The organism is Streptomyces sp. NPDC102259, assembly GCF_044766465.1.
Lineage (GTDB): Bacteria > Actinomycetota > Actinomycetes > Streptomycetales > Streptomycetaceae > Streptomyces.
This window is the reverse complement of record NZ_JBIWMA010000004.1, coordinates 466,557-511,344: the sequence shown is the minus strand read 5'-3', so window position 1 is coordinate 511,344 and position 44,788 is coordinate 466,557. Positions and strand designations below refer to the sequence as shown.

The following is a 44,788-nucleotide window of genomic DNA, read 5'->3' as shown; positions in this document are numbered from 1 at the left end:
CCGGTGGTCGGCTCGTCGAGGAAGATGATCCGCGGGCTGCCGACGAGCGTCATGGCGATGTCCAGGCGGCGCTTCATGCCGCCGGAGTAGGTGGAGGCGGGCTTCTTGGCGGCCTCGACCAGGTCGAAGCGCTCCAGCAGCCCGGCGGCGACCCGCCGTCCCTGGGCCCTGGGCAGGTGGTGCAGGTCTGCCATGAGGAGCATGTTCTCCTCGCCGGTGATCAGGCCGTCCACGGCGGAGAACTGCCCGGTGACACCGATCGCGGCCCGCACCGCCTGCGGGTCCGCGCCGAGGTCATGGCCCGCGACCTGGGCCTGCCCGTCGTCGGCGGTGATGAGGGTCGAGAGGATCTTGACGGCGGTGGTCTTGCCGGCGCCGTTCGGCCCGAGCAGCGCGAACACGGAACCGGCCGGGATGCGCAGATCGATGCCGTCGAGGACGGTCTTGTCGCCGTACGACTTGCGCAGGCCGATGGCGGAGACGGCGATCGGCGACGGGCGGGCGTCGCTCCGACTGGGCGTGGGCATGACAGAAGAAGGCATGGGGCCCTCCGTTCGAAGGCTGGAGTGGTGGGGGGCGGGGCCGGTCGAGGAAGCGGTGCTCAGGCCTTGGCGCGGCGGACGTGGATGTTGCCGAACCGGGTACGGGCGCGGATCTTGACGGTGTCCTCGGTCCGCTCCGGGGATCCGGACGCGCTGAGCGTGTTGCGCACCTGGCCGGAGCCGGAGCTGACGTCGAGCCAGGCGGCCGTGCCCTCGCGGATGCCGACGTCGATGGCGCCGTAGGAGGTCTCCAACTGGACGGTTCCGCGGACCACTTCACCGACCCGCACGGTGCCGTGGGCGGTGGTGGCGGTGACCGAGTCCTCGGCCCGCGTGATGTCGATGTCGCCGTTGGCGCCGCTCACGCGCAGTTCGCAGGTCACGGCGCCGACGGTCGTGGTGCCGTGCGAGTTCTTCAGGACGGCGGTGCCGTCGACGAAGCCGACCCGCATGCTGCCGGAGCTGGTGGTGATCTCGGCGGGGCCCTCGACGCGGTCGACGGTGATCGTGCCGTGCGCCGCGGTCAGCTCCAGCGGGCCCGTGGTGTCGAGGCGGACGTCGCCGGCCGAGTTCTTCACGCGGACCTCGCCGAGTCGGCCCTCGCCGATCACCTGGGTCCAGGCGCCGGTCGTGTCGACACGCGAGCCCGTGGGCAGGTCGACCGTCACGTCGACGGTGCCGGTGCGGCCGAGGCCGAACAGCGTGGGCTTGGGCGTCCTGATGGTCAGTACACCGCTCGCGTAGGTGACCTCGGTCTGGGCGGCGGCCCGCGTGTCCAGGTCCTTCTCCGGGTCGCGGGGCCGCACCTCGACGACGGTGTCGGGGCGGTCGCCCGCGGTGAACTGGAGGGAACCGGCGTCCACTCGCGCGGTGACCGAGATCGGTTCGGGCGTGTCGAAAGAAGGCATGGCTGTCCCGTCCTCTTGGGTCTTCAGGGCGTCCCCGCTGGTGGGACGTGGTGTCGGTGAAGTGGTGCGGGTGACGCGGTGCGGTGACGTGGTGCGGTGAAGTGGTGTGGGCGAAGTGGTGCGGTGACGTGGCCGGCGGGAGCGCCGGTCAGCGCACCCAGCCCGTGAAGCTCTGTCCGAGGGCCTGGGTCTTCTCCGTCGTACGCGGCGGCCGGGTGCCGCTGTCGACCGCGGCCGACACGGCGCGCACCAGCCACGCGTTGACCGACAGGCCCTCGCGGGTCGCGGCCTCCTCGGCGCGGGCCTTGAGGTGGGCCGGCAGGCGCAGGTTGACGCGGGCGGTGCCGCCCTCGTCGCCCTCGGCCGGGGCCGAGAGCGGTTCGACGGGCGCGACCGGCTCCGCGATGGCACCGCCGTCGCTGGGCGGCAGCGTCACCACGAAGTGGGGGTCGAGCCCGCGCAGCCGTACGTCGACCGAGCCGGGGGCGAGATCGCGGGTGATCTCGTCCGTCGCGGCGGAGAGCACATGGAGCATGGTCAGCCGGGTCGCCGACTCCAGGGGCGCGGTGAGCCTTTCCGCCAGCTCGCGGGCTTCGTCACCGCCGGCTTCGGCGGCCACCGCGAGTTCGCGGCGGAGGGTGTCGACATACGGGGTGAGGTCCATGACGCCATCATGGCACCACTATGGCGTCACATGCAAGCCGTGAGGCGACATCTGTGGGCTTCTGGCTGGCTAGACCGTTCTGACCTGCGCAAATGTGATGGCACCTCATTGGCCTACCGTGGTGCCATGCGGGCCCAAGGGTCCCCGGCGGCAGCGAATGGCACCCGGTGGCGCCTCGTGGCACCTCGTGGCGTCATGTGGTGCCATGTGGCGCTGGGATGGCACCACGGGATGCCGAGTGGTGACGAGTGGCACCGATGGCACCGGGTGACGCCAGGCGGTGCCGGATGGCGGCAGGCGGCAGGCATTAGGAGGTGGTGCCGGACGGGAGCGGCGCGGCGGTCGGCGAACGATGGAAGTAAGGTAAGCCTCACCAGCCCCTTTACCATAAGCAGGCGGAAAGCAGACCTGCGTCCCGGCGCCTTTTTGCCTGCCCTTGGAATTCCACAGGTCGTTCCCACGCCTCTGACAGCCCCGCCTCCTAGCTTCGCGGCCATGACGGGAAACTCAGGAAACACAGAAAACACAGCCGGTACCGAGCACGACGGCGGGCAAGGTCCCCGGCACAAGCGTGATCTGACCCGACGCAAGGTGGTCGTCGCCGGTGCGGGCGCGGCCGTCGCCGTCGGTGCGGGCGGGGCGCTCGCCGCCGGTGCCTTCGCCGGGGAGAAGAGCGGGAACAAGCCCAAGGCCGCCGCTTCCGCCAGTGCCGGCGAGGCCTGCTACAAGCTCACCTCCGAGACCACCGAAGGCCCGTACTACATCGACGCGGACAAGCTCCGTCAGGACATCACCGAGGACAAGGAGGGCATCCCGCTCACCCTCGCCCTCAAGGTGATCGACTCCGAGACCTGCAAGCCCCTCGCGAACGCCGCCGTCGACGTCTGGCACTGCGACGCCCTCGGCATCTACTCCGGTTACGAGAGCCTCTCCACCGGTGGCGGCGGCGCTCCCACCGACGCGCCCTCCGGCACTCCGACCGGTACGCCGACCGACGTTCCGACCGGCACCCCGACCGGCGAGCCGCCGTCCGGTGGCGGCGGTGGCGGCGGGCACGAGGAGCCCACCGACGACGAGCGCTATCTGCGGGGGACCTGGAAGACCGACAGGCAGGGACGCGTCACCTTCAAGACGGTCTTCCCGGGCTGGTACCGCGGCCGCACGGTCCACATCCACACCAAGGTGCACGTCAACGGCGAGTGGACCGACGCCGGTTACGAGGGCGGCAACACCTGCCACACCGGCCAGTTCTTCTTCGACGAGGAGTCCGTGCTCGCCTCGGCCGAGGTGGAGCCGTACTCCACCAGCACCACCGAGCGCACCACCCTCACCGAGGACACGATCTACGACCAGAGCGGCGTCCGGGGCGGTCTGCTCAAGCTGAAGTACGACAAGAAGAACATCGCCAAGGGGGTCGTGGGTTCGATCACGATGGGCGTCGAACCCGACGCCACCCACGAGGGCACCGACGACGCCGTCCAGCCGGGCGCGTCCGCGACGGCGTCGGCCGAGGCGTCGGCCTCCGCGAGCTGATCCACGCGGCGGAGGGGGCGTTCCGGTCACTCGTCCGGTGACGCCCCCTCCTCCAGCAGCCGCTCCGCGATGTCCGTCGACCAGCTCTGGGCCCACGCACGCAGGTCCGTGAGCTGGTCCTCGGTCAGGCCGTACGCCGTGAACGCCGTGTCCGGGTAGTGGTCCGTGCCCGTCAGCCGGGTCTGGAGGGTGGGCAGGTCGAAGTCGTCCCGGGCATGGCGGCGGGCCAGTTCCTCCAGGTCGGGGTGGGTGAAGCGGGCCGACGCCGCCCTCGCGTCGATCAGGTCGACGGCCAGACCACGGTCGTAGAGCGCCCGGACCTTCGTGCCCACCGCGTCCGGGAGGGACAGCGCCGGACCGTACGAGGTGGGGACGGGCGGGCTCCAGAAGGTCTCCTTGTGCAGGGCCAACCGGAGGACCGTGTCCGTGGTGCGGTCCAGCACGGACAGGTGCGCCGACAGGGGGTCCGAGTCCTGGAGCGTCGCCTCGTGGAGGCCCCCGGAGGCGAGCGCCGCGCCCAGCGCCTCGGCGAGGGCGGGCATCGGCTCCGCGCTCTCCGTCGCCAAGTCCAGGTTCGCGTGCGGGCGTTGGAGCAGCTCGTGCGCCTGGAGCGCGTAGCCGCCGGCCAGGGCCCAGGGGGCGCCGACGACGGCCACGTCGAAGACCTCGGCGAGGAGCCGGAGGTGAGGTTCGAGAAGGTCCACCGCGTAGTCGTACCAGGTGCGGTGGCAGTCGTGCGGGTTCGGCGGCCGCGGCACCACCACCGGCGGGCGGCGGCGGTGGCGGCGGCGGTGGCGGCGGTCCGGGCGGAAACCGCGGCTGAACTGCGCACCTCAGGGGTGAGGTGGGGGAATCGTGAAGGCGTTTGATCGGGTCGCGGAGGAGGCGTCGAAAAAAATCCTCTTCACGCGGCAACTCTTCACGAGGCGGCGACCACTGACAGGACGTAAGTTCGCTCCTCCCCGTAAGGATCCCCCGTGGCAGCTCCCTCCCACCGCCGGTCCCTCCGCTCGCGCCGCGCCCTCGTCGTCTCCGCCGCCGCCGTGGCCGCGGCGGTCGGCGCCGGTGTCGTCGTGATGAACGCGAACGCCGGGACCGTCGACCTGTACCACCAGACGCTCGCCGCCAAGGACGGCTGGGCCTCCTCCGGCACGGGCACCACCGGTGGCACCAAGGCCGACGCCGCGCACACCTTCACCGTCTCCACCCGCGCCCAGCTGGTGAAGGCACTGGGCTCCGCCACCGACACCACTCCCCGGATCATCAAGATAAAGGGGACGATCGACGCCAACACCGACGACGCGGGCAAGAAGCTGACCTGCGCCGACTACGCGTCGGGCACCGGCTACTCGCTCTCCGCCTACCTGAAGGCGTACGACCCCTCCTCCTACGGCACCTCCAAGCTGCCGTCCGGCACCCAGGAGAAGGCCCGCGCCGCCGCCCAGACCAAGCAGGCGAAGAACGTCGTCTTCAAGGTGCCCGCCAACACCAGCGTCGTCGGCGTGCCCGGCACCAACGCCGGGATCTCCGGCGGCATGCTCCAGATCCAGAACGTGGACAACGTCGTCGTCCGCAACCTGACGTTCGGCGGCACCGAGGACTGCTTCCCGCAGTGGGACCCGACCGACGGCGACGACGGCAACTGGAACTCCAACTACGACTCCGTCACCCTGCGCGGCGCGACCCATGTGTGGGCCGACCACAACACGTTCACCGACGCGCCCCACCTCGACAGCGCCAACCCGAAGTACTACGGCCGCGAGTACCAGATCCACGACGGCGCCCTGGACATCACCAAGAGCTCGGACCTGGTGACCGTCTCGCGCAACCAGTTCACCAACCACGACAAGACGATGCTGATCGGCAGCAGCGACAGCGAGCCCAGCGGCAAGCTGCGCGTCTCGATCCACCACAACATCTGGAAGGGCATCGTCCAGCGCGCGCCGCTGGCCCGCGTCGGCCAGGTGCACATCTACAACAACTACTACGACGTCACGACCCTCAACGGCTACGCGACGCAGTACAGCATCAACTCCCGCGCCAAGGCCCAGGTCGTCGCCGAGAACAACTACTGGAAGGTCCCGACCGGCGGAAAGGTCGCCAAGCTCCTCAGCGGCGACGGAACCGGCGCCGTCAAGGGCTCCGGCAACCTCGTCAACGGTACGGTCACCGACGTCGTCGCCGCGTACAACGCCGCCTCGTCGAAGGACCTGAAGACCTCGGTCAACTGGACCCCGACCCTCACCTCGGGCCTCGAGACCTCGGCGAAGAACCTGCCGACGTCCCTGGGGACGACCACGGGCGCGAGCGTCCTGAAGTAACCCCCCTGGACACGCGAGGGCCGGGTGACCACGAGCCCCCGGCCCTCGCGTTCGCTTGCCCTCAGGTGTCGTACGTGCCGTCCCACGGTTCGGCGAAGGCCAGCCGGTCCGGGTAGAGCTCCGCCCAGGTCTCGGGGTCGCCGTCCTCGTCCTTGTCCTCGCGGATCACCAGGCCGAACAGCACGCCCTCGAAGGTGAGCCGGAAGGGGCGGACCGCGATGTCCGTGTAGGAGCGGCGGGGCAGGCTGCGCAGGAGGGTGGCCAGGCGGACGCGGGCCCGGTTCAGCACCGAGTCGTCGCCGTGCGGGTTGCGCTGCTGCTCTGCCCAGGTGCCGGCACACCAGATGTCCGAGTCGCGGTAGCGGCCCTCGGCGTCGAAGGTGTGCAGCACGGTGTAGAGCCGTTTGTGCTCTTCCCAGCCGTCGTCGAGACGGAACCCTTCGGGGAAGGCGTAGGTGACCGACGCGAGGAACTGGCCGTCCGCGTAGCGCCCGATGGACTCGGTGCGGTGCTTCGGCTCGTAGGCGATCGGGATGACGTGGGGGACTGCCATGGCGGAAACCATACGGCTTGGCGAGAACATGCCCGAGCCGGGGGAACCTCTACGGCTCTCCCGGCTCGGGGGCGTCTCGCGTCACGCGGTCGGCTTCTCCTCCAGGCGCGGGAAGAGGACCGCTCCCTTGGTGACCGTCGTCCCGGCCGGGAGCGTGCCCCAGACGCCGGCCTCCTGGACCCGCTGGTCCGCGAGAGCACCCAGGACCGCCTCGGCGCCCAGCGAGTCCCAGAGCTTCTGGGAGGTGTCCGGCATGACGGGGTTCAGCAGGACGGCCACCCCGCGCAGGGACTCCGCGGCGGTGTAGAGGATCGTGGCCAGACGGGCCTTGCCCTCCGGACTGTCGTCCTTGGCCACCTTCCACGGCTCCTGCTCCGTGATGTAGCCGTTGACCTGCTTGACGAAGTCGAACACGGCCAGGATGCCGCCCTGGAAGTCCAGCTCCTCGCCGATCTTCCGGTCGGCCACCGCGACCGCGTTCGCCAGACCGTCGTGCAGCGCCTTCTCGGCCTCGCCGGCGGCGGTGGCCTCGGGCAGGACGCCGTCGAAGTACTTGCCGACCATCGCGGCCAGACGGGAGGCGAGGTTGCCGTAGTCGTTCGCCAGCTCGCTCGTGTAGCGGGCGGAGAAGTCCTCCCACGAGAACGAGCCGTCCTGGCCGAAGGCGATGGCGCGCAGGAAGTACCAGCGGTACGCGTCCACGCCGAAGTGCGAGGTCAGGTCCTGCGGCTTGATGCCGGTCAGGTTCGACTTCGACATCTTCTCGCCGCCGACCATCAGCCAGCCGTTCGCGGCGATCTTGCCGGGCAGCGGCAGCCCCTGCGCCATCAGCATCGCGGGCCAGATCACCGCGTGGAAGCGGAGGATGTCCTTGCCGACCAGGTGGACGTCGGCCGGGAAGGTGGCCTCGAACTTCTCCTGGTTCTCGTTGTAACCGACCGCCGTGGCGTAGTTCAGCAGCGCGTCGACCCACACGTAGATCACGTGCTTCTGGTCCCACGGGATCGGGATGCCCCAGTCGAAGGTGGAGCGGGAGATGGAGAGGTCCTGGAGGCCCTGCCGGACGAAGTTCACGACCTCGTTGCGCGCGGACTCGGGCTGGATGAAGCCCGGGTTCGCCTCGTAGAGGGCGAGCAGCTTGTCGCCGTACGCGCTCAGCTTGAAGAAGTAGTTCTCCTCGCTGAGGATCTCCACGGGCTTCTTGTGGATGGGGCACAGCTTCTGACCTGCGAAGTCGCCCTCGCCGTCGAGCAGCTCGCCCGGGAGCTTGTACTCCTCGCAGCCGACGCAGTACGGGCCCTCGTAGCCGCCCTTGTAGATCTCGTCCTTGTCGTACAGGTCCTGCACGAACTCCTGGACGCGGTCGGTGTGCCGCTTCTGCGTGGTGCGGATGAAGTCGTCGTTCGCGATCTCCAGGTGCTCCCAGAGGGGGCGCCAGGACTCGTCGACGAGCTTGTCGGCCCACTGCTGCGGGCTGACGCCGTTCGCCTCCGCGGTGCGCATGATCTTCTGACCGTGCTCGTCCGTGCCGGTGAGGTACCACACCTTCTCGCCACGCTGGCGGTGCCAGCGGGTGAGCACGTCGCCTGCGACGGTCGTATAGGCGTGGCCCAGGTGAGGAGCGTCGTTGACGTAGTAAATGGGGGTGGAGACGTAGAACGCCTTGCCACCCTGCTTCTCGGTTCCAGTGGCCGCCATGCCCGAAATCCTACTGGCCCCGCGAAGATCCACTCACATGCGTTTCGGGGGGTGGACGGGCGGACAGCGTGTCCGTCCCGTCCACCCCCCGATCGGGCGCGGTGGTGCTCGGTGGTGCGGCGGTGCTGGTGCTCGGTGGTGCGCGGTGGTGCTTACGGGCGCCAGTTCGCCAGGATGCCCTCGTAGACCTCGGCGTCCGTGAGCTCACGCGGGGTCTCGCCCGCGAGGAAGTGGGACGTGTTGGCCAGCTTCAGCTTGCGGACGTAGTCGAAGGCCTTGTTCTCCGGGTCGCCGAACGCGACGAAGACGAAGGAGACGTCGGGGTGGTTCTTCGCCGCCTCGGTGAGGGCCTGGGTGGCCGGGGTCTTCGCGTCCGGGGCGCCGTCCGTCTGGAAGATCACCAGGGCGGGAGTGCCCGGGGCTTCCTTCTGGTGGTGCGTGAGGACGTCCTCCACGGCCACGTGGTAGCTGGTGCGGCCCATACGGCCGAGGCCCGCGTGCAGCTCGTCGATCTTGTTCTCGTGCTCGGTGAGGGTGAGCTCGCCGGTGCCGTCCACCTCGGTGGAGAAGAAGGTGACGCGGACCTTGCTGTTCTCCGGGTCCAGGTGGGCGGCGAGGGCGAGAGCCTGCTCGGCGAGGGCCTGGGCGGAGCCGTCCTTGTAGTACGGGCGCATGCTCGCGGAGCGGTCCAGCACGAGGTGGACGGCGGCCCGGGTGCCGGTGAGGTTCGTGTTCTCGAGGGCGGTGGCGGCTGCCTGGTAGGCGGTGGCGAGGCCGGCGGGGAGGACGGGGGCCTCGGGGGCCTCGGGGGCGTCCTCACCGTCGGTGACCGCAGTCTCGTCCGACTCCGGCTCGGACTTCGACTCCGACTCCGGCTCGGACTTCGACTCCGACTTCGATTCCGACTCCACCGCTGCCGCGACCGCGGCGACGGCGGGCTCCTCGGCGACCGCGACCGGCTCGGGCGCGACCTCCGGCTCGGGCTCGGGTGCGGCGGCCTCCGGCTCGGGGGCGGTTTCGGGCTGCTCCGCCGTGACCGTCGCCTCGGGCTCGGGCTCGGACTCGGACTCGGGCTCCGAGTGGACCTCGGCCACCGGCTCGGCCACAGGCTCCGCCTCGGCTACGGCCGCCGGCTCGGACTCAGGCTCGGCTACGGCCGCCGGCTCGGGCTCGGGCTCGGTCTCGGCCTCGGCCACGGCTTCCGGAGTGGGCTCCTCAGCGGTCGCCTCGGCCTTGACCTGCGGTTCCGTCGGTTCCTCGGCAGTGGCCGGCTCGGGCTCCTCGACCGTCGTCTCGGCCTCGGCCTGCGGTTCCGTCGGTTCCTCGGCGGCGGCCGGCGCCGGCTCCTCAGCCGTCGTCTCGGCCTCGGCCTGCGGCTGCTCGGCAGTGGCCGGTTCGGGCTCCGCGTCCGCTTCCGGAGTGGGCTCCTCAGCGGTCGCCTCGGCCTCGGCCTGCGGTTCCGCCGCTTCCGGCTCGGCGACCGGCTCGGCGGCCACCGGCTTCGCCTCGGCGGCCGGCTCCTCGACCACGGGCTTCGCCTCGGCAACCTGCGCCTCGGCCTCCGCGGCCGGCGCCTCGGCCGGTGCCTCGGTCGTTACCGCCGGCGCCTTTGGCGTTTCGGGTTCTGCCCCTGCGCCTGCCCCTGCCTCTGCCGCCGGTGTCGGGGTGGGCAGGTCCTCTGTCGACTGGGTCGGCTTGGGGACCGATACGTTGTCGAAGGCTGCGGAGACCAGGTCGTGTTCGTCCTGGGACGCCGGGCGGGGTTCCGGGACCTGGGCCGTGGGGGTGGCCCTCGGGGTGGGTTCGGGGGAGGGGGACGGGACCGTCGGTTCGGGCGCCGGGGTCGGCGCGGCGGCCGACGTGGGGGCAGCCCCGGTCGACTCCTGGTCCCGCTCCTCGGAGGCGGTCTGTTCCTGCGAAGGAACCTGTTCCGCACCCTCTGCCTCGGCGGCCCGCTCTTTGCGTGACAGTCCGAACGCGTTCCGCAGGAGAGTGAGAATGCCCATGTGCGCAACCCTTCGCGTGAGTTGAAGCCCGTAAATCCCTGGCCAGGACGGACACGTAAGGTTAACGGCCCGGGATGGTGATCTTGGGCAGGGGTGAGTGTAAGGAATCCAGGTGTGTCAATACCGCCTCGGCACCCCCTCCGCGCAAGTCCAACACCCTTGTGGCTGCTGCGGATTCACTCTCCGTTCATCCCGCAGCAGCGCCTGCGCACATACGTGCCCCTAACGTCACGGTCACACCAAGGGCACGCAAGGGGAGATTAAAGGTGCGCAAGCTTCTGCCGCTGATCGGAATGCCGTCCCAGTCCCATCCCGGCGGACGCTCCGCCATGACCTGCCGCTTCCGGTGTGGTGACGCCTGCTTCCACGAGGTGCCCAACACCAGCGACAACGAGTACGTCGGAGAGATCATCGCGGGGGCGATAGGCCGCCGTGCGATGGTGCGCGCCGCCGCGGTCGTCACCGTCGCGGCCGCCGCCGGGACCGCCGGGGTGGCCGGTGCGCTGCCCGCCGCCGCCGCGCCCGTGCGGGAGTCCGGGAAACCTTCCGGGAAGCCTGTCGCCAAGGCCGCCCGCGGGCTGCGGTACAGCTCCGTCGCTCCCAACACCGCCGACGCCGTCACCGTTCCGGACGGATACGCGCAGAATGTGGTCATCCGCTGGGGTGAGCCGATCCTGCGCGGGGCTCCCGCCTTCGACCCGGAGAAGCAGACCGCCGCCGCCCAGGCCGGGCAGTTCGGCTACAACAACGACTTCCTCGCGCTGCTGCCCATCCCGGGCGAGTGCGACCGGCAGCTGCTCGTCGCCAATCACGAGTACACCGACGAAGTGCTCATGTTCCGTGGCTACGACCCCGCCAACCCCACCCGGCAGCAGGTCGAGGTCGCCTGGGCCGCGCACGGGCTGGGTGTCGTCGTCGTGCAGGAGGACCGCAGGACCGGCAGGCTCACCGCCGTGCCCCGGCACCACCTCAACCGGCGGGTCACCGCCACCACCGAGTTCCGGCTGACCGGGCCCGCCGCCGGTTCCGACCTGCTGAAGACCTCCGCCGACCCGACCGGCACGAAGGTGCTCGGCACCCTCAACAACTGCTCCGGCGGCACCACCCCGTGGGGCACCACGCTGCACGGCGAGGAGAACTTCAACCAGTACTTCGCCAACAGCGGCCGGGCCACGGACAAGCGGTACGGGATCGGGACCGGCGCCACCGAGCGCAAGTGGGAGCGGTTCGACAAGCGGTTCGACGTCGCCCAGGAGCCGAACGAGGTGCACCGCTTCGGGTACGTCGTCGAGCTCGACCCGTACGACCCGACGTCCACGCCCCGCAAGCACACCGCCCTCGGCCGGTTCAAGCACGAGGCCGCGACCGTGCGGCTGACCGAGGACGGGCGGCCGGTCGTCTACACCGGTGACGACGAGCGCTTCGACTACTTCTACAAGTTCGTCGGCGGCAAGCGCATGAAGAAGGGGTCGAGCCGGGCCGTCCGCGAGCACAACCTGTCGCTGCTCGACGAGGGCACGCTCTACGTGGCGAGGCTCACCGGCGACTCCCCGGCGATCGAGATCGACGGCACCGGCAAGCTGCCCGCCGACGGCGAGTTCGACGGCAGCGGCGAGTGGATCCCGCTCGCCACCGCCACCGCCGAGGGCGCCGTCTCGCACGTCGAGGGGATGAGCGCGGAGGAGGTCTTCGTCTTCACCCGCCTCGCCGGTGACAAGGTCGGCGCGACGAAGATGGACCGGCCCGAGGACATCCAGCCCTCGCCCGTCACCGGCAAGGTGTACGTCGCCCTCACCAACAACACCAACCGTGGTGTCGGTGCGAACGCCAAGGCCGACGAGGCCAACCCGCGCAACGCCAACAAGCACGGGCACATCCTGGAGCTGACCGAGCGGCGCAACCGTCCCGAGAGCACCGCGTTCGCCTGGTCGCTGTTCCTCGTCGCCGGTGACCCCGACGACCCGGCGACCTACTTCGCGGGCTTCCCGAAGGACGACGTCAGCCCGATCTCCTGCCCGGACAACGTGGCCTTCGACCCGCACGGCAACCTGTGGATCTCCACCGACGGCAGCCAGCTCGGCTCGCACGACGGTCTGTTCGGCGTCGCGACGCGCGGCTCGCGGCGCGGTGAGCTGAAGCAGTTCCTGACCGTGCCGACCGGTGCGGAGACCTGCGGCCCGATCGTCCAGGACCGGCGGGTGCTCGTCGCCGTGCAGCACCCGGGCGAGATCGACGGCGCGACGGTGGAGAAGCCGGCGAGCACCTGGCCGGACGGCGCGGGGAAGATCGTCCGGCCGGCGGTCGTGGCCGTGTGGCGCAAGGACGGCGAGGACATCGGGGTCTAGTCGTCCCCGACGGAGGATGAGGAGCCCGGCGCCGGTCGCCCGCGTGCGGTGAGGGGATCGCCCTCGCGCCGCGGTCTCCTGGCGCCGGCGCTCCAGGTCGCCGTTCGCGCGGTCCCGCCGCGGAGCGGGCCGCCTCCGCCCAGGCCGCCGGGCCCGGGCCGCCGGGCCTCGGCTATCGGACGCGGTGGAGGGTGAGGTCCACGACCAGCGCGCGGTGGTCGGTGTCGTCGAGGCGGAGGAAGCGGGCGTCGCTCGCGGAGAAGGCCTCCGACACGAGCACATGGTCGATCTGCGCGCCGAAGGCGGGCGCGGTGCGGCTGGGCCAGCTCGGTTCGCGGGCGTCGCCGGCGAGCCGGGCCGCGTCGCGCAGTCCGGCGCCGAGGACGCGGCGGAAGGCGGCGTGGTCCTGGGAGGCGTTGAAGTCCCCGGCGAGGACGAGCGGACGGCTCTCGTGCCGGGCGGCGAAGTCCCGCAGCCGCCCCAGCTCCCGTTTCCACCGGGACACCTGGCGGGGCAGCGGGGGCTTGGGGTGCGCGAGCTGGAGCCGTACGGCGTGTCCGTCGACGTCGGCCACCGCGCCCGGCATGCCCATGCTGCCGGGCACGCCCCTGGTGGCCGTGAGCGGGAACCGGCTGAGGATGACGGATCCGACGGAGCTGTCGCCCGGGACGGCCTGCCGGTACGGGTACTCGGTCCCGAGCTCCTTCGCCACCGCCGCCTGACAGGTGTACTCGCACTCCTCCACGAACACGAGGTCCGGCCGCTCGCGCCGCACGACCGGGATCAGGGCCTCGGTCGCCCAGCCGAACTCGACGTTCGACGTCAGCACCCGCAGCCGTGCGAGCACCGGCCCGTCCGGCCGGACCCCCGTGCCGTACGGCTGGACGAACCAGGCGAGCAGCCCGAGCGCGACCGCTCCCCAGATCGTCCCGGCCGACCAGCGGGCGAGCAACGAGAGGGCGATGGCGGCCCCGGTGGGCACGATCAGCCACGGCAGGAAGGCGAGCAGCTGCGGTACGGGGGTCACGGCGTCGGTGTCGACGATCCGGCACCCGACGACCACGCTCACCCCGGCCAGCGGCAGCCCGGCGCACCAGACGCCGAGGAGCCGTCCTCGCATCGACCTCATCCCGCCGAAGGCTACGCCCCGGTCTTCGCCAGGAACTCCGCGAGCACCCTGTTGAACTCGTCCGCCCGCTCCAGGTTCGGCAGGTGGGCCGCGCCCTCGATGATCCGCAGCTCGGAGTGCGGGAGCGCCGCGTGCATCGCCTCCGCGTCCGACACCGGGGTGTACTCGTCGTCCTCGCCGACCACGACCAGGGCGGGGACGGCGACGCGGGTCAGCAGGGTGCGGTAGTCGGGGCGCTCGGCCCGGCCGCGCAGTGCGGCGGCGGCGCCCTCGGGAGACGTCGACGTCATCATGCGGTGGACGTGGGCCTTGACCTCGGGGGCCGCGTAGGGGGCGACCATCTTCTCCAGGACCTCGTCGGCGTAGCCCCGCATGCCCTCCGCGAGCAGGCGGTCGGCCATCTCGTTGCGCGCCCGTCTGCCGCCGGGGGGCTCCGGGGCCGGGAAGGTGTCGGCGAGGACCAGGCCCCGGACGCGGTCGGGGAACTGCCGGCAGAGGTCCATCGCGATCTGGCCGCCCATCGACAGCCCGGCCAGCACGAACGTCTCCACCTTCAGTTCGTCCAGGAGCGCCGCGATGTCCTGGGCGAAGTCGGAGAGCGGCGTGATGCCGGGGACCACCGGGGACGCGCCGTAACCGCGCAGGTCGGGGGCGATCACCCGGCGGGTGGCGGAGAACGCCTCGATCTGCGGGGTCCACATGGTGCGGTCGAAGGGGTGGCCGTGGACGAGGACGAGGGGGAGCGCCGGGGGCGTGTCCGGGCCTTTGTCCTCGTATGCGAGGAAGGGTGCCATGGGGTCGACGGTAGAGCGGGCCGACTTCTCGGTGCAATAAGATCTTTGCCCTCGGTGCAATCCCGGCCGAGGGCGTTCGAGGGAAGGTTCTGGACACCCCATGGCCGACTTCCGGCTCATCGCCGACCGTATCGCCGGGGACATCGCCGCCGGACGGCTCCGCCCCGGCCAACAGCTGCCCCCGCAGAGGTGGTTCGCGCGGCGGCACCGCATCGCGCCCTCGACGGCCGGGCGGGTCTACGGCGAACTCGTGCGGCGCGGCCTGGTGGTGGGCGAGGTGGGGCGAGGGACCTTCGTACGGGCCGCGCCGGCCGTAGCGCACGGGCGGGCGCTCATCGAGACGGCCACCTCCGCACCCGTCAACCTCGAGCTCAACTATCCGTCGGCCGAGGGGCAGTCGGAGCTCCTCGCGGCCTCCCTCGCGCCGTTGCTGCGGGGCGACGTGCTGACGGAGGCCATGCGTCCGGGCGCGGCCGACGGGACCGCCGCCGCCCGGGAGAGTGCCGCCCGGCTCCTCGCGCTGCCCGGCTGGCGGCCGGAGCCCGCGCAGTTGCTGTTCACCGGCAACGCCCGGCAGGCCATCGCCGCCGCCCTCGCCTCCCTGGTCCGGCCGGGTGGCCGGATCGGGGTGGAGGAGCTGACCTATCCGCTGGTCAAGGAGATCGCCGGACGGCTGGGGGTGGTTCTCGTCCCGCTCGCCGCTGACGCGGAAGGAGTGCGTCCGGACGCCCTCGCCGCCGTCCATCGCGCCGCTCCGCTCTCCGCCCTCTACCTCCAGCCGACGCTCCACAATCCGACGTCCTCGACCATGAGCGAGCGGCGGCGGCGCGAGCTGGGCCGCCTGGTGGTCGAGTGGGGGCTGCCGGTCGTCGAGGACCGCATCTGGTCCTTCCTCCGTCCGGACGCCGCCGCGTTCGCCGCGCACGCCCCCGGTCTCACCCATGTCGTCGACGGGCTGTCCAAGCGGGTCGCGCCGGGGCTGACCGTCGGTTTCCTCGTCGTACCGCAGGACCGGGTGGAGGCCGTGGGGGCCGCGGTGCGGTCCGGCGGGTGGAGCGCGGGGACGTTCGCGCTGGAGGCGGCCGTGCGGTGGACGGGGGACGGGGTGGTGCGACGGCTCGTCGAGGCGAAGCGGGCGGACGTCGCCCGGCGGCAGGCGATCCTCACCGAGCACCTGATCGAGCGACTCGGCGGGCACGTCACCGGGCACGCGACCGGGCGACTCGGCGGGCACCTCACCGGGCGAATCGGCGGGCAGCTCGCGGGGGGCGCGGTACGGACCGATCCGCGCGCCTACTTCGCCTGGTGGGAGCTGCCCGCGCCCTGGCGGGCGGACACCTTCACCGCCGCGGCCGCCGCGCACGGCATCGCCGTGACCCCGGGCGCCGCTTTCGCCGTCGACCCGCACCGCACCCCGGACGCGGTCAGGCTCGGACTCGCGTCGGCTCCGGAGGGGGAGCTGGCACGGGCGCTGCGCACACTCGCCGACGTCGCAGCAGGCGGACCGCCGGGGAGCGCCGGCGGATGAGCCAGGTCGCCGCCGCCACCGTCAGGCCCAGCGCGAGCAGCAGCCAGGAGGCCGTCCGCAGGGTGGCGGTGAGGGCGTCGTACACCGCGCCCGCGGCCGGGCGGTGGGTCTCGTCGGGGAGGTCGGAGAGGGTCAGGCGGCGGGCGATCGCGACGGCGAGACCGAGCAACGCGCCCCCCAGGGCGGTGCCGAGGGCCGTCGCCGTGACCGCCCGGCGGCGGGAGACCGCCACCGCGATACCGGACACCGCGAACACGACGGCTGCCAGGGGCAGCCAGAAACCGGCTACGTCGAGCACGTGGTAGCCCTTTCGGAGAGCGGCCAGTCCAGCTGGCGGGAGGAGTGCGACACGGATGTGCTCCACCGGCACGCGGTCGGCGAACGGCACGTGGTCGGCGGTCAGTTGGCGCTTCAGCGGTGAGGTGACGGCGGCGAGGTCCACGGTCACCGGGTGGGAGTCGCGGTCGGCGCTCTGGTCGTTCAGCGCTCTCATCACGGCCGTGTGGGCCGCTTCGTTGCCCGCGTCCCAGGCCGTGCGGTAGGCCCGGGTCGCGGTGAAGGAGCGGACCGCGTCCCGCAGGAAGAGCGGGTTCATCCCGGCCTCGCGTGCCACTCCGTCACCCACCGTGTCCGCGACGGCGTTCCGTACGGCGGGGTCGGAGGCGAGCGGCGCCATCGTGGCGACGTAGCCGCGGGTGTCGGTGAGGCCGTACGACGCCCAGGCCGCGAGCGCGCCGAACGGCACGAGCAGGCAGGACAGCGCGACGAGGACGGCCGAGAGGGCGGTCCGCAGACTTGGGGACACCTCTCCAGGCAACGGGGTCGGGGCGGTGAGCGCGAGCCCGTGACGGCCGTCCGGGTGGCGTCCCGCAGACGTGCCCGACACCGCACGGGGGACGCACGGGGGACGTCCCGGGGACGTCCCGGGGACGTCCTGGAGACGCGTTCCGGTGGAGGGTTCACCCGAACGGGTGTTTCCTGGTTCTGGGGAGAAGGAGGTCGATCATGCGCACCACTTTGGCCCTGCGGACTCTGGCCGCGGCCCTGCTCACCGGTGGCACCCTCGCCGGCGCGGCACTGGGAACCACGGCGGCGGCAGCCCCTCCGACCAGCGGCGACGACGGAAACAGCTCGATCCGGGGCACCGTCGTCTCCCGCTCCGAGCTGAGTGTGCGACAGGAGCCCACCACCCACTCGCCCGTCGTCGCGACGCTCGCGTCCGGCAGCCACGACCGTGTGCAGTGCATGGTCAAGGGCCAGAGCGTCAACGGCAACCCGGACTGGTACTGGCTCTTCGGCGCCCAGGGTTGGGCGAGCGCCGCCTTCGTGGACACCGGCGGCGCGCGGGTGCCCGACTGCGCCGACCCGTGCCCGCAGTGGAAGAACGGCGACTGGACCAACTGGGACGACCCGTTCACCAACAGCTCGCTCGGCGTCTCGGCCTCCGGGACGTTCAGCTTCTCCGGCTCCTGGAGCTTCAGCGTCACCGGGACATCAGGAACCTCGCCGGGTGACTGGGAGTGGGTCCCGGTCGGCCGGTGAGTGGAGGGATGAGGGAAGGCACGGGCCCCGGCGTACAACGCCGGGGCCCGTGTGCGTCCTGGTACGGACGCTGTCGGTGGGCGGATCAGCGGATGCGGTGTCCCGCCGCGTCCTCGTGCGTGTAGAAGCGGTAGAACAGCGTCACGAAGACGCCCGCCGAGACGGCCAGGGACCACCCCACGGAGCGCAGGACGCTCGCGCCGGTCTCGCTGTAGAGGAAGCCGAAGGCACAGCCCGCGAACGCCGTCCACAGCAGAGCGTGCAGCTCGCGCCGCATGCGTGGGGCCAGGGCGTGGATGCCCATCCACAGGGCCGCGAACACGAACGCGCTCACGAAGCCGAGCAGGAGGTTCCAGCCGGTGATGGGGCCGCCGGAGCGGTTGTTGGCCGCGACCCAGTAGCCGTAGACGAGTCCCAGTGCCACGGGTGTCGTCCACTCCGCGGCCTGGTGGGTCCGTTCGCTGAAGACGTCGGGGGTACGGGACCGTGCGGAAGTGGTGGTGGTCCGTGCGCCTGACGCGGGTGCCGCATGAGCCATGAGAGGACTCCTCTCTCCTCGCCCCCCGCCTTCCAGGGCACACCTGGGCGGGGGCGGTGGCAAGTCGGGTGCACGGTTTCGTTCGCGGGGTCTGTACGCGGGGTCTGTACGCGGGGCCGTGCGCCGGGTCCCGCGCGTCGGGCTGCGTCGGGCCGTGCGCCGGGTCCCGGATGCGGGCGCTCCGCCCCCGTGTTTCGCTGACCTCATGGAGTCCGGCGGTCACAGCCTGCTCGACCGCTATCCGCGGGCCCGACGCCGGGACGTCCTCCAGCGACACCAGCTGCTCCAGATCCGGGGCCGCAGCGTCACCTGGCTGGTGCCGCTGGTGATGCTCGTCGCCATCTCCTACGCCGACTTCAACACCACCGGCGAGTTCCGCATCGTCTCCTGGTGCGTCTTCGTCGCCGCCATCGCCGCCGCCCTCTGCGGGGTGTGGACGACGGCGCTCTTCGCGGCGCTCGCCCTGCTCACCTATGTCACCTGCGACGCAGCCTGGCCGTCCGAGTACCGGGAGGGCGCGGCCGACTTCGTGCTGGTGCTCGTCGGCGGCGCGCTGTCCGTCCTCGCCGCGTCGGTCCGGGTGCGCGGCGAGCGGCGGATGCTGCACATGATGCACATCGCCGAGACGACCCGCCGCACGGTGCTGCGTCCGCTGCCGTCGCCCTGGGGCGGCCTCGACCACGCGGCGGTCTACCTGGCCGCCGACGCCGACGCCCGGGTGGGCGGCGACTTCTACGACATCCAGCCCGGTCCGCACGGCACCCGGGTCCTGCTCGGCGACGTACAGGGCAAGGGGCTGGGCGCGGTGGACGCGGCCGCCGCGCTGCTGGGCACCTTCCGCGAGGCCGCGTACCACGAGGCGGATCTGGCGACCGTGGCCGGCCGGCTGGAGACCCGGATGCGACGGCACCGTGCGCACACCGCGGCCCTCGGACGGCCGGACGGCGACCGGTTCGCCACGGCCGTGCTGATCGGGTTCCCCGGGCGGGGGCGCGGGTCGGCGGGGGAGAGCGGGGTGGCCGTGGGGGAGCAGGGGATGGTCGAGATCGTCGGGTTCGGGCACGAGCCGACGCTCGCGGTCGGCGGGACGGAGGGCGTACGGGCCCTGCCGAACGGCGAGGGGCTCCCCCTCGGCCTCGGTGAGCTCGTCGCGCAGGACGACGGGCCCCCGCCGGTGCTGCGGGTGGCCGTGGCCCCCGGCGAGACGCTGCTGCTGGTCACCGACGGGGTGACCGAGGCGCGGGACGACGCCGGTGAGTTCTATCCGCTGGCCGAGGAGGTCGCGGCGGCCCTCGCCCGCGATCCGCGGACGGCCGAGCCGGGCCGGCTGGTGGCCTTCGTGCGGGACCGCACGCTGCGGCACTGCCGAGGGCGTCTCGCCGACGACACGACGGTCTTCGCGGTACGCCCCGCACCGCCGCCCGCACCGCCGCCCGAGCCGCCCGAACCCACCTGAGCCGCCTGTGTCGTCCGGGCTGCCTGTGGCGCCGTCCGACGAAGGCCCCGTAGAGGGACGTTTGCAGAGCTGAGGCCCCCCTTTGCACCCGCAGCGGTTACGGTGCTGAGGTACGTGATCGACAGGGGAGGGGACCATGCGGGAGGGGACCATGCCCGGAACCGTGCTGCTGCTCGCGGCCTCGCCCATGGGCAAGGGGTGTCTGGTGGACGCGGCCTCCGTGCTCCCCGTGCTCGCGGCCGTGCCGCCTCCCGTGCTGGCCGGAACCGACACCGCGAACGTCGTCGAACTCGCCGATCCGCTGGATCCGCAGGCCGTTCTCACCCGGCTGCGGGCCGCCGCGGTGGCCCCCGGGCCGCTCACCCTGTTCGTCGCGGGTCAGCTTCAGCTCGACCGGCGGCAGCGGCTGCCCCACCTGGCGCTCGCCCGGACGACGCCCCCCACCGTGCGGTACACGGCGTTCCCGTGGCACTGGTTCCGGGAGGAGCTGCGGCTGCGGGCGCCCGGTTCCACGACCGTGGTGCTCGATCTGCGCGCGGACCCCGAGACCTGGGACTGGCTGCGGGGGAACGTCCTGGACTGCGGTCCCACGGCGGCCGTCTACGGGCGGATCGCGCCGCCGCCGGTCCGCCGGGCCGTCGCAGCGCCGTCGTACATGAGGGCGGTCGCGACGATACTGCGCAGCGGTGGCCGTCCGGCGATCGAGCGGCTGCACCAGGCGGCACTGGCCCGTATCGCGGGCGACGGCGAGGTGGGCGACCTGGTGCTCACCCCCTTCGGCGGGCCCGTCGGCCGGGCGGTACCCGACGCTCCCGGCATCCCTGCCGTCGCCCCGGGCGCACCTTTCGCGTTGGCGGTACCCGACGCCTTCCGGGTGCCGGTCGGCCCTGGGGTGTCTCCCGCGTCGGCGGCGCCCGACACCTCCGACGTCCCCGTGACCTCCGGCGCACCCCTCTCCTCCGTGGCCTCCGTCGCTTCCGTCGCCTCCGGTGCGTGGGCCCTTGCCGATGGGCCCGCCGCCTCGGACGCGCACGCCGTACCCCGGGCCCCCCGCCCCCGGGTCCCCGGGCCGGTGGCTCCCGTGCCCGGCGTGGCCTCGGGCGGGCCGGACAGGCGTGACTCCGACCCGCACGTCGCGATTTCCACAGCCGTCCGGGCCGGGCGGCACGCCGACGCCGATGTTCTCGCCGCCCACCTGGAGCAGACGGCCGCCGCCTCGTACGGGCCGGGGTCCGAGGAGGCGCTGCACTGGGCCGAGGTGCGGGCGGACCTGGCGATGTTCGCGGGGGACGCCGAGCGCAGCTGCCGCACCTGGATGGCGGTCGCCGACGCCCGGCTGGAGGCCGGGCAGCCGGTCGACGCGCCCGCCGTGGAGGCGGCGGTCGACCGGGCGCACCACCAGTGGGGTCGGATCCACGACGTGCCGCGGGCCCGCGAACTGGGCCCCGCGATAGCGCAGTTGCGCGGCCGGGTGCCGGGCCGCCGCGAGGGCGCGCTGGACCACGTCCGGCAGCAGTTGCGGCAGCTCCAGACGCAGGGGTGAGCCCGCCGCCGGCAGCCGCCCGAACGCCCGACGGCAAATCCTAACGGCGCTCCGCCGTCTCGTGCCGGGCCGGTGGGGAGGTCGGTCCGGCGTCCGTGGCTCTGGCCGGGCCCGCGTTGGCGGCGGTGATCAGGGCCGTCACGGCCAGGACCGCCGCGGCGACGGCCCTGACGTAGGGCGTGGAAGGGCGTGCGGATGTGCGTCCGGGCACGGCTACCTCGCAACGTCGGCTACTGCGATACTCACGTCAGCCGGCTATTAAGCAGGCTTAACTCGCCGTTTAACCTAGGGGCTGAGATAGTCCAACGGCAAGAGGTACAGGGGTAGTTGGGGGAGTTGGGCGTGGGAGAGCGGGACGAGCCGGAGGTCGTCGGTCGCCGGGTGCAGCGACTGCGGGTCGAACGGGGCCTGACACAACGGCAGTTGGCCGAGCCGACGTACACCCCCGCCTATGTGTCGACGCTGGAGGCCGGCCGGGTACGGCCCTCCGACGAGGCGCTCAAACACATCGCCGAGCGGCTCGGCGTCGACTTCGAGGAGCTGGCGACCGGCCGGCCCGCCCGCCTCGTCACCGACCTGCGGCTTCGCCTCACCGAGGCACAGCGGGCGCTGGCCACCGGGGCGGCCGAGGAGGCGGCCCTCCAGTACACCGGGCTGCTCGCGGAGGCGCAGGAGCACGGGCTGGCGGAGGAGCAGGCCACCGCGCTGCTCGGCCTCGGGCAGTGCGGGATCGACACGGGCGACCTGGACACGGCCCTGCGCTGCTTCGAGCGCGCCGAGGCCGCTCTCGCGGACGCGCCGCTTCCCGCCCGCGTCCCCGCCCTGCGCGGCCGAGCCGTCGCCCACTACCTGGCCGGTGAACTCCGTTACGCCGTATACCTGCTGGAGTCGACGCTCGACGAGCTCAACCGGGGCGGGCTGCACGACCCCGACGCGCTGCTCCTCCTCTACGCCTCCGTCATCGGCCCGTACATGGACATGGGCGCCCAGGCCCGCGCCGCGCAGGCCGCCGAGTTCGCCCTCGCCCTCGCGCCGCAGGTCGGCGACCCCGCCCTGGTCGCCCGCATGCACCGGTCCGTCGCCCGCACCCTGCTCGCCGAGGGCCGCCTCGCGGAGGCCGACGCCTCGCTGGCCAAGGCGTCCGAGCTCTACCGTCAGCTCCAGCTCCGTACGGAACTCGCCAACTGCCACTGGATGCGCGGTTACGTCTACGCCCAGAACGGCGAACTGGATCGGGCCGAGGGTGAGTTGAAGCAGGCGCAGGCCATGCTTGCCGCGCAGCGCGCCGCGCTCTACAGCAGCCAGGTCGCCGTCGAGCTGGCCGACGTCCTGCACCGGCGGGGCAAGTCGGAGGAGGCCGCCGCGCTGCTGCACACCGTCCTCGGGGATCTGTCGCCCGAGCGCGGTGCCGTGCACTCCGCGGGGGCCCACCGGCTGCTCGGGATCATCGCCGAGGACGCGCGGGACACGGAGGCGGCGGAGGAGCACTATGTGCGTGCTCTCAGCCTGCTGGAGCGGGCAGGGGCCGCGGGGGATCTCGCCGATCTCTGCCGGATGCTGGGGGACCTGTTGCGGCGTACGGGGCGGGTTGAGGCGGCGCTCGACGCGTACCGGACGGGGCTCGGGCACCGGACCGCGCCGGGGACGACGACCCTGGGGCCCGCCCCGGCTCAGCCGCCGCTCTAGCCCTGGGTTCCAGCCTGGGGTCACGCCCTGGGTCACAGCCGGAGGTCACAGCGTTCTCATGGGCGGGGGCGTTAGCGTCCCCGGCGTGCAGAATCAACGGACCGTGGCCGATGGCCTGCGGGTCTTCGTGCGCGCGTCCGTGTACGCCGTGCTCGGCGGCGCCGCGCTCGTCGCCATCGCGACCGTCGTGTCCGTCCTCGGGCCGCTGCTCGCGCTCGACCTCTACACCCCGCCGGTGGCCGCCTGGTGGACGGTGTTCACCGCCGTCGCCGTCCAGGGGGTGCCCTTCCTCCTGCTCGGGACGGTCGTCTCGGCGGCGATCGGCGCGTTCGTGCCGGAGCGGGTGTTCCGGCGGCTCCTGCCGCGCAACCCGGCGCTCGCCGTGCCGGTGGCCGGGATCGCCGGGGCGGTGCTGCCCGGCTGCGAGTGCGCCTCCGTGCCGGTGGCCGGGAGCCTGATGCGGCGCGGGGTCGCCCCGGCGGCCGCCCTCGCCTTCCTGCTCTCCGCCCCCGCGATCAACCCGGTCGTGCTCGTCGCGACCTCCATCGCCTTCCCCGGGCAGCCGAAGATGGTCCTGGCCCGGCTGCTCGCCTCGCTCGGCAGCGCCGTGGCGATGGGCTGGCTGTGGGCGCGGTTCGGGAACGAGAAGTGGCTGCGGCTGCCGGGGCGCGGCACCCCGTCGGACCACGCCACCGGCGCCCGCGCCTTCCTCACCGGCCTCCAGCACGACTTCCTGCACGCGGGCGGCTTCCTGGTGCTGGGCGCGGCGGCCGCGGCGACCTTCAACATCGCCGTCCCGCGCTCGGTCCTCGACGTCTTCACCGGGTCGCCCTGGCTCGCGGTACCACTGCTGGCCGTACTGGCCGTCGTGCTGTGCGTGTGCAGCGAGGCCGACGCCTTCGTGGCCGCTTCCCTGAGCGCCTTCCCGCCCACCGCACGGCTGGCGTTCATGGTGGTGGGCCCGATGGTGGACCTGAAGCTGCTCGCCCTGCAGGCGGGCACCTTCGGCCGGTCCTTCGCCGTACGGTTCGCGTCGGCGACCTGGGTGGTGGCCGTGGCCGCCAGTGTCCTTGTCGGGTGGTGGCTGCTGTGAGGCGGTACGGACCGGCGGCGCTGCTTCTCCTGACGGGCGGCGCGGTCCTGCGGATCACGCTCTTCAGCGACCTGTACCTGCGCTATGTGCAGGCGGGTCTGCGGCCCTACCTGATCGTGTCCGGGGTCGCGCTGGTCCTGCTGGGCGTCGTGACGGCGATCCTGCGCCACCGCACGCCCAGCCTTCACGAGGACGCGGGCCACGAGGACGCGGGCCATGAGTACGTGGACGACGAGTACGTGGACCACGAGGACGACGACGGGTACGTCGGTCACGAGGGGCACTCCCACGGTCCCGCCGGGCCCCGGGTCGCCTGGCTGCTCACCCTCCCCGCGCTCGCGCTGCTCCTCTTCCCGCCCCCGGCGCTCGGCTCCTACAGCGCAGGCCGCGAGGCCGCCCAGCGGGCCGCGCAGGGCATCGGCGCCTTCCCGGCGCTCCCGGCGGGGAACCCGGTCGAGCTGACGGTCGCCGAGTTCAGCTCGCGCGCGATCTACGACAGCGGTCGTTCACTGAAGGGCCGTACGGTCCGCCTGACCGGGTTCGTCACCCACGGCGACGACGGCGCTTGGTACGTCACCCGCCTCCTCGTGACCTGCTGCGCCGCCGACGCCACCACCGGCAAGGTCGAGATCCAGGACGCGGACGACGACGTCCTGCCCGCCGACACCTGGGTCACCGTCACCGGCGCCTGGCGTCCGAAGGGCGAACTCGGCTCCGACGCGGCCTGGCCGCCGGTCCTGGCCGCGGCCACGGTCACCCGGGTGAAACAGCCGGCGGATCCGTACGAGAAGCCGTAGCCGAGCCAGGTTCTCCCGGTGGGCGAGGGGTACCCGGCGCACCACGAGAGGTGGGCCGGCCCGGCGGCGGAGGAGAGGGCAGGTGATGACCATGGGCCACCGGGATCGGGACCAGGATCGGGACCAGGATCGGGATCGGGACCGGGACCGGGTCGCCGAGGTCATCGCCGAGGAGACGCAGGGCGCGGGTCCGCGGGAGGTGCCGCAACGGCTGTGCGACGCCGTGCTGAAGCTGTTGCCGGTGAGCGGCGCGAGCATGTCGCTGCGCGGCGACGGAATGCCGGTGCCGCTGAGCGCGAGCGGTGAGCAGGCCGCGTATGTCATGGAGTTGCAGGTCACCTTGGGGGACGGGCCCTGTCTGGAGGCGGCCGAGACCGGCTCGGTGGTCAGCGCCACGGACCTGATGTCGAGCCGGGACGCCTCCCGCTGGCCGGTGTTCGCCCAGCAGGCGGCGGCCCTCGGGGTGCGGTCGGTGTACGCGCTGCCGTTGGGCGACCGCACGGTGTGCGTGGGCACCCTCGATCTCTATCGGGACGTGCCCGGCGAGCTCGCCGCCGGCGAGGTCCGCACGGCGTGGGTGGTGGCCGAGACCGTCACGGAGGCGCTGGTGGCGCTGCCCCGGGCGGAGTGGAACGACCCGGACGGCCCGGACGGCCCGGACGGCCCGGACGACCTGGACGACCTGGACGACCTGGACGACGTCGGCCGCTGGCTCAGCCCGCTGGCCATCGACCACGACGATGTGTACCGGGCCGTCGGGATGGTGATGGCCCAGCTGGGCGTCGCCGCGGACGAGGCGCTGTCGTTGCTGCGCGGCCACGCCTTCGCGAAGAGCCGTACGGTGCTGGAACTGGCCCACGAGGTGGTCGCCCTGCGGACGCGCTTCGACGACCCGTCCCCCTGAGCACACCTTCCGAGCCGGCGCCCTCCGAGCCCGCATCCTCCGAGCCCGCACCCTCTGAGCCCGCGGCTCCTGAGCCCGCACCCGTCCGCACCCTCTGCGCCGGCACCCGCACGTGCCCGCCGGGACCTCTGCCTCGGACCGGGCCCGCGCCTCAGACCCGCACCTTCCCCTGCTGCCTGACGTCGGCCAGCCGCCGGACGCCGAGCTGGACGGCCGCCTGGGTCGCCGCGTTCGGCGCGTCGTTCAGGCCGCCGTTGGTGAGGGCGAAGGCGTCCTCCCCGGCCCGGACGGCGGCGACGTCCAGGGTGAGGGCGGTCGGGTCGCCGCCGGGGTTCTCCTCGGCCGTCGCCCAGATCGTCAGGGTCACGCGCAGGCCCTGGCGGACGTCTCCCACCTCCGGCAGCGGCAGCTCGGAGACCTGCGCGTCCAGCACGGTGTCGCCGGTCGCCTTGGCCGTGAACCGGGCGCACTTCTGCGGCATCGTCTTCAGCCAGGCCAGCTTGGCGTCGACGTCCGCCGGACGACTGCCGCTGAGCTGGTAGCGGAGCTGGGCGCCGGCGTCCGGGTCGTCGAGTCCGACGACCGCGCGGGCCGGGCCGCCGAGCAGCTCGTCGGCGTAGAGGGCGTCTAGGAGTTTCTGGCAGTCGGGGGTGGAGGTGGTCGCCTTGAGCATGCCGTCCCGCCAGGTGGCGGCGCCTTGGGTCGGGGTCCAGGGCGCGCCGAGGTCGGTTTCGGTGATGAGGGCGGCGCGCGCCTGCGCCTCGGTGAGGACCGGGGAGGTGGTCGGCGCGGTGGGCTTGGCCGAGGACCGCTCGACGGTCGGCGTGGCCGGGTCGGCGGTCGGCGGGTGCTCCAGACCGAGGGTGGCGCAGCCGCTGGTGAGGGTGGCGACCGTGACGAGGAGGAGCGTGGCGGCCAGGAGGTTGGGACGGGCCATCGGGGGGTGCCTCCAAGGGTGCGCGCGGATGCCTCCTCTCACGGCAACACCGGTCCCACGAGCCGACCAGCGCGGCGGGCCGTACGGGTTACCGACGTTGCTGCGGGCGAGTGGCGCGGGCGGGTGGCACGCGGGGATCGGGGCGGGGGCGGTGGCACGCCGGGCCGGGGCGCGGGCGGTGGCGCGTGGGACGGGGCTGTGGGGGTGAACGCCCCCGCATAGGGTCGGTGGTGACGGCGAACGTGGTGTGGAAGGAGTCCCGAAGGTGACCGAGCAGCCCATCCCCGTGATCATCGACTGCGACACGGGTGTCGACGACGCCCTCGCCCTGCTGTTCGCCGTCCGCCATCCCGGCCTGGACGTGCGGGCGGTGACGTGCGTGGCCGGGAACACGGATGTGGACGGCGTGGTCCGCAACACGCTGACCGTGCTGGAGTACGCGGGCGCCGGCGACATCCCGGTCGCCCGGGGCGCCGAGCGGCCGCTGATCGAACCGGTCCGCACGGCGAGCCATGTGCACGGGCAGGACGGCATGGGCGACCTGGGCCTGCCCGCCCCGACCCGCAGGGCGGTGGACGTGGACGCGGTCACGTTGCTGCGCCGCGAGATCCTCGCCTCTCCCCGACCGGTCACCCTCATCCCCACCGCCCCGCTGACGAACATCGCGTTGCTGCTGCGCACCCACCCGGAGGTGACCCGCAACATCGAGCGGATCGTCTTCATGGGCGGCGCGGTGACGACCGGGAACGCCACGCCGGTCGCGGAGTTCAACGTGTGGCACGACCCGGAGGCGGCCGCGATCCTGCTCACCGCGGGCGTGCCGATCACCATGTATGGCCTGGACGTGTTCCAGCGGGTCCTGGTGCCGGCGGCGGACGTGGCGCGGCTGCGGGCGAGCCCGGAGCCGCGCCTCCGGCTGGCGGGTGAGCTGCTGGCCCACCGTGACCCGGCCACCTCGGGCGACCCCACGCCCACCGGCGGCCTCGGCGACGCGGGCGCGGTCTGCGCGGTAATCGACCCGGCGGGCCTGACGACCGAGCTGCTCCCGGTGGAGGTCTCACTGGCCCCCGGTCCGGCCCGCGGCCAGACGGTCGTCGACCGCCGTCCGCGCCCCGGAGAGTCCGAGATCCACGAGGGCGTACGCGAACAGACTCTCGTGGACGTGGCGTTGGACGTGGACGTGGAGCGCTACGTGAAGCTGTGGCTGACGGCGCTGGAGGGCTAGCCCCTCAAGCTGCTCAAGTCCCTCAAAGCCGCGACGGCCGCCGAGTTCGCGGCGGGCGTCCGCTCCGTGGAGAAGCAGAAGGCGCCGATCGACTGCACGCCGTTCCGGACAGGCACGGTCACCCAAGGCATCGGCGCCGGCGCCATGGCGCACCTGGCCACCTGGCGCTTCGCCTATTCGATCCCCGGCGTACGCGACTGGATCATGCGCCGGTCCAAGTGACACGCGCCCGCATCCACGCGGGACGCCCACAGCGGGCCCAGCCCGACGCCCAACCCGACGCCCGGCCGGCCGCGGCTACGACTGCGACGAGTACCGCCGCCCGCGGATCCGCCGGGTGCGACGCGACGGCCTCCACGAGGCCTTCCTCGGCCTCCTGTCCGCATGAGCACTCATCGTCACGTACGTCGTCGTTGTAAGGAAATGTTGTGAGTGTGCCGTGGGACCTCACAGGTCGGTTTGGTAGACCGTTTGGAACAGAAAACGCCATTCGGCGTCCCGGCCTGAGGAGACACGACCCACCATGCGCAAACACCTTGCCGTCACCTCCGGCGCCGTACTGTCGGCGGCTCTCGTGGTCAGTGGCTGCGGTTCGAGTGATTCCTCGTCGACCTCGTCGTCGAGCGCTTCGGCGCAGCAGGGCGGCGGCCCGGGGGGCGGGGGCATGGGCATGCAGCAGGTCACGGAGGTCAACCTCAACACCGACGGGGTGAGCCCGGGCGGCGCCAACACCGCGGCGGTCGTCAAGGCGGTGAACGCGTTCCTGGCCACCCTGGACGACACCAAGCGGGACAAGGTCGAGTACGACTTCTCGGACAACAAAGCGCGGCAGACCTGGTCGAACTTCCCCGCGACCACCGTGCCCCGCGAGGGCATCGAGCTGTCCGATCTCAGCACCGCCCAGCAGAAGGCCGCCGCCGCGGTGCTCGAGACGGCGCTGAGCTCCAGCGGGGCCGAGGAGGACGCCGACATCCAGAAGGCCGACGACGAGCTGAACCGGCTCGGCGGCCAGGGGGCGGACGGCTTCGGCGCGCTGAAGGACTACTACTTCGCCGTGTACGGGACGCCGTCGACGACGGAGCCGTTCATGGTCCAGTTCGGTGGGCACCACCTGGCCCGCAACCTCACCTACAACGGCGACAAGGTCAGCCAGACCCCGCAGTTCGTCGGCTCCGAGCCGACGTCGTTCACCTCCGGCGGCACCACGGTCGAGCCGGTCAAGGCCGAGTCGACGGCCATGTTCGCCATGCTGTCGTCGCTCACCGCCGAGCAGAAGAAGAGCGCGGAGATCACCTCAGGGACGTTCGACGACCTGGTCATGGGACCCGGCAAGGACTCGGGAGAGTTCCCCACCTCCGAGGGGCTGCTGGGGTCGGAGCTGACCGCCGCCCAGAAGAAGAAGGTCCTGGCCGCGATCGAGTCGTACGTCGGCGACCTCGACGGCACGGCCGCCGCCAAGGTGATGGCCACGTACGAGGCCGAGTTGGACAAGACCCGCATCGGCTGGTCCAACAACACCGGCCCGACCGACGAGAACAGCTACATCCGCATCGACGGCCCGAGCGTGTGGATCGAGTTCATCAACACCCGTAGCCAGAGCACCCCCGACATCCATTACCACTCGGTGTACCGGGACAAGACCAACGACTACGGCAGCACCAAGCCGACGAGCTGAGCATGCACCCCATCACGCTGTCCCGACCGTCCCGACCGTCCCGACCGTCCCGACCGTCCCGACCGGGGCACAGCGCACGGCGGCAGCCCCGGCGCGGCCCGCTCGGCAGGTGGGCGGCCCGCGCCGGGGCGCTGCTCGCCTGTCTCGCGATCGCGCTGACCACGGCGACGCTCGTCACCCCGACGCGCGCGGACGCCCATCCGCTCAGCACCACGGCGATCCTGCTCGACGCCTCGTCGGACCGGGTGACGGGCGTGGTGGAGCTGCCCATCGACCGGCTCGCCCTCGCCCTCGACCAGCCCCTCACGCCCACGACCGTCGTCGAACCGGCCCAGCGCGAGGAACTGCGCCGCTACGTCCTCAGCCACACCTCCGCTGCCGACCAGGACGGCACGCGGTGGACCACCACCGTCACCGGCGGCCGCGTCAAGAAGATCGACGGCGTCCAACACCTCGTCTACGACCTCGTCCTGAAGCCGCCGAACGGCACGGTGCACGACTTCGAGCTCACCTACGACGGCATCGTGCACCATCTGCTGTCCCACCAGATCCTCGTGTCGCTCCGCCCCGAAGGATCCGACAGCTACACCGCCGTGGGCGTGCTCGACTGGCAGCAGCACACCCTCGCGGTTCCGGCCGCCGCCGGCGCCGACACCGGGACCGGGTTCGTCGCCGCCGTGCGCCTGGGCGTCCGGCACATCGCCGAAGGCGCCGACCACCTGCTGTTCCTCGTCATGCTCCTGCTGCCCGCACCGCTGCTCGCCCGCCGCGGCCGCTGGGTCCGCGCCGACGACCTGCGCCGCAACTGCCTGCGCGTCGTGCACGTCGTCACCGCCTTCGCCGTCGGCCACTCGATCACCCTCGCCCTCGCGGCCCTCGGCTACATCGGCGCCCCTACGCGCGTGGTGGAAAGCATGATCGCCCTGTCCATCCTGGTCTCCGGCGTCCACGCCGTCCGACCGCTCGTCCCCCGGGGCGAGCCGTGGATCGCCGCCGGATTCGGGCTCATGCACGGCCTCGCCTTCGCCACGCTGCTGGGCGGCCTCGACCTCGGCCGCGGCTCCCTGGTCGTCGAGCTGTTGGGATTCAACCTCGGCATCGAGCTGACCCAGCTCATGGTCGTAGCCCTGCTCATGCCGTCCCTGCTCGTCCTCAGCCGGACGCGGATCTATCCGGCGGTACGCCTCACCGTCGCGGGGATCGGCATCGTGCTGGCCGCGGCATGGCTCGCCGAACGCACCACCCTGCTCGCGAACAATCCGCTCAACCGCGTCAGCGACACGCTCATCGCGCATCCGTTCGTCGTCGCCGGCACCCTCGCGGTCATGGCAGCGGCCGGTTGGGTCATCCGTCCGCTGCGTACGGCCGAGGCCTGACGAACCCGGGACAGGCCCTTCCTCCAGGCCCTCCAAGGCCCTCCAAGGCCCTCAGGCCCCTCGCCACACATGCTTTCGCGCCTCTCCAGGGCAGAACGCGGGCCTGGGGACATTGCCCCCGGACCCGCGTCGCGTCGGCCGAGTCAACCCCTCGGCCACTCAGCCCCTCAGTAACTCCCCCGCGTGACCCGCGTGACCCGCGTGACCCGCGTCCCCCGTGTCACTCGTGTCTCCCGTGTCCCGGGTCAGCCGCGCAGTGCCTTGCGGCGCCGTGTCGCGACGACGATCGCCGCGCCGCCCGCCAGCAGCGCGGCCGCGCCGCCCGCGATCAGCGGGGTGTTGCTGTCCGCACCGGTCTCGGCGAGGTCGCCGCCGCCACCGTTGGGCGTGGGGGCCGGCGCGCTGGTCGACTCGGACGCGGACGGCGTCGGCGTGCTCGACTCCGACTCCGGCGCGGACGGCGACGGGGACGTGCTCTCGGACGCCGACTCGGCAGGCTCCGACGGCTCCGAAGGCTCCGACGGGGTCGAGGCGGACGGCGAAGGCGACCCGCCGCCCCCGGCCGGCGGGGAGGACGGCGGCTGCTCGGTGACCGTGCAGTCCTTCGTGCCGCCGTTCCAGGCCGCGATCAGCTTGTCCTTGATGACCGGACGGTCCGGCCCCTTGGGCAGGTCCCCGTGGACGAACCCGTCCTTCGCGTCGAGCTTGCCGTCGAACTTGACCGCGCCCCGGTAGAGGTCGATCTGCGCGTAGCAGCCCGCGTCGGGCACGGAGATGTCGAGGGTGTCGGTCTGACCGTGCTTGACCGTCACGCTGTCGAAGTCGACGAAGACCTGCTCGCCGGAGGTGCCGAAGCTGGCGCCGTGGGCGAGGTAGGAGGCGAGGGAGGCGGTGCACGTCGACGCGTCGCCGGCGGCGCGGACCTTGACGTGGATCTTGCCGTCCTCGGTCGGCTTGAGGTTCTGGTCGTCGACCCGGACCGACTTGTAGAAGTTCGTGCCGTCGAGCGAGAACTCGCAGCGGTCGGTCTGCGTCTCGGTGCCCGCGCCGGTCCCCGGCTGGTACTGGCCGCCGGACTTCCAGCCGTCGCCACCGGGCGTGCCGGTACTGGCGAAGGCGCCGGAAGCGGCGGCGGCGGAAGCGGCGCACAGGGTGAGCGAAGCGGCGCCCGTCCCCAGCAGGCGGCGCACGGTGAGACGTCTCGCTATGGACATGCGAATCCATTCTTGGCGAATGCCAGGACTCATCGGCCGGAGCTGAGCGGCCGGGGCTGATTGGTCAGATCAGAAGAAGAAACACCAGGCCCTCCGGTCACAGGGGCCACAGCGTGGGCCCATCGTCGTGGGGACGACAGACCGCTGTCAACCTGCTTCAAACCTCAGGGAGTTCAAATTTCCGTCACATCTCCCTCACGTGCGGAATGATCCACTCCGAACGGCTCGCACGTTCTCTTTCCGGGCAAGCTGGACAGACTTCCGCACATGACCGACTTCTCCTCCCACCGCCCCGACTGGTGGCGCCAGGCCGTCGTCTACCAGGTCTATCCGCGCAGTTTCGCCGACGCGGACGGCGACGGACTGGGGGACCTGCGAGGCATCACCGACCGGCTTCCCCACCTGGCGGGACTCGGCGTGGACGCCCTCTGGCTCTCCCCCTTCTACCCGTCCGAGCTCGCCGACGGCGGCTACGACGTCGCCGACCACCGGGACGTGGACCCGCGCCTGGGTTCCCTGGCCGACTTCGACGCGCTGGCCGCCGAGGCCCACCGTCTCGGGCTGAAGGTGGTCGTCGACCTCGTCCCCAACCACACCTCCCACCAGCACCCCTGGTTCCAGGAGGCGCTGGCCGCCGGCCCCGGCTCCCCGGCCCGCGAGCGCTACGTCTTCCGCGACGGACGCGGCCCGAGCGGCGAACTCCCGCCCACCGACTGGCAGTCGGTCTTCGGCGGCAGCGCCTGGCAGCGCGTCCCCGACGGCCAGTGGTACCTGCACCTCTTCGCCCGTGAGCAGCCCGACCTGAACTGGGACCACGAGGAGATCCGCGAGGACTTCCGCACCACCCTGCGCTTCTGGTCCGACCGGGGCGTCGACGGCTTCCGCGTGGACGTGGCCCACGCCCTCGCCAAGGACCTCGCCGAACCCCTCCGCGACCTGGGCACACCGGAACTCGCGGGCGAGGACGCCCTCGCCCATCTGCCCCCCGGAACCCACCCCTTCTACGACCGCGACGAGGTCCACGAGATCTACCGCGACTGGCGCCGCGTCCTCGACTCCTACACCCCGCCCCGCACGGCGGTCGCCGAGGCCTGGGTCCCGGGCGCCCGCCGCGCCCTCTACGCCCGGCCCGAGGAACTGAACCAGGCGTTCAACTTCGAGTATCTGCAGACGGGCTGGGACGCCGAGGCGATCCGTACGGTCGTCACCGAGTCTCTGGCCACCGCCCGCGCGGTCGGCGCCTCGGCCACCTGGGTGCTGTCCAACCACGACGTCCTGCGCCACACCTCCCGCCTCATGCTGCCGCCGGGCACGGACGACAACGCCTGGCTCCTCTCGGGCGGCCACGCCCCGCGCGTCGACGAGGCGGCCGGCCTGCGCCGGGCCCGCGCGGCGACGCTGCTGATGCTGGCGCTGCCGGGATCGTCGTACGTCTACCAGGGCGAGGAACTGGGCCTGCCCGAGGTCGCCGACCTGCCCGTGGAGGTGCTCCAGGACCCGCTCTGGGAGCAGACGGGCCGCGTCCGCAAGGGCCGCGACGGCTGCCGGGTGCCGCTGCCGTGGACGACGGCGGGATCGTCGTACGGCTTCGGCGCGGCCGGCGCCTGGCTGCCGCAGCCGCCCTACTTCGCGCGGTACGCCGTCGAGGCCCAGGAGGGGGTGCAGGGCTCCACCCTGGAGCTCTACCGCACGGCCCTGCGCCTGCGCCGCAAGCTGCTCGACGGCGAGGACCTCGACTGGCTGGGGGACGACACCCCGCCGGGGGTGCTGGCCTTCGCCCGCCACGACGGCTGGCGGTGCGTGACCAACCTGTCGGAGACGCCGGTGCCGCTGCCTCCGGGGGAGGTGCTGCTGAGCAGCGTTCCCCTCGACGCCGACGGGCGGCTGGGCCCGGACACGACGGTCTGGCTGGCCTGATCCAAACGACAGGCCCTAGGGAACCCGTAACGGCCCCGACCGGGGCCGAAGGGGAAGTGGAAGTGGGCGTGAAACATTCCGGTCCGCGCACCTCGTCTGTTCAGAGTGAGGCACATGTTCCCTCGTGTGCCCGAATTGCCTCTCTGAGGAGGACAGTTGCGCGGAAGACACCACGGACCCGGCACGGCCGTCATGGCGGCGGCGCTCGCGCTGGTCGCGGGAACGGCCGGCGCGCTGCCGGCCGTCGCCGCCCCGGTCGCGGCCGGCGCGCCCGTCGCCGCGGGGACGGGCACCGCCGCCCCCGCGACCCACTGGATCACTCTCATCACGGGTGACCGGGTGGGGGTGAGCGCGGCGGGCGAGCCGGTCCGGATCGTGCCCGGCGAGGGCCGCGAGCACATACCCGTGAGGATCGAGCGGACCGAGGAACACACCCTGGTCCTCCCGCTGGACGCCCGGCCGCTGCTGGAGGCGGGCCAGGTCGACGAGCGGTTGTTCGACATCGAGGAACTCGACGCCGCCGCGTACCGGAAGCGCCACGCGGCGGACACCGGGCTCATCGTCGGGTACCGCGAATCGTCCGCGGGCACGGCCGCCGTCCAGGCGGCCCGGAGCCTGAAGTCCGCGTTACGCGCGGACGGCGGGGCCGAGGTCCGACGTTCCCTCCCCGGGATCGGCGCCGAGGCGCTCACCGTGCCCGACGCCTCGGCGGGAGACATCTGGAAGACCCTGACCCGGCCCATTGGCGCGGTCCGCACCGGACAGCGCGGCGCCGCCCCCGGCCTGCGGCGGATCTCCCTCGACAGCGTGCGCCGGGCGAGCCTCGACAAGAGCGCTGCGCAGATCGGTGTGCCCGCGGCCCGCCAGGCCGGCTACGACGGCCAAGGGGTGCGGATCGCGGTCCTGGACACCGGAGTCGACGAGACGCACCCCGACCTCCAGGGCCGGCAGGAGGCCGAGCGGAACTTCTCCGCCTCGCCCGACACCAAGGACCGCTTCGGCCACGGCACCCATGTGGCGTCCATCGCGGCCGGTACGGGAGCGAAGTCCGGCGGCGCCTTCGAGGGGGTCGCCCCGGGCGCCCGGATCCTCGACGGCAAGGTGATCGACGACGACGGCTACGCCAGCGAGTCCGCCGTCGTCGCCGGCCTGGAATGGGCGGCCGCCCAGAACGCGGACATCGTCAACCTGAGTCTCGGCGGCCAGGACTGGCCCGGCGTCGACCTGGTGGAGGAGGCCGTCAACCGGATCACGACCGACAGCGGCGTCCTCGTCGTGGCCGCCGCGGGCAACGCGGGCCCGGACGCGGGCACCGTCTCGTCGCCCGCCAGTGCCGAGAAGGCGCTGGCGGTGGGCGCGGTCGACGCGAACGACGCCGTCGCCCCGTTCTCCGGCCGCGGTCCGACCGCCGACAACCTCGTGGTCAAGCCGGACATCGCGGCGCCCGGGGTGGACATCACCGCCGCCGTGGCGCCCGACAGCGTGATGGCCCGGCAGTACGGCGAGCAGCCGCCCGGATACGCCACGATCTCGGGCACGTCGATGGCGACCCCGCATGTGGCGGGCGCGGCGGCGCTGCTCAAGCAGCAGCATCCCAGCTGGAAGAGCGCGGAGCTCAAGGCCGTGCTCGTGGCCGCCGCCCGGCCGGTCGGCGCGGACGCGTTCTCGGCGGGCGGCGGTCGCGTCGACGTCGCCGCGGCCATCGGGCAGACGGTCGTCTCCGAGCCCACCGCGGTGACGTTCGCCCGGCAGGCCTACCCCCACGCGGACGACGAACCCGTCACCCAGCGGATCACCTACCGCAATCTCGGCTCCGAGCCGGTCACCCTCGACCTGTCGGCGGCCGTCGTCGGCCCCGACGGGAAGCCCGGCCCGGCGGACATGTTCACGCTCGACGCCGAGCGGCTGACCGTCCCCGCGAACGGGACCGCCACGGTCGGTCTGACGGCCGACACCCGGCCCGGCGGCGACGTCAACGGTGTGTACACCGGGACCGTGACGGCCCGGGGGACGGACCAGACCGTCCGGACGACCGCGGTCGTCGAGCGTGAGGTCGAGACGTACGAGGTGACGGTGCGGCACCTCGGCACCGACGGCGAGCCGGCCACCGACTACTGGCCCTCGCTGTACGGGCTCACCGGCCTGGGCGTCGCGGGCCTCGACTATTCGAAGATGACCCGGACCGGCATCTACACGGCACGTCTGCCGAAGGGCGTCTACTTCCTCGACGCGACGATCACCGGCTCGGACGGGACCGACAGCCGGATCACGGCACCGCACTTCGAGGTCACCGAGGACACGAAGGTCACGCTGGACGCGCGTACCGCGAAGCCGATGGACATCACCGGCCCCGACCCCGCAGCGGAACGGGTGTCGGCCGAGATGTTCACCGAGCTGACCACCCCGGATTTCAACACCTCGTCCGGCATGGCCGATACGTCCTTCGCGTCCCTGCGCAGCGCACAGCTCGGCCCGGACTTCTCGACCGAGGGCACCCTCTACCAGGGGTTCAACGCGCTCGACATCAACGGGACGAAGGAGTACCGCTTCGCCTACGGCGGTAACGTGACCCGGCTGGCCACCGGATTCGCGCGTACGGCGAAGCAGGCCGAGATGGCGGAGATCAGCACCGCGGAGGGGGCCACGGTCTCCGGCAAGCAGGGACTGCTCTTCGCCCGACCGGTCGTCCCGGACGTCTTCGGCTCCATCATGAGTCCGGGAGTCACACGCCCGCTGCCCGTGGCGACGACGACGTACGTGACGACGGAAGGCACCGACTGGGTCATCGGGCTGGACCAGTACGACGACACGGGGAGCTATCCCGAGCTGTCGCACGGCACGAGGGTGGAGCGGTACGAACCCGGGCAGTCCTACCGCCGTGACCTGGGCGTCGGGGTCTTCGGCCCCGCGCTGGGAGCCGACGAGGGCGTCTTCCGCGACGGTGACGCCATCACCGTATGCCTCACCCCCTTCAGGGACGGCACCGGCAACTGGAGCTACGCGAACGACGACGCCCTCACGGCCACGCTGTACCGGGACGGGGCCGTGGTGGCCTCCACACCGGACCTCCTGGGCTGCTGGAACGGGGTCACCGTCCCGGCGGAGCCCGGCGACTTCCGGCTCACGGCCACCGCCACCCGCGGCGGTCCCGCCACCGCGCCCACCGAGGTCTCGATGGCCTGGACCTTCACCTCAGGCCACACCACCGCCGAGGAGGCGCTGCCGATCTCCGTGGTCCGCTTCACCCCGCGTCTCGGCCTCGACTCGACGGCCGAGGCCGGAGCGGTCGTCCGGGTGCCGGTTTCGGTGCTCGGGGCCGCCGCCGGAAAGAACCTCAAGTCGCTCACCGTCGAGGTCAGTTACGACGGAAAGACCTGGAAGAAGGCGAAGGCGGCCAAGGGCGGCTTCCTGGTCCGCAACCCCGCGGCCGGCCGGAGCGTCTCGCTGCGCGCCGTCGTGGTCGACAAGCAGGGCAACACACTGACCCAGACGGTCAGTAACGCCTACCGGGCCAAGTAGCGACACGGGAGCGGGCCCGGCCGACAGGCGTCGGCCGGGCCCGCTCAGCGTCTCTCGGCCTCTGGGCTACTGGCCGTTGCCCGCCACGGCGGGACCGAGGTCCAGCGGGGTGGACGTGGCGGTCGCCGGCGGGGTGAGGACGACCATCGGCTGGCCGGCGGGCGGGACCGGGGGGGTCAGATCCGACTTGGGCAGCTTGGGCGCCGTGGTCTGGTTGAACAGGGTGGTGTCGAAGTCGACCAGCCCCGTCTTCTCCATCACCGTGATGTGGTCCAGGACGGTGTTGTTGGCCTGGTCGGCGAGAGCGCGGACCAGCGTGTTCTTGGTGGTGGACCGGATCTTGGCGATCGTGTTGAAGATCGAACCGTGCGTCATCCGCAGGATGTTGGCGAAGTCGGTGTCGAACTGCTTGCCGCTCTCGGCCTTCAGCTGGACGACGAAACCCTCCTGCTGGGGGCTGGCCACGTTGGGCAGGGTGATGTTCAGCATCGGAGCGATCTTGCGGCAGCTCTCGTCCAGCGCGCCGTGGCCGTCGATCAGGTGCTCGCTGGCGGTGAGGACGGCCTTGCTCTGCCCCTTCTGGAGCCCGATCTGGCCCAGCGGGTACTCCCACAGACCGGCGGCCCGCACCTTCACCACGAAGTCCCGGTCGCCCTCTGTCAGCGGACCCCACTGCGTGTTGGCGATGATCCGGTCGGTCGAGGTCGACACGGTGTCAAGTCCGAGCATCGATGGGTAGGCCAGTGCGCTGAGTGTCAGCGTCAGCGCACCGCCGACGAACAGGGTTCCCATCATGTTTCGCGAAATTGGCACCGTGCCTCCTGCCCGGTCGGGGGTTCCGCCGCTATGTCGATGTGTCGTGCCCGGTGGGGGCGGACACACAGGAGTACGGACGCGGGGCCGAACGTACTCACCGTCCTGATCGAAAAGTTGATGGACGGGGCACACGGACGGGGGTAAGTTCCCATAAGAAACTTACTCCGGCCCGTGCGGGACAACGAAGGGACCCCTGGTGCAGCAGACCTGGACCGTCGTCGACGACTACTTCAACGGCCTGCTGGTGGACGAGGACGAAGCCCTGCGGGCAGCGGGTGAGGGCAGCGAGGCGGCCGGCCTGCCACCGCACCAGGTGGCGCCCAACCAGGGCAAGTTGCTGCACCTGATCGCCCGCGTCCAGGGTGCCCGCAGCATCCTGGAGATCGGCACCCTCGGCGGCTACAGCACGGTGTGGCTCGCCCGCGCCCTGCCCGAGGGCGGCCGCCTGGTGACCCTGGAGGCGGACGGACGGCACGCGGAGGTGGCGGCGGCGAACATCGCGGCTGCGGGCCTGGAGGGAGTGGTGGACCTACGGGTCGGCAAGGCCTCGGACACCCTGCCGGTGCTCGCCGCCGAGCTCGGTGACGACCGCTTCGACCTGGTCTTCATCGACGCGGACAAGCCGTCCAACCCGCTCTACCTGGAGTGGGCCCTGCGCCTGACCCGCCCCGGCAGCGTCATCGTCGGCGACAACGTGGTGCGCGAGGGCGCGGTCACGGACGCCGACAGCACCGATCCCCGCGTCCAGGGAGTCCGCGGCTTCACCGAACTGATCGCACAGCACCCCAAGTTGACCGCGACCGCGGTGCAGACGGTGGGCGCGAAAGGGTACGACGGCTTCGTACTGGCACTGGTGACGGACTGAGAACCTGGACCTGGACCTGAACCTGAACCGGGACGGACGGACGAGGGGGCGTGGGGATGACGGTCGCGCGATTGGTCGGGATCACGTACTACCCGGTGAAGGGCTGCGCCGGGACGGAACTCCCGGAGGCGGAGCTCACGAGCACCGGTCTGCTCCACGACCGCACCTACGCGGTCGCCGACGAGAAGGGCGACCTGCGCTGGCAGTGGGGCGACCCCGGGCTGGCCCTGATCACACCGGAGCTGACGGAGGGCGAGCTGACGTTGCGGGCGCCCGGCCGCGACCCGGTGCGGGCGGACGGCGCGGACGTGCACGACTGGCTCACGGAGGTACTGGGCACCCCGAGCACCCTGGTCCGCCCCCCGGCCGGCAACAACGGCCGCCTGCACCTCGTCTCCCGGGCCAGCCTGGACGCCCTGAACCACCGGATCACCGAACGCGGAGCCACCCCCCTCCCGATGAACCGCTTCCGGCCCAACCTGGTGGTGGACGGCTGGGACACCCCCCACACGGAGGACGGCGCGGCCCGCCTCACCATCGCCGGCACGGAGCTGGCCTTCACCGAGGACACGATCCGCTGCGCCATCACGATGGTCGACCAGCGCACCGGCCGCCGCTCGGGCCCGGAACCCCTGCGCACCCTCGCCGACTACCGCCGGGCGGACGACGCCGGAGTCGCCTTCGGCGCCTACTTCGAGGTCCGGCGAGCGGGGAAGGTGTCGATCGGCGACGAGGTGGTGGTGACCTCGGGCGCGAGCGGGAGTTCGGCTTAGAGGGGGATGCCCCGCCGTGCCCCTGGCTCCCCTGGAGGCCCTAGATGCCCTCGATGCGCTTCATGCCTTCCATGGCCTTCGCCAGGCGGCGGGTCTGGAGGGCGCGCCTGATCGTGTGGATGCGGACGGCGGTGAACACGGCGACGGCGAGGCCGAGGGCGGCCCCGATCCACTCGCCGTCGCGGATGGCCGCGTAGAAGAGGAGGACGCTGAAGGGCACGCCGACGACGACGAGCAGGGGTTCGCGCACCCAGAACGGGAGGGCGCGCAGGATGAGACCGATCATCCGGTCACTTCAGCAGGCGCGGCCTGAGCGGGCTGTGATGGAGGCCACAATTCCGGGAGTTCCTGTGCGTATGGCGTGCAGAAACTGAGCGAGGGGGGCCGGGGCGGTGGCAAGGACGGTGCCGGGGGCGTCCGACTCGCGGAGGTGCAGCGTGGCGGAGGTGGAGGCGAGCTCTACGCAGTCGTTGCCGTCGGCTCCGCCGGAGAAGGATGACTTCTGCCAACTGTCGGGAGTCATTGTGGACCTCACAATTCCTTGGCCACGCTGTGGATGAAGTCACGCGAGCGGTCCGGGGCGAGTGACGCGTCCTCAATTTTCCGAAAGATCGTGCGCGCGGAACTGAGTTGGGCTTCGGAATCGATGAAGACGGTGCCGAGGAGGGTGTCGCGAACCACGGTATCCAGTTTGGCCACGGTTCCTCCCGAGTAGGTCATGGCGCTCCCGGCCCGGGTGAAGTTGTCCAGGTCGAACGGGATGGCCCGCACAGTGACGTTGTCTGCCTCGGAAAGTTCCAGAATCCGAGCGAGTTGAGTACGCGAGGCCATGCGGTCGCCGACTCTGATGCGCAGTGCCGCCTCGTGGATCACCGCGCTGTACGGGACGGCTGTCGGGCCCTCGATGATCACGCGGCGGGCGTTGCGATGCCGGACACGCAACTCCAGTTCTTCCTGGGTGAGTTCGGGTACCCGCGACGAGAAGACGGCGTGCGCGTACTCCTCCGTCTGGAGAAGGCCGGGTACGTAGAGGACGGCTACGTCGTGCCGGAACTTCGCGTGGTGGTCCAGTTCCGACAGGTCCAAGAACGACGTCGGCAGCAGCCCTCGGTACTCCTCCCACCAGCCCCGTGCCCGATCGGTGGCCATGGCGACCAGGGCATCAATGAACTGCCCGTCCGTGCAGGAATAGTGGGATGCCAGGCGGCGAAGCCGCTCTTCGCTCACGCCCGCGAGTGCGGACTCGATGTGGCTGATCTGGACGGGGCTGACGCCGAGCAGGGCCGCCGCCTCGCGAGCGGTGAGGTCGGCTGCTTCACGAAGTCTGCGCAGCTCAGCCGCCAATCGCTTTTGACGTGCGGTGGGTTCGCGCCTCAGCGCCATTGACTGCTCCTCGGACAACGCGCCTGCGGACACAACTCGTTCGAGGGCAAGATTACGCGATCAGCTTGCTCAGTATGAAGCTTTAGGTCTACCGTCGGTGACGTAACGCACACGCTGCGGAAGTGCACCGATCCGTCCTGCCATGACGGCTGAGGCAATGCCACCGCGCGCGCATCCCACCCCCCACCTTTGGAGCTACCCCATGCCCGAAACCGCCCCCGCCCCTGCCTCGGACTCCTGGGAGTACTCCCTCTACATCCCCAGTGACCCCCGCGCGGTCACCGTCTGCCGCCGCACCCTGCGCCTGATCCTGACGTTGCACGGCCTGATCCACCTGGTCGACACCGCGGAGCTGCTCGCCTCGGAGCTGGTCTCCAACGCCGTACTGCACACCAAGGGCCCCGCCTGCCTGCGTCTCCGCTTCCGGGACGGCGTTCTCCAGATCGGCGCCTGGGACGCGGACCCCGAACCGCCCGAGCCGCCCCGCAGACTGGAGGACCTGACCGACGCGGAGAACGGCCGGGGCATGGCCCTGGTGCGGGCCTGCTCCGACCTCTGGCACTGGCAGCCACTGTCGCGCATGGGTCACCGGGGCAAGTTGGTGTGGTGCGAACTGAACGCGGCGTAGCTCGTTGAGTCACGTCGGATGGCGTGATCCGACGGATGTGGAGGGATCTCATGACCGCGATGCAGTACTTCTGGCGACACCCCCTCGCACAGGAGGTGCGCGAACAAGGTCGTGAAGAAGGGCGTGAAGAAGGGCGAGTCGCCGATCGGGTCGATATGACTCTTCGCATCCTGGAGTGGCGTGGCATCCCGGTGCCGGACGCCGTCCGTGAGCGCGTCGAAGCCTGCACCGACCTCGATCAGCTCACCGTCTGGTCGCAGCGCGCCGTTCACGCCACCACTGCCGACGACCTGGTCGCCGTCCCGCAGTGACCCCGGCAGGGGCTGCCGTCCACCGGGGTTCACCGCCGCGCCACGTGCTGGCCGCCGCTCCGGGAGAGGGAGGGGTCGGCGGCGGGAGCCGTGTCCTCCTCGGCCGGTGGGAGGGCCACGTCTGGCCGGGGCCTCAGGCGGAGGGTCATCGTCCAGGCGGTCGTGGCGAGGGCCGTCGCCGTGAGGGTTACCAGCAGCAGGGTGGTGTGGGCGCCGGCGCTGTCGGCGGCTCGGGCGACGGGGTTGGGCAGGCCCAGGCGGTCGGCCAGCCAGCCGACGGCCGCCACACCCGTGAGGACCGCGCCGGTCAGCCGTAGCGCGGGCTGCGCCCGCAGGCGGGCCAGGGCCAGCAGGGAGGGCAGGGCCAGGCAGACCAGCAGGAACTGGACGAGTTCGATGCCGAGGTTGAAGCCCAGGAGGCTGGTCACCAGTTGGCCGGTGGACAGGTGCATCTCGGCCAGCACGAACGAGAACGCCATGCCGTGGCCGAGCCCGAAGACGCCCGCCACCAGCGCTTCCTTGCCCGGGAAGAGGGGTCGGATCGCGTGCACCGCGCCGACGAGGACGCTGAAGGCGATGAACGCCTCGACCGGGCGGCCGGGGATCGAGATGTCGCCCAGCGCGGTGAGGGCCAGCGCGACGGAGTGGCCGACGGTGAAGGCGAGCGTGATCCGGCCGATGCGGGCGAGGGCGGAACGGGCGCCGACGAGACCGTCCCAGCGGCGTCCGGTGGCCGCCAGCGGTGCGGGCAGCAGCAGGACGAGCAGGAACAGCAGATGGTCGGTGCCGGTGAGGATGTGGTCGCCGCCGAGTTCGACCATGGCGACGAAGCCGCGCCAGACGCTGCCCGCGCCGAGGTCGACCTTCAGGGCCGGGACGGACATGGTCCCGGTGTCGATGCGGATCGTGCCGACCTGGGTGGCGCCCTCCCCGTCGACCTGACCGCTGGACCAGTCCTGGCGGACCGTCACCAGCGCGGTGTGCGTGACGACCTGGTGGACGATGACGTCGTAGTCGAAGGTGAAGTGCCGTACGTCGGCGCCGGCCGGCGGGGTGAGCTCGGCCTGGGCGACCAGCTCGCGGTACGTGCCGGTGTCGGTCTGTACGGCACGGCTCAGGGTGAGCCGGCCGACGGCGACCTGCCAGGCCCTGCCCTGGGTGGTGGTCGGGTGGATGTGTGCGCCGAGGTAGGCGCGGATCGCCCCGGCCCGCGCGGACAGCGTGGCCGAGGTGGCCTTGGTCAGGTCGATCCCGCTGGCCCGGGAGAAGTCGTCGACGGGCAGTTCCAGCCGTGCGGAGACGGAAGCCTGGTACACGTCGAGCTGGACCACCGAGTGCGGCATCGGATGCGCGGCGGCCGGCGACGCCCCGAGCAGGAGCGTCGCCGGTACCGCGATCGCGATCCCGGCAACCCAGCGGAGCGCTGTGGTCAGCCAGTTTCGCGGTCCGGTCATGAGAAGGAGAACTCGTTGCCGTAGTCGCGGGTACGGTCCCGGTACACGGTGTGGTAGTGGATCTGGTCCCGGTAGACCACGCCGTTCTGGCAGACGAACTCGATCCACACGCTGGGACCGTCGATCCGGACGTAGTCGCCCTGGGTGTCCAGGCCGGTGCCGCCGGAGTAGGCGATGTACGTCTTGTTCAGCTCACGCTCGTACGTCTTCAGGAGCTGCTTCGCGGTGGCGTCGTCCACGTCGGCGACCCAGGGGTGGATGGCCTCCAGGACCAGCTTCTTCTGCTTGGCGGACAGAGAGCTGACCGGAATGCCTTCCTTGGTCTCCGGGAACTTGCCGTCCTGGTCCGGGCCGAGGAGCACGTCGCTGAAGGACGTGGACAGCTTGGCGGTGGCCAGCTGCGTGTCGCTCAGGCTGCCGGTCAGCTTGAGCAGGCCGTCGCGGAACTTCGCCATCGGCGCGTACGTGGTGCCGTCCTCGGCGGTCCAGCTGGTCGGCTCGACGCCGCTGAAGAACGGGCTGGCGCCCGCCACCTTGCCGTCCTTGTACGTGATGTTCACGGCGAGGTGGTGGCCGCCGAAGTGCAGCTGCCAGGTGCCGGTCGCCGACGGGGTGCCCAGGAACGCCAGGAAGTAGACGCCGCTGCCGTAGCCGCCACCGCCGGGGCCGCCGCCGGTGCCGCCGGAGGGCGGGGCGCCGGTCGGGACGTCGGTCGGGACGGCGGTGGTCGTGGAACTGGCGGTCGCGGACGGGTCGGCCGAGGGCGCGCCGGTCGCGCTGTCCGTCGGTGCGGCGGACGAGGAGCTGGTGCTCCCCGCCGAGTTGAGCACCTCGTCGGCCAGGAGTGTCTGCATGACGTGGTCGTAGCCGGTGTCCTTGCCGGACCCCAGGGCCACCTTCAACACGTTCTCAAGAGCGGTCAGTTGGTCTTCGCTCAGCGAGCCGGTCTGGATGCCGGGGCGGCAGGAGGAGCCGCACGGCAGGTTCGACCACGCGGTGGCGTTCTCCTCGGTGAAGTCCAGCAGCGTCTCCGTCTGCTGGGTCGAGTCGAGGGTGTTGAGGAACGTGTTGGCGGCGCTGACCACGGCCGCGACGCCGGCGGCCTTCTTGTTGAC

At 71.9% G+C, this 44,788-nt stretch carries 41 protein-coding genes (1 of these 41 running past the window's edge); 21 read left to right on the top strand and 20 right to left on the bottom strand.

Annotated features, from left to right (window positions below; genetic code table 11):
* From ACIRPU_RS14165 to ACIRPU_RS14155, 3 genes are all read right to left on the bottom strand, one after another.
* The coding region (locus ACIRPU_RS14165) for an ABC transporter ATP-binding protein (protein WP_403866219.1) at window positions 1-542 on the bottom strand (542 nt) is incomplete at its 3' end.
* A gap of 59 nt (window positions 543-601) precedes the next feature.
* Entirely contained in the window at window positions 602-1,450 is an 849-nt protein-coding gene (locus tag ACIRPU_RS14160) for a DUF4097 family beta strand repeat-containing protein (RefSeq protein ID WP_403866216.1), read from the bottom strand.
* Window positions 1,451-1,598: 148 nt separating this feature from the next.
* Complete coding sequence (locus tag ACIRPU_RS14155; protein ID WP_385568411.1) at window positions 1,599-2,114, bottom strand: toxin-antitoxin system HicB family antitoxin; 516 nt, start codon at window positions 2,112-2,114, stop codon at window positions 1,599-1,601.
* A gap of 495 nt (window positions 2,115-2,609) precedes the next feature.
* On the opposite strand from ACIRPU_RS14155, the gene ACIRPU_RS14150 reads away from it, so the two are divergent.
* A complete protein-coding gene (locus ACIRPU_RS14150) occupies window positions 2,610-3,647 on the top strand; it encodes a dioxygenase (protein WP_403866213.1) in 1,038 nt (345 codons plus the stop codon).
* A 26-nt stretch (window positions 3,648-3,673) separates the two neighbouring features.
* Here the strand turns inward: ACIRPU_RS14150 and ACIRPU_RS14145 are convergent, their stop codons facing one another.
* Window positions 3,674-4,351 carry a hypothetical protein gene (locus ACIRPU_RS14145; protein ID WP_403866273.1) on the bottom strand — a complete coding sequence of 226 codons (678 nt, stop codon included), beginning with the start codon at window positions 4,349-4,351 and terminating at the stop codon, window positions 3,674-3,676.
* 273 nt (window positions 4,352-4,624) lie between these two features.
* Between ACIRPU_RS14145 and ACIRPU_RS14140 the strand changes: the two genes are divergently transcribed.
* A complete protein-coding gene (locus ACIRPU_RS14140) occupies window positions 4,625-5,968 on the top strand; it encodes a polysaccharide lyase family 1 protein (protein WP_403866210.1) in 1,344 nt (447 codons plus the stop codon).
* A 61-nt stretch (window positions 5,969-6,029) separates the two neighbouring features.
* Here ACIRPU_RS14140 and ACIRPU_RS14135 read toward each other — a convergent pair whose 3' ends face one another.
* From ACIRPU_RS14135 to ACIRPU_RS14125, 3 genes are all read right to left on the bottom strand, one after another.
* On the bottom strand, window positions 6,030-6,521 hold the full coding sequence (locus ACIRPU_RS14135; protein WP_403866207.1) for a hypothetical protein: 492 nt from the start codon (window positions 6,519-6,521) through the stop codon (window positions 6,030-6,032).
* A gap of 81 nt (window positions 6,522-6,602) precedes the next feature.
* Window positions 6,603-8,219: a methionine--tRNA ligase gene (metG, locus tag ACIRPU_RS14130; RefSeq protein ID WP_403866204.1), complete on the bottom strand. Its 1,617-nt coding sequence runs from the start codon at window positions 8,217-8,219 to the stop codon at window positions 6,603-6,605.
* 152 nt (window positions 8,220-8,371) lie between these two features.
* Window positions 8,372-10,225 (bottom strand): VWA domain-containing protein, encoded by a 1,854-nt coding sequence (locus ACIRPU_RS14125; protein ID WP_403866201.1) that lies wholly within the window; start codon window positions 10,223-10,225, stop codon window positions 8,372-8,374.
* Window positions 10,226-10,491: 266 nt separating this feature from the next.
* Here ACIRPU_RS14125 and ACIRPU_RS14120 point away from each other — a divergent pair, with 266 nt between their 5' ends.
* Window positions 10,492-12,570, top strand: coding sequence for a PhoX family protein (locus ACIRPU_RS14120; RefSeq protein WP_403866198.1), 2,079 nt, complete (start codon window positions 10,492-10,494; stop codon window positions 12,568-12,570).
* Between the two features lie 172 nt (window positions 12,571-12,742).
* On the opposite strand, the gene ACIRPU_RS14115 is transcribed toward ACIRPU_RS14120, so the two are convergent.
* Window positions 12,743-13,690: an endonuclease/exonuclease/phosphatase family protein gene (locus tag ACIRPU_RS14115; RefSeq protein ID WP_403866270.1), complete on the bottom strand. Its 948-nt coding sequence runs from the start codon at window positions 13,688-13,690 to the stop codon at window positions 12,743-12,745.
* 20 nt (window positions 13,691-13,710) lie between these two features.
* Complete coding sequence (locus ACIRPU_RS14110) at window positions 13,711-14,493, bottom strand: alpha/beta fold hydrolase (protein WP_403866195.1); 783 nt, start codon at window positions 14,491-14,493, stop codon at window positions 13,711-13,713.
* A gap of 100 nt (window positions 14,494-14,593) precedes the next feature.
* On the opposite strand from ACIRPU_RS14110, the gene ACIRPU_RS14105 reads away from it, so the two are divergent.
* The gene (locus ACIRPU_RS14105; protein ID WP_403866192.1) at window positions 14,594-16,021 is read left to right on the top strand and encodes a PLP-dependent aminotransferase family protein; all 1,428 of its coding nucleotides are present in this window, start codon (window positions 14,594-14,596) and stop codon (window positions 16,019-16,021) included.
* Here the strand turns inward: ACIRPU_RS14105 and ACIRPU_RS14100 are convergent.
* Window positions 15,918-16,826, bottom strand: coding sequence for a hypothetical protein (locus ACIRPU_RS14100; protein ID WP_403866189.1), 909 nt, complete (start codon window positions 16,824-16,826; stop codon window positions 15,918-15,920). The genes ACIRPU_RS14105 and ACIRPU_RS14100 overlap by 104 nt on opposite strands.
* A gap of 200 nt (window positions 16,827-17,026) precedes the next feature.
* On the opposite strand from ACIRPU_RS14100, the gene ACIRPU_RS14095 reads away from it, so the two are divergent.
* Window positions 17,027-17,563: an SH3 domain-containing protein gene (locus ACIRPU_RS14095; protein WP_403866186.1), complete on the top strand. Its 537-nt coding sequence runs from the start codon at window positions 17,027-17,029 to the stop codon at window positions 17,561-17,563.
* An 85-nt stretch (window positions 17,564-17,648) separates the two neighbouring features.
* Here ACIRPU_RS14095 and ACIRPU_RS14090 read toward each other — a convergent pair whose 3' ends face one another.
* Window positions 17,649-18,101, bottom strand: coding sequence for a hypothetical protein (locus tag ACIRPU_RS14090; RefSeq protein WP_355710122.1), 453 nt, complete (start codon window positions 18,099-18,101; stop codon window positions 17,649-17,651).
* A 205-nt stretch (window positions 18,102-18,306) separates the two neighbouring features.
* Between ACIRPU_RS14090 and ACIRPU_RS14085 the strand changes: the two genes are divergently transcribed.
* Together ACIRPU_RS14085 and ACIRPU_RS14080 are read left to right on the top strand one after the other, a co-directional pair.
* Window positions 18,307-19,557, top strand: a complete 1,251-nt coding sequence (locus tag ACIRPU_RS14085) for a PP2C family protein-serine/threonine phosphatase (RefSeq protein WP_403866183.1) — start codon at window positions 18,307-18,309, stop codon at window positions 19,555-19,557.
* Between the two features lie 151 nt (window positions 19,558-19,708).
* On the top strand, window positions 19,709-21,100 hold the full coding sequence (locus tag ACIRPU_RS14080) for a hypothetical protein (RefSeq protein WP_403866180.1): 1,392 nt from the start codon (window positions 19,709-19,711) through the stop codon (window positions 21,098-21,100).
* 40 nt (window positions 21,101-21,140) lie between these two features.
* Here the strand turns inward: ACIRPU_RS14080 and ACIRPU_RS14075 are convergent, their stop codons facing one another.
* Window positions 21,141-21,311, bottom strand: a complete 171-nt coding sequence (locus ACIRPU_RS14075; protein ID WP_355702431.1) for a hypothetical protein — start codon at window positions 21,309-21,311, stop codon at window positions 21,141-21,143.
* Between the two features lie 131 nt (window positions 21,312-21,442).
* On the opposite strand from ACIRPU_RS14075, the gene ACIRPU_RS14070 reads away from it, so the two are divergent.
* From ACIRPU_RS14070 to ACIRPU_RS14055, 4 genes are all read left to right on the top strand, one after another.
* Window positions 21,443-22,786 carry a helix-turn-helix domain-containing protein gene (locus ACIRPU_RS14070; RefSeq protein ID WP_403866177.1) on the top strand — a complete coding sequence of 448 codons (1,344 nt, stop codon included), beginning with the start codon at window positions 21,443-21,445 and terminating at the stop codon, window positions 22,784-22,786.
* An 85-nt stretch (window positions 22,787-22,871) separates the two neighbouring features.
* Complete coding sequence (locus tag ACIRPU_RS14065) at window positions 22,872-23,879, top strand: permease (protein WP_403866174.1); 1,008 nt, start codon at window positions 22,872-22,874, stop codon at window positions 23,877-23,879.
* Window positions 23,876-24,676: a TIGR03943 family putative permease subunit gene (locus tag ACIRPU_RS14060; RefSeq protein ID WP_403866171.1), complete on the top strand. Its 801-nt coding sequence runs from the start codon at window positions 23,876-23,878 to the stop codon at window positions 24,674-24,676. Before ACIRPU_RS14065 ends, ACIRPU_RS14060 begins: the two co-directional genes overlap by 4 nt.
* An 85-nt stretch (window positions 24,677-24,761) precedes the next feature.
* Window positions 24,762-25,580, top strand: coding sequence for a GAF and ANTAR domain-containing protein (locus ACIRPU_RS14055; RefSeq protein ID WP_403866168.1), 819 nt, complete (start codon window positions 24,762-24,764; stop codon window positions 25,578-25,580).
* 151 nt (window positions 25,581-25,731) lie between these two features.
* Here the strand turns inward: ACIRPU_RS14055 and ACIRPU_RS14050 are convergent, their stop codons facing one another.
* Window positions 25,732-26,517, bottom strand: a complete 786-nt coding sequence (locus ACIRPU_RS14050) for a hypothetical protein (RefSeq protein WP_403866165.1) — start codon at window positions 26,515-26,517, stop codon at window positions 25,732-25,734.
* Between the two features lie 265 nt (window positions 26,518-26,782).
* Here ACIRPU_RS14050 and ACIRPU_RS14045 point away from each other — a divergent pair, with 265 nt between their 5' ends.
* The 4 genes from ACIRPU_RS14045 to ACIRPU_RS14030 all read left to right on the top strand — a co-directional run bounded on the left by ACIRPU_RS14045 (window position 26,783) and on the right by ACIRPU_RS14030 (window position 30,793).
* A complete protein-coding gene (locus ACIRPU_RS14045) occupies window positions 26,783-27,742 on the top strand; it encodes a nucleoside hydrolase (protein WP_403866162.1) in 960 nt (319 codons plus the stop codon).
* A 66-nt stretch (window positions 27,743-27,808) separates the two neighbouring features.
* Window positions 27,809-27,964: a hypothetical protein gene (locus tag ACIRPU_RS14040; protein WP_403866159.1), complete on the top strand. Its 156-nt coding sequence runs from the start codon at window positions 27,809-27,811 to the stop codon at window positions 27,962-27,964.
* Window positions 27,965-28,265: 301 nt separating this feature from the next.
* The gene (locus tag ACIRPU_RS14035; RefSeq protein ID WP_403866156.1) at window positions 28,266-29,417 is read left to right on the top strand and encodes a DUF3500 domain-containing protein; all 1,152 of its coding nucleotides are present in this window, start codon (window positions 28,266-28,268) and stop codon (window positions 29,415-29,417) included.
* Between the two features lie 2 nt (window positions 29,418-29,419).
* Entirely contained in the window at window positions 29,420-30,793 is a 1,374-nt protein-coding gene (locus tag ACIRPU_RS14030; RefSeq protein ID WP_403866153.1) for a HupE/UreJ family protein, read from the top strand.
* Between the two features lie 245 nt (window positions 30,794-31,038).
* Here ACIRPU_RS14030 and ACIRPU_RS14025 read toward each other — a convergent pair whose 3' ends face one another.
* Window positions 31,039-32,007, bottom strand: coding sequence for an LAETG motif-containing sortase-dependent surface protein (locus ACIRPU_RS14025; protein WP_403866150.1), 969 nt, complete (start codon window positions 32,005-32,007; stop codon window positions 31,039-31,041).
* Between the two features lie 267 nt (window positions 32,008-32,274).
* Between ACIRPU_RS14025 and ACIRPU_RS14020 the strand changes: the two genes are divergently transcribed.
* Complete coding sequence (locus ACIRPU_RS14020) at window positions 32,275-33,924, top strand: glycoside hydrolase family 13 protein (RefSeq protein WP_403866147.1); 1,650 nt, start codon at window positions 32,275-32,277, stop codon at window positions 33,922-33,924.
* A 156-nt stretch (window positions 33,925-34,080) separates the two neighbouring features.
* Window positions 34,081-37,443 carry a S8 family peptidase gene (locus ACIRPU_RS14015; protein ID WP_403866144.1) on the top strand — a complete coding sequence of 1,121 codons (3,363 nt, stop codon included), beginning with the start codon at window positions 34,081-34,083 and terminating at the stop codon, window positions 37,441-37,443.
* A 66-nt stretch (window positions 37,444-37,509) separates the two neighbouring features.
* On the opposite strand, the gene ACIRPU_RS14010 is transcribed toward ACIRPU_RS14015, so the two are convergent.
* Window positions 37,510-38,235: a DUF4142 domain-containing protein gene (locus ACIRPU_RS14010; RefSeq protein ID WP_403866267.1), complete on the bottom strand. Its 726-nt coding sequence runs from the start codon at window positions 38,233-38,235 to the stop codon at window positions 37,510-37,512.
* Between the two features lie 217 nt (window positions 38,236-38,452).
* Between ACIRPU_RS14010 and ACIRPU_RS14005 the strand changes: the two genes are divergently transcribed.
* The gene (locus tag ACIRPU_RS14005; RefSeq protein ID WP_403866264.1) at window positions 38,453-39,124 is read left to right on the top strand and encodes an O-methyltransferase; all 672 of its coding nucleotides are present in this window, start codon (window positions 38,453-38,455) and stop codon (window positions 39,122-39,124) included.
* A 56-nt stretch (window positions 39,125-39,180) separates the two neighbouring features.
* Window positions 39,181-39,897: an MOSC domain-containing protein gene (locus tag ACIRPU_RS14000; RefSeq protein WP_403866141.1), complete on the top strand. Its 717-nt coding sequence runs from the start codon at window positions 39,181-39,183 to the stop codon at window positions 39,895-39,897.
* A 40-nt stretch (window positions 39,898-39,937) separates the two neighbouring features.
* Here ACIRPU_RS14000 and ACIRPU_RS13995 read toward each other — a convergent pair whose 3' ends face one another.
* Genes ACIRPU_RS13995 through ACIRPU_RS13985 form a run of 3 tightly spaced genes read right to left on the bottom strand, consistent with a single transcriptional unit; the run spans window position 39,938 to window position 41,280 of the window.
* Window positions 39,938-40,183, bottom strand: a complete 246-nt coding sequence (locus ACIRPU_RS13995) for a hypothetical protein (RefSeq protein ID WP_389507921.1) — start codon at window positions 40,181-40,183, stop codon at window positions 39,938-39,940.
* A gap of 9 nt (window positions 40,184-40,192) precedes the next feature.
* Window positions 40,193-40,420 carry a DUF397 domain-containing protein gene (locus tag ACIRPU_RS13990; RefSeq protein ID WP_403866138.1) on the bottom strand — a complete coding sequence of 76 codons (228 nt, stop codon included), beginning with the start codon at window positions 40,418-40,420 and terminating at the stop codon, window positions 40,193-40,195.
* Window positions 40,421-40,428: 8 nt separating this feature from the next.
* A complete protein-coding gene (locus ACIRPU_RS13985) occupies window positions 40,429-41,280 on the bottom strand; it encodes a helix-turn-helix domain-containing protein (RefSeq protein ID WP_403866135.1) in 852 nt (283 codons plus the stop codon).
* Between the two features lie 202 nt (window positions 41,281-41,482).
* Here ACIRPU_RS13985 and ACIRPU_RS13980 point away from each other — a divergent pair, with 202 nt between their 5' ends.
* Both ACIRPU_RS13980 and ACIRPU_RS13975 read left to right on the top strand, forming a co-directional pair.
* Window positions 41,483-41,908 (top strand): ATP-binding protein, encoded by a 426-nt coding sequence (locus ACIRPU_RS13980; RefSeq protein ID WP_403866132.1) that lies wholly within the window; start codon window positions 41,483-41,485, stop codon window positions 41,906-41,908.
* Between the two features lie 50 nt (window positions 41,909-41,958).
* A complete protein-coding gene (locus ACIRPU_RS13975; RefSeq protein WP_403866129.1) occupies window positions 41,959-42,219 on the top strand; it encodes a hypothetical protein in 261 nt (86 codons plus the stop codon).
* 29 nt (window positions 42,220-42,248) lie between these two features.
* On the opposite strand, the gene ACIRPU_RS13970 is transcribed toward ACIRPU_RS13975, so the two are convergent.
* Window positions 42,249-43,673, bottom strand: coding sequence for a HupE/UreJ family protein (locus ACIRPU_RS13970; protein WP_403866127.1), 1,425 nt, complete (start codon window positions 43,671-43,673; stop codon window positions 42,249-42,251).
* A protein-coding gene (locus ACIRPU_RS13965; RefSeq protein ID WP_403866124.1) for a DUF3500 domain-containing protein crosses the window boundary here: on the bottom strand, window positions 43,670-44,788 show its 3' portion. It continues 99 nt past the right edge of the window; the window shows 1,119 of its 1,218 coding nt (coding positions 100-1,218); the start codon falls outside the window, past its right edge — the gene reads right to left on this strand; the stop codon is at window positions 43,670-43,672. Before ACIRPU_RS13965 ends, ACIRPU_RS13970 begins: the two co-directional genes overlap by 4 nt.

Bases quoted from the DNA above. Each gene is read 5' to 3' on its own strand.
- ACIRPU_RS14025 (WP_403866150.1), bottom strand. From the start codon at position 32,007: ATGTCCATAGCGAGACGTCTCACCGTGCGCCGCCTGCTGGGGACGGGC.
- ACIRPU_RS14095 (WP_403866186.1), top strand. From the start codon at position 17,027: ATGCGCACCACTTTGGCCCTGCGGACTCTGGCCGCGGCCCTGCTCACC.
- ACIRPU_RS14105 (WP_403866192.1), top strand. From the start codon at position 14,594: ATGGCCGACTTCCGGCTCATCGCCGACCGTATCGCCGGGGACATCGCC.
- ACIRPU_RS14135 (WP_403866207.1), bottom strand. From the start codon at position 6,521: ATGGCAGTCCCCCACGTCATCCCGATCGCCTACGAGCCGAAGCACCGC.
- ACIRPU_RS14030 (WP_403866153.1), top strand. From the start codon at position 29,420: ATGCACCCCATCACGCTGTCCCGACCGTCCCGACCGTCCCGACCGTCC.
- ACIRPU_RS14010 (WP_403866267.1), bottom strand. From the start codon at position 38,235: ATGGGAACCCTGTTCGTCGGCGGTGCGCTGACGCTGACACTCAGCGCA.
- ACIRPU_RS14055 (WP_403866168.1), top strand. From the start codon at position 24,762: ATGACCATGGGCCACCGGGATCGGGACCAGGATCGGGACCAGGATCGG.
- ACIRPU_RS14155 (WP_385568411.1), bottom strand. From the start codon at position 2,114: ATGGACCTCACCCCGTATGTCGACACCCTCCGCCGCGAACTCGCGGTG.
- ACIRPU_RS13980 (WP_403866132.1), top strand. From the start codon at position 41,483: ATGCCCGAAACCGCCCCCGCCCCTGCCTCGGACTCCTGGGAGTACTCC.
- ACIRPU_RS13975 (WP_403866129.1), top strand. From the start codon at position 41,959: ATGACCGCGATGCAGTACTTCTGGCGACACCCCCTCGCACAGGAGGTG.
- ACIRPU_RS14080 (WP_403866180.1), top strand. From the start codon at position 19,709: ATGCCCGGAACCGTGCTGCTGCTCGCGGCCTCGCCCATGGGCAAGGGG.
- ACIRPU_RS14115 (WP_403866270.1), bottom strand. From the start codon at position 13,690: ATGCGAGGACGGCTCCTCGGCGTCTGGTGCGCCGGGCTGCCGCTGGCC.
- ACIRPU_RS14160 (WP_403866216.1), bottom strand. From the start codon at position 1,450: ATGCCTTCTTTCGACACGCCCGAACCGATCTCGGTCACCGCGCGAGTG.
- ACIRPU_RS13985 (WP_403866135.1), bottom strand. From the start codon at position 41,280: ATGGCGCTGAGGCGCGAACCCACCGCACGTCAAAAGCGATTGGCGGCT.
- ACIRPU_RS14150 (WP_403866213.1), top strand. From the start codon at position 2,610: ATGACGGGAAACTCAGGAAACACAGAAAACACAGCCGGTACCGAGCAC.
- metG (WP_403866204.1), bottom strand. From the start codon at position 8,219: ATGGCGGCCACTGGAACCGAGAAGCAGGGTGGCAAGGCGTTCTACGTC.
- ACIRPU_RS14020 (WP_403866147.1), top strand. From the start codon at position 32,275: ATGACCGACTTCTCCTCCCACCGCCCCGACTGGTGGCGCCAGGCCGTC.
- ACIRPU_RS14050 (WP_403866165.1), bottom strand. From the start codon at position 26,517: ATGGCCCGTCCCAACCTCCTGGCCGCCACGCTCCTCCTCGTCACGGTC.
- ACIRPU_RS13995 (WP_389507921.1), bottom strand. From the start codon at position 40,183: ATGATCGGTCTCATCCTGCGCGCCCTCCCGTTCTGGGTGCGCGAACCC.
- ACIRPU_RS14035 (WP_403866156.1), top strand. From the start codon at position 28,266: ATGCGCAAACACCTTGCCGTCACCTCCGGCGCCGTACTGTCGGCGGCT.
- ACIRPU_RS14110 (WP_403866195.1), bottom strand. From the start codon at position 14,493: ATGGCACCCTTCCTCGCATACGAGGACAAAGGCCCGGACACGCCCCCG.
- ACIRPU_RS13970 (WP_403866127.1), bottom strand. From the start codon at position 43,673: ATGACCGGACCGCGAAACTGGCTGACCACAGCGCTCCGCTGGGTTGCC.
- ACIRPU_RS14085 (WP_403866183.1), top strand. From the start codon at position 18,307: ATGGAGTCCGGCGGTCACAGCCTGCTCGACCGCTATCCGCGGGCCCGA.
- ACIRPU_RS14125 (WP_403866201.1), bottom strand. From the start codon at position 10,225: ATGGGCATTCTCACTCTCCTGCGGAACGCGTTCGGACTGTCACGCAAA.
- ACIRPU_RS14090 (WP_355710122.1), bottom strand. From the start codon at position 18,101: ATGGCTCATGCGGCACCCGCGTCAGGCGCACGGACCACCACCACTTCC.
- ACIRPU_RS13990 (WP_403866138.1), bottom strand. From the start codon at position 40,420: ATGACTCCCGACAGTTGGCAGAAGTCATCCTTCTCCGGCGGAGCCGAC.
- ACIRPU_RS14000 (WP_403866141.1), top strand. From the start codon at position 39,181: ATGACGGTCGCGCGATTGGTCGGGATCACGTACTACCCGGTGAAGGGC.